We start from the raw sequence: 55,104 nt of genomic DNA on the forward strand, positions 1-55,104 counted from the left end.
CGGGCTCCGCGGCTCACATCAGATGTAGTGGCCATGTCCACGAGCATGGGATGGCGGCTGTCGCCGCAAAGAGCGTTGACTTGGTCCATGGCGGCCTCGGCGTCCGCCTGGGTGATGCTGGCGTCCCGGGCCCAGGTCAGCCGGAGCAGGCCTTCGGCGTCCAATTCGAGGTTGAACAGCGTGTTCCGTCCGGTGCTGTTGGAATTCAAATCAAACCTCCGCAATGGCTAATGTGCACAAGTATCAAGGTACATCCCTCCAGGACACGGCCGGCGGCTCTCCTACTGATAATGTGAGTCCAAATTCACGGTAGCCTCACAAGGCACTCGCAGCACAGGGGGCACATGGTCCAGGCACCGGCGGAGTACCTCTCCGCACCTCGCGAGGCGGTGGTCGCACTCACGGATGCCGTCCGCCTGGATTCCGTGGCGTCTGTCCTCACCGATGCCGGCTTCACCGTCCGCAGGGCGCACGACGCCGGATCCCTCGCCCAGGAGCTGGAAGGCAACCGGGCCGCCGTCGTACTTCTTGATACGGCGCTCACGGACGGGTACCGGTGGGAAGGCACGCCGGTGCTGCTCCTGGTGGACCTCGCCGGCGACTTCGACCTGGCCAGGCTGGAGCCGTGGGGCATCGCCGACTACATTTCCCGCGACGCGGCTCCCCCGGAGCTGACCCACCGGGTGGAGACCCTGATAGGCCGGGCGAAGGAACGCCGCCGCATCCGGGCCAAAGCCGAGTTCCTGCGCGAAAGCCTCCGCAACGTCTCCGCCGCCATCCGCGGCACCAACAGCCCCCAGCAGATGGCCGGCCACCTGGTCCGCGGCTTTGGGGAGTCCCTCGGCGTGGACCACGTCTGGTTCACCACCTTCCAGGATTCGCGTGTGCCACGGATCAGCGCCCAGTGGTCGCGGGCAGGCAAGGCCAAGCTGCCGGACACGCTCGGAGCCTACGAGGACGCGGCCCGGGAGCAGACCACGTCGCTGTGGGCAGCCGCCGAGGCCCTGGCCGTCCCGGATCACCGGACGGACCAGTCCGCCGGCCTGGCCGAGGGACTGCGGAAATGGTCCGGCCTGGCCTCTGTCCGCGCTTCCGTTGGCCTGCCCGTCGGCGAGGGCGAGTCGGCGCTAGGGATCATCTGGATCGCGCAGCTGCGCGAGCCGCGCGACTGGACCAGGGCCGAGATTGCACTCATCCAGCACGTGGCCGGCAACCTCGCCCACAGCCTTATCCAAGGCCACCTGATCAGCGCGCAGCTGCAGGTGCTGCAGCAGCTCCGGGAGCTGGACAAGGCAAAAACGGACTTCCTGGCCACCGTCAACCACGAGCTCCGCACGCCGCTCACCTCCATCACGGCCTATCTCGACATGATCCGCGACGGCGCAGGCGGCCCCGTTCCCCCGGGCATCGAGTCCATGATGGACGTTATCTCACGGAACTCGGACCGGCTCCGGCGGCTGATCGAGGACATGCTCACGGTCTCGCAGCAGGACACGTCCGGCAACCTCAGCCTGAAACAGGTGGAGCTCGGCCAGGTCCTGCGGATCGTCGTGGCAGCACTGCGCCCACTGGCCGATTCGCGGAACGTCACCATCACCGGCGCCGACTCGCACGAGGACGTGAAGGTCCAGGCCGACGAGGCCCAACTGGAGCAGGTCTTTACCAACATCGTTGCCAACGCCATCAAGTTCACCCCGAATGCCGGCCGCATCAGCATCAGCTTCATGACGGCCGCATCCGATGTCGGCAGTCCGTACGCCGTCGTCAACGTCACGGACACGGGCGTCGGAATTCCGGAACAGGAAATCGCCCAGGTGTTCACCCGTTTCTATCGGGCGTCCAACGCCTCATCCGCGGCCATTCCGGGCAGCGGACTGGGCCTCGCCATCGCGCACGACATCGTCCGGCGCCACGGCGGGTCGCTCGACCTGTCCTCCGAACTGGGCGAGGGAACCACCGTCTCTGTGCACCTTCCGGTCGACGGCCCCCGGTCCGAAGAAACGGACGACGACGAGGCCGACGGCGACGAAGCGGCCGGCGCACCCCAAACTGACTGACCGCCGTCGCCTCCCACCCAAAACGGAAACCGCCCCGGACCTGTCGGTCCGGGGCGGTTTCCGTAATCTGGCTAGCTACCGACCTTAGTTGGGCCACCAACCGATGGTTGCGTAGTTGACCTCGCTGTTCGAAGAGGTGGACGTGGTGGTGTCCTTGTCCTTCGGAGCGGCGTTTGCAGGAGCAGCGAAACCTGCCACTGCAAGAATGCCGGTCATAACAAGTGTTGCGGCTAGTTTCTTCATCCGCTGTCCCTTTCGTCGTTTGTAGCTTGACCCGAATTACACATTACGGGCGACAGTATACGGTCACTGGATCAAGGTTTGGTCAAGTCATTTCCTGTCAATTCCACAGGATTTGCCATGTTTTTCCGCTGGCATCTTGCAATTGCCGTAACAAGAGGAGTTCGGCCCCATTCCGCGGCCTACCACGGGCTGGATTATGGATAATTGGGAGCATGCCAATGCAGCGGGACTTGTCACCCTTCGTGATCGCGGAGTTGGCTGCGCGCGAAAGCTGGAAAAGGCGCGATTACGCCGCCGGTTATACCGAAGCCGGGCATGCCGCCGAGCTTGCCCAGGAAGCCGGAGACGAACTGCGCTGGTGGAAGATGGTCCTGCTGCAGGCCGAATGCCTGCGGGACCTCGGATCCATCCAGGAGTGCCGGCAACTTGCCGGCGAACTGGCTGCCCATCCCGTTGCCAAATCCGCCCCCGACCTGGGTGCCCGGGCAGCAATCCTGCTGGCACATTCCCTGCAGGGGCTCGGCCGGCTCCCCGAAGCGGTGGATGCCGCTTCCGCGGCCGCCCGGCTCGTGGCCGGAGACTCTGAAAACGTCTACCTGCACATCCAGGCCCAGCAGGCCCTCATAGCCGCCCTCGCCGAAAGCGGCCGGCACGAGGACGCGTGGCGGGAGTGCCTGGACCTGGAGTCGCTGCTCACCGACCACGTGGACGAGGACACGGCCGGCAAGGCGTACTGGGTGATCGGCAACGTCGCGTTCCTCAGCAACCGGGTCAACGAAGGCGGCCACTACCACGACCTCGCGGCAGGCAAACTCTCCCCCTCGCAGGACGTCGACCTGTGGGCGCGCTTCAACCGCGCCTCCGCGGAAATGCGCCTGCAGGCCAAGCTGGGCGACGCCGCGACGCTGCGCTGCATCGAGCGCGCCGAGCTCGCCACCGAGGTGGTGGGCGGCAGCGAACGGGACATCCTGGAGATGTCCCTGGTCCGCGCCCACTGGTACTACCTCACCGGGGACATGGAGACGGCGATCAGCCTCCTGACCCCGCTTCGGAGCAAGTTCCCCATCCTCGCCACGCAAACCGCGGCGGAGGCCACCTTTATCCTGGGCAGGGCGCTGAGGGCGCAGGGACACGAAGCGGAATCACTGCAGATGCTTGACGAGGCCGCTACGCTGTTCGATACAGCTGCAGCACCGGAGCGTAGCGCCACCGTCCGTGGTTTCATCGCCTCAGCGGAGCCTTCGGACCGGCGCCAACAGCAATTTCTCCAGGGGGGGTAAATGTGTCAGAAGCGACAGTGTTTCCCGGCGCTGCACCGCTGCAGCCGGTGGCCTCGGCGCGCCCGGCTCCCGCGCCCGTTGTTGCCTTCACTGTCCTGCCCGACCTCGCCGTGAAGGCGGTGCTCCCGCGCGGCGCCGATCTGAACGAGACCGCGGCCGCCCAACTGTACAGCCGCCTTGGTGAGCTGGCCGGGGACCGGAGGGTCGCCGTCGTGCTTGAACTGACCGGGGTGCGGTCCGTAAACCGCGCGGCGCGGGCCGCCTACGCGGCGATCCCCTCGGTGTCCGCCTGGGCGATCCTGGGTGAATCCCCCGTGGACAGGCTGCTGGGCCACTTTCTGCTCGGCGGTGAATTCAGCTCCGTGCCGGCCCGCTATTTCACCGCCGAAAACGACGCCCTGGACTGGTTGAGCCGCCTTGACGATGTTCTCTAACGACGATCCCCGGCTCGGGAAGCTGCTCGACGGCATCGTCAGGCTGGCAGCCGGGGAACTCCACTCGCGCATCGAGATTTCCGAGGCCCGGGACGAGCTGGACGCGGTGATCATGGGCACCAACCTGCTCGCCGAGGACCTGCAGATCATCTACCAGGAGCTCGAGGAGCGCGTCGAATCGCGGACGCGGATGCTCAACGCGGCACACAAAGAGCTGCAGCAGATGGCGCTCACCGATTCCCTCACGGGACTCTACAACCGGTCAGCCCTGGTCAGCGCCGTCAACGATGCCCAGGCGGAGGCGGCCGACGGCGGGCTGCCGCCGGCACTTCTGCTGCTGGACCTGGACGCCTTCAAGAGCATCAACGATTCACTGGGCCACTCCGTGGGTGACCAGGTGCTGGCCGCCGTGGGGGAACTGATCCGTTCGTGCGTGCGCGACGGCGACATGGTGGCCCGGCTGGGCGGCGACGAGTTCGCCGTCCTGTTGCCCGCCACCACACCGGCGAAGGCGGCCGCGGTCGGAAACCGGATCCTGGATTCCCTCAACGGAACACTGGAAGTGGACGGCAAAACCATCCGCTGCGGTGCGAGCCTGGGCCTGAGGATTGCCGATCCCGGTGAGACGTCCGAGGAGCTGCTCATGGAGGCGGACATCGCGATGTACGCCTCCAAGGCCGACGCCCGGAACAAGCTGCGGGTGTTCGAACCGGCCATGCTCCACGCCCGGCAGCTCCGCAACCAGCTGGTCGGGGAACTGCGCGAGGCCATCGCCACCGACCAGCTGGTGCTGTACTACCAGCCGGTCATCGAGCTCGCCTCAGGAAAAATCGAGGGCGTGGAGGCCCTGGTCCGCTGGAGACACCCCAAGCGCGGCCTGATCATGCCGGACGAGTTCATCCCGATCGCCGAGGAAACAGGCCTCATTTCGGAGCTCGGCAACTGGGTGCTCAGGAACTCCGTGGAGCAGCTGCGGCGCTGGCGGAGTTCCCCGGAGACCGGCCGCCACAACTTCGACATGCGCATCAACGTCTCCGCCGCGGACCTGCAGCGGCTGCAGTTCGTCGAGGACGTCCGGGATGCGCTCACCGCCGCCGACCTTGAGCCGGCGCTCCTGGTCCTCGAGCTGACGGAGAGCGACATCATCAAGGGCAACGAGCTCGACCGGTACACGCTCGCCAGCCTGCGGAAGCTCGGAGTGGGCCTGGAGATCGACGACTTCGGCACCGGGTACTCGTCCATCAGCTACCTGCGGCGCCTGCCCGTGGACCGGGTCAAGGTGGACCGGACACTGCTCACGGCCCTCGGCAGCGACCCCGCCCAGCCTGCACTGATCGCGGCCATCCTGCAGCTCATCCGGGCCTGCGGGCTCGAGGCCGTCTGGGAGGGCGTGGAAAACGCGGAGCAGGCGGAGCACCTGCGGAACACCGGCTGCATCAGCGGGCAGGGCTACTACTTCAGCCGCCCCCTCCCCGCGGCCGAGTTCACCGAACGCCTTGCGTGGCAGGACATCTGGCCGGCTGAGGCCCGCTGATCGAGCCTGTGGACCGCTGAGCCTGTCGAGATCGAGGTTTCGACAAGCTCAACCAACGGGGCGGTTTCGACAGGCTCAACCCCCGACGACGGCGGCTGTTGCCTCAGCGATGGCGCGCTCTTCGTCCGTGGGCACCACCAGCACGGGGATGGCGGATGCTGCGGTGGAAATCACGCGGGGTTCCTTGGACCGCTCACTGTTCAGCCCGGCGTCGAGCTCGATGCCCAGTGCACCCACACGCTCCCCCACCAGGGAGCGGAACTGGTGCGAGTTTTCGCCGATTCCGGCGGTGAACACCAGCGCCTTGGCCCCGCCGACCGCCACATGGTAGCCGCCGATGTACTTGGCCAGCCGGTAGGACGTGACCGCCAGGGCGGTGGCCGCGCGGGAATCACCGGACTCGGCCGCCTCTACTACCGAGCGCATATCGTTATTCCCGGCGAGCCCCTTGAGCCCGGACTCGCGGTTGAGCATCGAATCGAGGTCCTCGGCGTTCCAGCCGGTGCGCGCCAGGAACACGAGGATGGACGGGTCCAGGTCGCCGGAGCGGGTGCCCATGACCAGGCCTTCCAGCGGCGTGAAGCCCATTGACGTGTCCACGGACTGGCCGCCCCGGATCGCCGTGACGGAAGCGCCGTTGCCGAGGTGGGCGATCACGCCGTCGAACTCCTCCACCGGGATGTCCAGCAGCGCGGCGGCACGGTTGGTGACGTATTCGTGCGAGGTCCCGTGGAAGCCGTACCGACGGATCCCGTGGTTCGTGTAGAGCTCGTCGGGAACGGCGTAGCGCCAGGCATGCTCGGGCAGGCTGCGGTGGAAGGCGGTGTCGAACACGGCCACCTGCGGCATGTCCGGCCACTTCCTGGTGATGGCGCGGATGCCCAGCACGTTGGCGGGGTTGTGCAGCGGCGCGAGCGGGTTGAGCCGTTCAATGGCGCGGGTGATCTCGTTCTCGATCAGCACCGGCTCGCCGAACCGCTCGCCGCCATGCACCACGCGGTGCCCCACGGCGTCCAGCTGCCTCTCGCCCAGCACGTCGTGGATGGCCGCGTCCACCTGCTCGAGGGCTTCGGCGTGGTCTGCCGGGCCCACCACCTCGCCGTCGCCCTGGCCGCCGTTGGATACGCCGATCCGCTCGATCAGCCCTTCGGTGAGGACGCTGCCTTCGGCCACGTCGCGCACCTGGTACTTGAGCGAGGACGAGCCGGAGTTGATGACGAGCACGAGCATGGGGCCTCCTAAGCCTTGACTGCTGACGGGACGTGTTCTGGGCTGCCGGGTTCCGTGCCGGCGCCGGGTGCCGCGGTCTGCGCCTGGATCGCGGTGATGGCCACCGTGTTCACGATGTCTTCCACCGTGCAGCCGCGGGAGAGGTCGTTGACGGGCTTGCGCAGCCCCTGCAGGACGGGCCCGACGGCGACCGCTCCGGAGCTCTGCTGCACCGCCTTGTACGTGTTGTTGCCGGTGTTCAGGTCCGGGAAGATGAACACCGTCGCCTGCCCGGCGACGGACGAGCCGGGCATCTTGGACTCGGCGATGGAGGCGTCCACGGCTGCGTCGTACTGGATGGGGCCTTCGACGGCGAGATCGGGGCGGCGTTCCCTGACCAGGTCGGTGGCCTGCCGGACTTCCTCCACGGCTTCGCCCGCGCCGGAGCCGCCGGTGGAGTAGGACAGCATGGCCACGCGGGGCTCCACCCCGAACTGGGCGGCGGTCTCGGCAGAGGCGAGGGCAATGTCCGCCAGCTGCTCCACGTTGGGGTCCGGGTTCACCGCGCAGTCGCCGTAGACCAGCACCCGGTCCGGCATGAGCATGAGGAACACCGAGGAGACGATCTTCACGCCCTCCCGGGTCTTAACGAACTCCAGGGCGGGCCGGATGGTGTGGGCCGTGGTGTGAGCGGCGCCGGAGACCATGCCGTCCACCACGCCCAGCTGGACCATCATGGTGCCGAAGTAGCTTTCGTCCTGCATGACCTCCAGTGCCCGGGCCAGGTCAACGCCTTTGTGCGCCCGGAGCTCGGCGTACCTGGCGGCGAAGTCCTGACGCAGGTCGGAGGTGGCGGGGTCCACGATGTTGATCCCGGCGAGGTCGATGCCCCGGCTGGCGGCGAGCTCCCGGACGTCGGTTTCCCGGCCCAGCAGCGTGAGGTCGCAGACGTCCCGGCGGTGCAGGATCTCGGCGGCCTTCAGGATCCGGATGTCCTTGCCCTCCGGCAGCACGATGTGGCGGCGCTGGGAGCGGGCGCGCTCGATAAGGTCGTGCAGGAACCGCAGCGGGGTCATCCGTTCGGCGCGGGGCAGGTGCAGGCGCTCGAGCATCTCGGCCTCATCCACCTGCCGGGACCACAGGCCCAGCGCGGAGGCCACCTTGCGCCGGTGGCCGCTCCAGATCTCGCTGCGGACCTCAGACACGCGCCGGGCCGTGGTGTAGGTGTCGTCCTCCGTGGCGAACACCGGGAAGGGGGCGGAGGCCAGCAGCGGATAGATGTTGGCGTCAGGGGCCAGGCCGCCGGTGAGGATCAGCCCGGACGGCACCGGGAACTCGGGCGAGAAGGACGACGCCAGGCAGGCCACCATCACGTCCGCCCGGTCACCGGGCACGATCACCAGCGCGCCGTCGTCGAGCACGTTCAGGAAGTTGCCCACATTCATGGCGGCGACCTTGACGTCCCGGACGTCCCGCTCCATGTCCGCGCGGCCTGCGATCTGCCGGATCCCCAGGGCGCCGCCCACCTCGCCCGTGGTGGGCCGGGCGATCTCCTCCAGCTCGGGGAAAACGTACACCGGCCGGCCGGACGCGCCCGGCTTCACGGCGGCAATGATCGCGTCCACGTCCTCCGGGTCCGCCCGGTTCACCATCATGGCCAGCAGCGCACACTTTTCGGCGGCGAGTTCCTTCCGGGCGACGTCGACGGCGGCCGCAGCCTCCGCCACGCTGCGTCCCTTGGCGCCCACCACCGCGACGACGGGCGCGGCCAGGTTGTTGGCCAGGCGCGCGTTGAGGTCGAATTCGACGGCGGCGTCGTGGCCGGTGAGGTCCGTCCCCTCCACGATGATCACGTCGCAGTGCCGGCCCATCTCGGCGAAGATCTCCACACAGCGGGAGTCGATGTCCTCGCGCCTGCCCTCGGCGAGCAGGCCGCGGACCTCGGTGAACGTCAGCCCGCCGCGGCAGCGCTGGTCGTCCAGGTCGAAGCGGGACTTCATGAGCGCCACCATCGGATCCGCGCCCGCGTCGTCACCGTGCACCACGGGCTTGAAGAATCCGATCCGGTCCGCGTGCCGGTGGAGCGTGTCCGCCAGGCCCAGCGCTATGAGCGACTTCCCCGATCCCGGAGTGGTCGCGCTGACATATATCCCTTTGGCCATGATCTGTCCTCTGGTTGGAAGCTCCTGCGTGGAACGTACTGCATTGGACGTGCCGTATTACTGACTGGACGCGCCAGGGCGCGCCCTCCCCCATACTTTCACTTGTTGCCGCGCTTCCGGCAGCACACAATGGTGTTGATTGCCACGTCGGCGCACATTCGCCGTCCCGGACCCGGAGTGGGCCAGCGCCCCGGGACCGGTCCATCCGCAGCAGCATCCCGGGCTGCAACGTCCTGAACGATGGTGGTCCCGATGAACCCCGCTGGCCGCGCTTCCGATCCATCCGCCCCTCCGCTGCCCCGGCTCATCGCCGCCCGGCCGGTGGCCGCGTTCCTGGTCATTGCCATCGCGCTGACGTGGCTGGCCCTCATCCTGTCCATCGCGCTGCTCGGCAATGCATTGCCCGGCATCCTCGCCGAACTGCTCATCCTGCTCGGCACGGCCGTGCTGGTGACCCTGGCCGCCGGCGGCAGGTCCGGTGTGCGGGACCTGTTCCGCCAAACCATCCGCTGGCGCGTCGGAGCGGGCTGGTACGTGGCTGCGGTCCTTGCCCTGCCCGCCCTGACCGCGCTCATCGCGGCAGCCACCGGCACGTTCCATCAGCCCGCGGACGGGTGGGCCGCGGTGGCAGAGTCCTACCTGCTGAACACGCTGGTCATTGGCGCCCTGCTGGGGAACATCTGGGAGGAGCTGGCCTGGACGGGTTTGGTCCAGCGCCGCCTGATGGAGCGGCACGGTCTGGTGGCCGGCAGCCTGCTCACGGCCATTCCCTTCGCGCTGATACATTTGCCGCTGGCCTTCGGGGAGAGGGGCTTTGCCGGCACCCCGTGGACCGACGTGGCCGTTGCGTGGGGCGTGCTTCTGGTCTTCGCCCCGCTGTTTAGGCTGCTGGTGGGCATCGCCTACCTCGGAACGGGCCAGAGCCTGCTGATCGTGGCACTCCTCCACGCCTCGTTCAACGCCTCGGAACAGTCGAAACTGGCAGTGTTCGACGGCGCGTGGCAGCAGATTGCCGCGGCCACCCTTTTGCTCGTGGTCCTGGCGCTGTTCCGGAAATTCCGCGCCGCAACGGCGGAGGCTGGCCATGGCGCAGCAGTCGCCCGCTGAGCAGCCCTTGCCCGGTGAACAGCCGCCACCCCCGAGGCGGGCATTGCGTGCTGACGGCGGGGACCGCCGTCGGGCCCGGAAGGAACGCTCCCGGCGCGGAACCACGGCACGGCACGGGACTAATGCCCAGAACTGGACTCATGCACGGCTGGTGGCTTGGGCATCGGGCCACCGGCTCCTGTTGTTCTTCGCCCTGGCCTTTGCCATTTCCTGGTTGGTGTGGCCGCTGACCCTCCTCAACCCGGACAGCTCGCCCCTGATACCGTTTGGTCCCGCCATTGCCGCGGCCATCACCGCCTTCCTCGCGGGCGGCAAGGCCGAGCTGCTGCAACTGCTCCGGCAACTGGCCCGGTGGCGCGTGGCCGCCCGCTGGTATCTGGCCGCCGCCGCCCTGCCGTGCCTGCTGGTGGCAGTAGCCACCGGCCTGACCGTCTCCGGCGGCGCCCCCGCCCCGGAACTCGGACCCAATCCGGGCTGGTTCATGCTGCTGGGCACCTTCGTGTTCACGCTGGTGACCGTCGGCCTCTTCGAGGAGCTGGGCTGGCGCGGCTACGCGCTTCCGCTCCTGCAGCGGGACCGCCCGGCCCTCTCTGCGGCGCTGCTCCTCGGGCTGGTGTGGGCGGCGTGGCACCTGCCGGAGCTGCTGTCGGATCCCACCGGGCAGCGGCCGCCGCTGCCGTTCCTGCTGATGGTCCTGGCGCAATCCGTGCTGCTGGCCTGGCTCTACAACAGCAGCGGCAGCGTTCCCATCTGCATGCTTTTCCACGCCGCGTTCAACACCTCAGGTGCTCTGGTCTTTCCCGCCCTGCTGGGTCCCGACTACCTCACGCTCTGGTGGACCGTTGCGCTGCTCCACGTCCTGGCTGCGCTGGTGATTATCGCCGTCGCCGGGCCGCTCCGGCTGGCCCGCACCCTTGACACGACCCCCTCCAATGGGATTACCTAATGAACGATCGGTAAATAAAGCTGGAGGCAACGACGCATGGCTGAAACAACAATCCCCGGGGTGCCCCACCCCATCCTCGAGAACGACTACGCGTCGGAATGGATGGGCATCGAAGTCCTTGCCCTCAGCGACGGCCACGCAACCGTGCGGATGACCCTCCGGCAGGAAATGCTCAACGGCTTCGGCATGGCCCACGGCGGAATGATCTTCGCTTTCGCAGACTCTGCGTTCGCCCTCGCCTGCAACCCCGCATCCCCTGCCGATCCCGACAGCATCACCGTTGCCGCCGGCGTCGACATCAACTTCCTCAAGCCCGCCTACCAGGGCCAGGTGATCACGGCCGTCGCCGACCGCCGCTCCAGCGCGGGCCGCAGCGGCCTCTACGACATCCAGATCTTCGCCGCCGATCCCGGAGCCCAACTGCCGGGCGAGCTCATTGCCGAGTTCCGCGGGCGCAGCCGAACCATCCCCAAGAAGTAGGAAACAAACCATGACCCTCCACGCCCCTGAACCCACCGTCGCCGCGGCTGCCGGCGCCGAGCTCGACCCCGAGGAGACCATGTCCCGGGACGAGCTGGAGGCGCTCCAGCTCAGCCGGCTCCAGCACACTGTTGCTTATGCCTACGACCGGGTTCCGCTCTACAAGCGCAAGTTCGACGACGCCGGCATTCACCCCTCGGACCTGCGCGAACTCGCCGACCTCGGCAACTTCCCTTTCACCACCAAGGAAGACCTTCGCCAGGAGTACCCGTTCGGCATGTTCGCCGTCCCGCAGAGCCAGGTGGCCCGCGTACACGCCAGCTCCGGCACCACCGGCCGGCCCACCGTCGTCGGCTACACCAAGCAGGACCTGGCCGACTGGGCCAAACTGGTGGCCCGCTGCTTCCGGGCATCCGGCATCCGCCCCGGGATGAAGGTCCACAACGCCTACGGGTACGGCCTCTTCACCGGCGGGCTGGGCGCCCACGCCGGCGCCGAGGCCCTCGGCTGCACCGTGATTCCGATGTCCGGCGGGCAGACCGAGCGCCAGATCCAGCTCATCCAGGACTTCGAGCCGGACGCCATCCTGGCCACGCCCACGTATCTGCTGACCATCGCCGATGCCATGGCCCACATGGGCATCGACCCTACCTCCACCTCGCTGAAGTACGCAGTGCTCGGCGCCGAGCCGTGGACGCAGGAGATGCGCCACGAGCTCGAGGTCACCATGAACATCAAAGCCTGCGACATCTACGGGCTCTCCGAGGTCATGGGTCCGGGCGTCGCCGGCGAATGCGTGGAGACCCAGGACGGCAGCCACATCTGGGAGGACCACTTCCGCCCGGAGATCATCGACCCCTTCAACCCGGCCCCGGGCACGGAAAACGTCCTCGGCGACGGGGAACACGGCGAACTGGTGTTCACCTCACTCACCAAGGAAGCCCTGCCCATCATCCGGTACCGCACCAAGGACCTCACCCGCCTGCTCCCCGGCACCGCCCGCCCGGCACACCGCCGGATGGGCCGCATCACCGGCCGCAGCGACGACATGATCATCCTCCGCGGCGTGAACCTCTTCCCGTCCCAGATCGAGGAAATCGCGCTGCGCATCCCCGAGCTCAGCCCGCACTTCCAGCTGGTGCTCACCCGGCCCGAGGGCCAGCGCATGGACCAGTTGACGGTGAAGATCGAGCGCCGCGAATCCGTCCCGGCAGAGGCCGTTACGACGGCGGCCCGCGCCTTGCGCGAGCAGATCAAGATCCATGTGGGTTCTTCGTGCACAGTGGACGTGGTGGAGCCCGGGTCGCTCGAGCGTTCCAGCGGGAAGCTGCGCCGGATCTACGACCTGCGGCCGAAAGGGTAGGCCATGGGCCGCCCGGGCCCTGCGGGGCCCGGGCGGTCAGGGTTCACCGGCCTGTCAGGGCGTGATCGACCAGCCGAACATCATGGCGTGGTCCTCGTGGGCCAGGTTGTGGCAGTGCGCCACGTAGGGGCCTACGAAGTCCCGGAACCCGCGGTAGAGAATCACCGACTCGCCGGGGTCGAGCGCCGCCAGGTCTTCCTTCGAGACGTCGTCGGGGTGCCCGGGATCCCCTCCACGGGTCACGTCCTTGCCATTGCGCATGACCGTGCGGTGTTCCTCCATGTGCAGGTGGAACGGGTGCACCCAGCCCCCGCCGCCGTTGCGGACCTCCCACAGGTTGAAGCTTCCCTTCCGCTGCTGGGCCAGGGGTGTGCGTCCGGCGGGATTCCTCAGGCTCGCGGCCACCGCCGCCGGGTCGAAGGGCTTGCCGTTGATGAGCCACTCGGTCTCCCCGCCCAGGGTGCCGCGCTTCACCTCGAAGATCATGCGGTTGTCCATCATGCTCTGCCAGTTGCTCGGCAGCGGCGGAAGCGGCCGGAGTGCCGTGGGGATCCGGCTGTCGTCCGGCGCGGTATCGCCGATCACGAACTTGAGCACCGGAACCTTGTACTTGGGATCGGGGAAGAAGCGGGACGAATTGGACCACATCCGGCCGTCGGGCATCTTCATCACGTTGGTGAGGTAAACGACGTCGCCCTTCGTGGTCGGGGTACCGTCCTGGTACCGGGTGAAATCGATGATGACTTCGCGGCGCTTGGCCGGCCACAGTTCGAACGAGTCCCGCTTGAGCGGCACCGGCAACAGCCCGCCGTCGGACGCGATCTGGGTGAACTGCATGCACTGCTGCCCGTCCGGGATGCGGTACTGGCCCTGGAGCTCGTCATCCACGTAGCCCAGCGACGCCGACGACTTCGGGCCCAGCGTCGAACTCATCAGCCTGAACTCGTAGATGCGGGCCACTGAGGCATCCAGGAACCGGAAGCGGTACTTGCGCCGCTTCACCTCCAGCACAGGGAAGGCCGTGCCGTTGACCGTGCAGATATCGCCGACGAAGCCATGGTTGGGGAAGTGCTTGTAGAACGTCTTGCCCCACCACTCCGGGTGCTCGGCCGGGTTCTTCGCGGCCGGGAACTCGCCCTGCACATCGTGGATGTCCTTGTGGATGGTGGTCCCGTCATCGAGGCGGACGTCGGAGAAGGCCAGCGGAATGTCGTACTTGACGTCGAAGGAACCGTCCGGGTTGTTGGTGCGGACGCCGGGCAGCCGCAGCCCCTGCCGCTCGTCGCCCATGTCCATGCCGTTCTTCGGGTCGTAGATGGGGTAGAGGCCCACCATGCCCTTGTACACGTTGGAACCGGTGTGGTCCATCGTGTGGTCGTGGAACCAGAAGAAGCTCTGCTTTTCCCTGTCGTCGCCGCCGGCCGGCCAGTTCAGGTACAGGTTGTCGACGAACATCTTCGGCAGGAAGCCCGGGCGCTTCGGCCCGGCCACCATTGAGTAGTGCGGGTTTCCGTCGCTCTCCGGCGCGGTATGGCCGTTGTGCAGATGGGTCAGGAAGGACCAGTCCGGCGAACCGAAGTCCTGCCGGTCCAGGTTCAGCGGATTCTCATCCAGATGGTTTTCGAACCGAACCAGGACGGGCCTGCCGTACTCGGCATTGATCATGGGCCCGGGGAAGGTGCCGTTGAACCCATAGATGGTGCTCAGCGGCAGCGACCGCTTGGCGCCCGCGGGATACTTCCTGCGGTTCGCGTCAAAGGATTCCGTGGGTTCGCCGTCGTCGTCAATGGGCAGCACCTGTGATGTCGTGAACGCGTGGGTCCGGACCAGCACGTTGATCTTGTAGACGATCGGGTCCGGGTAGCCGATCCGACTGGGCCAGAGCTGGTGCTGTTCGTTGCGCAGCGAGTTCTGCTGGCCCGGTCCGGGTCCGGGCGGGTTGCTCCACGTATCCACCACTGATTTCGGCACCGGGGCCAGTGCCTTGGGGATCGGCAGCGGGTCCCGGAACGGCGTCAGGATCAGCGGGCTTGTGGGGTACTTTTCGATGTAGAACAAGGTGTCGCTGAGCGCTGTCGACGTGGCGGCGAACGCGCCGTCGGCTGAGAGCAGCCCCCTTTGGGCGAGCAGCGGGCTGGCCCAGGTTTGTGCGGCCGCGAGCGCCGCCCCGGCTCCTCCGGCTGCGCCCAGGCGTAGCAGCGTGCGGCGTTTCAGCCCGTCCGTGGTTGCAGATTCAGACATGGTCGGTGCCTCCTGGCGTGGGGCACATGCCAATCCATTGCCCCGGTCGTCATCCCAATATGTGGTTCTGAGACCGAATGCCGACCGCGGGGACCTCCTTGTCCCGAGGGTCAGCGATGCCGCACGGATTCCCTTGGCGAAACTGTGGGGCCCGGACCTTGGGGAAAAGCTGATGGCCTGCCGTGCAGACCCTCCGAATAGGCGGTCTGCCGGCCGCCGCGGATGCCGGACACGGACTGGCCTGCCTGTGGCATTTTGTTTTTGGTGCGTGCCGGGATTACCGAACGTTCATGAGAAAATAACCGGTATGCCCAGCACAGCAGCCAGTACAGCAGCCAACACCAAACGCGGCCGGCCCGGCTACGACCAGCAGTCCGTGCTGCTGATCGCCGTCGACGTCTTCAACCGCCACGGCTACGATGCCACCTCCATGGGCATCCTCGCCGAAAATCTGGGCATCTCCAAGTCCGCGATCTACCATCATGTGCCGTCCAAGGGTGACCTGCTGAAGCTCGCACTTGACCACGCGCTCGGCGGGCTGGAAGCCATCCTGGACCAGCCGGGGGCCACCTCGGGCGCCGCCGATTCGAGGCTGGAGTTCGTGCTGCGCCAGACCATCGCCGTGCTGGTGGAACGGCTGCCGTTCGTCACGCTGCTGCTGCGCCTGCGCGGCAACACGGACATCGAACGCAACGCCATGGAACGCCGCCGCGCCTTCGACCATAAGGTGGCGGGGCTGATCTCCGCCGCCCGAGACGAGGGATCCTTGCGCCAGGACATCGATCCCCGCACCGTCACCCGGCTCCTCTTCGGAACCATCAACTCAATCGTCGAGTGGTACAAACCGGGCGGTTCGCTCTCACCGGAAAAGCTGGCCGACGACGTCATCACCATGGCGTTCGACGGCCTGCACGCGAAACCCTGACAGGCTAAGAATTAGGCGTTGACGCCGCGCGCCCCGATGCCCACCCTGAATGCATGGCCACGAACATGTCGGAACTCCTGTTCGGCGTATTTCCTGATCTCCGGTACCAGCCCACCTCCAAAAGGATCCGGGCGGGCATCGACGGGAGTCCCGTCGTCGACACCCAGGAGGCGCTCCTGGTCTGGGAACCGAAACGTGTCACCCCGGTGTACGCCGTTCCCGAGAAGGACATGCTGGCACGCCTTGAGCCGCCGGCGGCGGAGGGGGACGGCGGCCCGGACGAGTATCCCGTCCGGCTGATGGCAGACGCCCCGCCGGCGCTGGACCCGCGCACCGGGTTCCGGCGGCACACGGCGGCGGGCGACGAACTCGACGTCGTGGCATCCGCGTTCACCGTGCCGCGGGCAGCCTTCCGCCCCTCGGACCCGGATCTAGCGGGGTACGTCGTGCTGGATTTCGGCGCGTTCCATTGGCTCGAGGACCACGAGGAGATCATCGGCCACCCGCGGGACCCGTTCCACCGCGTGGACATCCGCGCCACGCTGCGGCACATCGAAGTGAAGCTCGACGGCGTGCTGCTGGCTGATACCGTCGGAGCCCACCTGCTGTACGAGACTTTGCTTCCGGTGCGGTACTACATACCGCCTGGGGATGTCCGGCTGGACCTGCTGGAGGCCAGCCCGCACCGGACCGTCTGTCCCTATAAGGGCGAGGCCAGATACTGGAGCTATCCGGAGTCGGCCCGGGGCAAGAACATCGCCTGGGCCTACGATTCGCGGTTCATCGACGCGCAGCAGATCCACGGCCTGGTCTGCTTCTTCAACGAGCGGGCCGATGTGTATGTGGACGGCGAGCCGCAGGAGCACCCGGTAACCCCCTGGTCCTAGACCCTCCCTCACCTCCCGCCACCCAAAACCAAACCCTCCCTCACCTGGGTGAGGAAGGGTTTGGAAACCTGCGATGACGGGACGGATCAGAGCTGATACTCAGCCTGTGTTCCGAGCCTCTCGTGGATGCAGAGGATGTTGTTTTCGGTATCCATGAACCAGGCGCACTTCTCGGCGTCGGTGGAACAGATGTGGTGTTCGGTCTTCAAATCGGGGAGGTCATAGTCCTGGAACCGAACGCCCTTGGACTCCATCTCCTGGACGGTCCGTTCAATGTCCGTGACCTCGAAACTCAACGTGGTGTGATCGGAATGCTTTCCGTCCTTGACAGGCATCAGCTGCAGCATGGGGCCGTCAGCGTTGCCGAATAAATCGCTTCCATCATCAGCCTTGCCGCGGTGTGGGAGGCCCAACGTATCCGCGTAGAATCCGCGGGCGCGGTCCGGATCATCGACAGGCAGGATGGTTGTGGCTGTTCTTAGTGCTAGGGTCATTTCGCCACCTCCTACGGGGGTCATTTTACGCCCGGGAAACCGCGAAAGATCAGGGGAAATTGCACCCTGACAGGCCGAAGCGAGGACGCGTCAGGAAAAACCCCGCAAGACCTGAGGACGCGTCAGGAGAAACCCCGCAAGACCTGAGGACGCGTCAGGAGAAACCCGGCAAGACCTGAGGACGCGTACCATATGACGTCCAGGGCAGGGTTACTTCTCCACGAGGGTGAGGACGTCGTAGGTGGCCACGATTTCGTCGTTCTGGTTGGTGAGGACGGCGTCCCAGGCCACTTCGCCGTACTCGTCGGTCTCGCGCGGGGTGATCTTCTTGGCGGTCAGGGTCACCCGGATGGAGTCGCCCGCAGCCACGGGGGTGATGAAGCGCAGGTTCTCGAGTCCGTAGTTGGCCAGGACCGGGCCCGGCGCGGGCTCCACGAACAGCCCGGCGCCCCACGCAAGCAGCAGGTAGCCGTGCGCCACGATGCCCGGGAAGAACGGGTTGGCCTCGGCGGCCTCCTGGTTGGTGTGGGCGTAGAACGTATCGCCGGTGGAGTTCGCGAAGGCGGTGATGTCCTCGAGGGTGACCTGGCGCAGGTCCGAGCGGACGGCGTCGCCAATGCGCAGCGTCTCCAGGGACTTGCGGAACGGGTGAATACCCTCGGTTTCCACGGTGAAGTTGCGGTCGGCGCCGGTGTGCCAGATCCCGGTCACGGCGGTCAGCATGTTGGGCGAGCCCTGGATGGCGGTGCGCTGCATGTGGTGCATCACCGAGCGGATGCCGCCCAGCTCTTCGCCGCCGCCGGCACGTCCCGGTCCGCCGTGGACCAGGTGCGGGACAGGCGAACCGTGACCGGTGGAACTCCGGGCGTCCTCGCGGTTCAGCATGAGTATGCGGCCGTGGTGGGCTGCGATGCCCGTGACCAGTTCCTGCGCCACGGACGGATCGTTGGTGCAGACCGAGGCCACCAGCGAGCCGCCGCCGCGGGCGGCGAGCCGGACGGCGTCGTGAATGTCGGTGTACCCGATCACCGACGACACCGGCCCGAAGGCCTCCAGCGAGTGGACCGGCTCGGCCTCAGCGTCGGCCCAGCTGAGCACCACTGGAGACATGAAGGCACCGCCTTCGACGACGCCCGTAGCGCCGTCCGCGCTGGTGACCGACGGCGAATCGAGGGTTCCGTACGCAAGCTCGCCGCCGGCGTCGAGCATTGACTGCACGGCAGCCCGGACATCCGCGAGCTGCTCCACGGAGGCGAGCGCGCCCATGGTGACTCCCTCCGCGCGGGGATCACCCAGCACCACGCGCTGCTCCACCCGGGCCCCGATCGCGGAAACGACGGCAGGCACCAGGTCATGGGGCACGATGGCACGGCGGATCGCGGTGCACTTCTGCCCGGCCTTGACCGTCATTTCGGTGACCACGGACTTGATGAACGCGTCAAACTCCGGCGTGCCCTCGACGGCGTCCGGTCCCAGGATCGCGGCGTTGAGCGAGTCTGTCTCGGATGTGAACCGCACGCCGCCCAGCACCACATTGGGGTGCGACTTCAGCGACTGCGCGGTGGACGCGGAGCCGGTGAAGGCCACGAGGTCGCGGTAGTCCAGCACGTCAAGCAGTCCGCGGACAGAGCCCGAAATCAGCTGCAGCGAGCCCTTGGGCAGGATGTTGGATTCGATGATCGCCTTGACCACGGCCGCGGCAACGTAGCCAGTGGGGGTGGCGGGCTTGACGATGGTGGGAACGCCGGCGATGAAAGCGGGAGCGAGCTTCTCCAGCATGCCCCAGACCGGGAAGTTGAAGGCGTTGATCTGCACGGCCACGCCGGGGATGCGGGTGTAGATGTGCTCGCCGGCAAAGGAGCCGTCCTTGGACAGCACCTCCATGGGCCCGTCCACCACAACCTGCGAGTTGGGGAGCTCGCGCCGGCCCTTGGAGCCGAACGTGAAGAGCACGCCGATGCCGCCGTCGATGTCGATCATCGAGTCGATCTTGGTGGCACCGGTTTGCGCGGAGAACGCGTAGAAGTGCTCGCGGCGGGCGTTCAGGTACTGCGCCAGCTCCTTGAGCTTGAGGGCACGCTGGTGGAATGTCAGCTTGCCGAGTTCCGTTTGGCCCGTGGTGCGGCCGTAATCCACGACGGCGGCCAAGTCCAGGCCGTCGGTGCTCACCTTGGCCAGGATCTCCCCCGTGCTGGCGTCCCGGACGGGGACGGCGGAAGCCGCCGCGCCGGCGTCGGGAGTCCACCAGGAATCCTGCACGAAACTGGGGACGGTTTCCACGGTGTCCAGGCTGGCTTCGGGGGCAGTGGCGGTGGTGGTCATCGTTGACGGGTCCTTCCAACGGGGGACAAATCTGATCCGGCCAGAACATTACTGACCGTCCGTTCGGTAATATGTCTACAGTACATGAATGTGCCTCGCTGCACACTAGTGGCGATGTTCCGCCGGCCGCGGTGGACACCCGCCGAATGAACACAACCGAGGAGAGCACGTGACGCCCGAAGCCCGCGACGCAGAACTGACGGCCACCCACGCGCCCGGGGAAACCCAGGCAGCGGTGCCGGCCGCATCCGAGACAACCGGGAAGCCGATTCCCGAAGGACCGACGCCCGGGGAACTGTGGAAGATCACGCTCGGCGAGCTCGACGAGAAGATGGGCGTAAAGATCGTCGAGGAGTCCGTCGAGCGCGTCGTGGCGACCATGCCGGTGGAGGGAAACCGCCAGTCGTTTGGCCTCCTGCACGGCGGCGCCTCCCTGGCCGTGGGCGAGGCCGTGGGCTCATGGGCAGCGGTGATCCATGCCAGCACGCTGGGCAAGACCGCCGTCGGAGTTGACGTCTCCGCCACGCACCACCGGTCCGCCCGGAGCGGCCTCATCACCATCACGGCCACCCCCATCCACCTCGGCGGCACCCTCACCACGCATGAAGTGCTGATCACCAATGACGCCGGGCAGCGGCTGTGCACCCTCCGGATCACCAATCTGCTGCTTGCCCCGCGGGCCTGACGCCCCGGAGCTTCCGCCCGCCCGGCCCCGGATAGGCTGATCTCGTGATCGAGCCTGGCAGCCTGGCCCCCACCCTGATTGCGGTGGGCCTCCTGATGGCGCTGACGGCTGCAGTCCTCAAAGGTTTCCGGGTACCGCACGCCTTCGCGCCGGCAGCTGCCATCCTCCGCGGCGCGGTGCAGCTCGCTGCCGTCAGCCTGGTCCTCGGCGCCGTTATCGCGAGTGCCGAGTGGGTGGCCGTGGCGCTGTTCGTCATGTTCACTGTCGCCGCCGTTACCGCCGCCCGCCGCCTCGCCTGGTCCTGGCAGCACCTTGCCGTTGTGGCCGGCTCGATGGCCGCCGGCATCCTCGCATCGCTGGTCATCGTTTTCGGCACTGGTGCCATCGAGTTCACCTCCCGTTACGCACTGGCGATCGGCGGGATCGTCGTCGGCAATTCCATGGCGATAGCAGGCCTCGCGGGCCGCAGGTTCAACGAGGCAGTGATCGACCGCTGGGACCAGGTAGAGGGCTGGCTCGCCCTGGGCGCCACTCCCCGGCAGGCCACCCGCGAGATGGCCCGCGCCGCCGTGTACTCCGCGCTAATTCCGACGGTGGACCAGACCAAGACGACGGGTCTGGTCACCCTTCCGGGGGCCTTTGTCGGGGCGATTTTCGGCGGGCTTTCACCGCTGGAGGCAGGCCGGTTCCAGATCGTGGTGCTGGCCTCGATCATGGCCGCCGGGTCCGTCACCGCCATCCTGCTCATCAGTCTGCTGTCCCCGGTCCGAGTCAGGCCCGCACCGCTAGCTTAGGCGGCTCCGTTACCGCACCGTGCCGTTGACTTTGCACCGGGCGCTTTATACTCTGGCCGCTCCGGACCAGAGGCAGCGGCGCTGCTGGGCCCTCGTTGTCCGCCTCCCGGCAGGTGCAATCATGAGCACACGTTCCACAAGGGCAGCCGCCGCGCTGGCGGCCGTCCTCCTGGTGGTCCTGCTGGTGGGCTGTGTCTCCACGACGGCCCCGTCGACGCCGTCCACCCACTACTACGTCAGTGCAGCGGGCAGTGACACCAACTCCGGGACCACCCCGGATTCGCCCTGGCAGTCACTGGTGAAGGTCAACGACACCGCCTTCAACCCCGGCGACACCATCAGTTTCCGCAAGGGCGACGAGTGGACCGGCAACATCGTTTTGGACGAAAGCGGAACACCGGCGTCGGCCATCAGACTGGATGGCTACGGCAACGGAAACCTGCCAACGATAACCAGCGGGGAGGGCGGAAACTGCTTCCGGCTGAACGGCAGCTACATCGAGGTGGACGGGCTGCGGGCCGCCGACTGCGGGTATGCGGGCTTCAACGTCTACGGCGACCACGTGGTGGTGAAGAACTCGGAGGCCTCCGACAACACCGCCGGCATCAAAGTGGGCACGGGCTCCGACTTCGGAAAATACTCCAACAATGTCCTCACGGACAACAACATCATGAACGTCAACACGCCGGGCGATCAGTGCGGCACCCCGGAGGCGGCCAACTGCACCGACGATTCTGGCGCTTTCGGCGTGCTGATCAACGGCAACGACAACGAGTTCTCCGGCAACACCGTCACCGGTTCCCCTGCTTCCTCCTATGATTTCAGCCGGGACGGCAGCGCCTTCGAGATCTACAACGGCAGCCGCAACAACATCCACCACAACAGGGCCATCAACAACAACGTGTTTTCCGAGATCGGGCGCTCCGACGGGGCAGCCGACGGAAACGTTTTCCGCTACAACCTGGTCCGGTCCTCGTGCGGCGCAGACTGCGCCGAGTCCGCCGGCCTGACCATCCGCGGCCCGGGCACGCGGTTCGGCCCCACGAACAGCACCACCTTCGAATTCAACACGGTATGGCTCAACGGCAGCCATTCGCGCGGCGTGGTTTGCCACGCATCCTGCCCTTCCTCGACGGTCATCCGCGCCAACATCCTCGTGGCCGAGCGCGAGGCCCTGTGGATGGACGGATCCGGCTGGACGGAACAGTCCAACGTCATCAACGGCCCCAGCAACGTCCCGCTGGACAACAGTTCGACGACGGCTCCGGCAGGGTTCGTCAATCCCCCGGATGATCTCCACCTCACCGGCGGCAGCCCGGCGATAGACCGTGCGGGCAGCAGCCCGTCCGGGGTGGACCTGGATCAGGCTTCCGTGCCGCAAAACGGTCAATGCTCAGGGTCCGGACAGGCCGACGCCGGCGCTTACGAATACAAGCCAGCCAACTGTTAGCGCGGGGTAAGTCAGCCTTGGCCGGGCTGGGTGGTCAGCGCCGGCCGACGCCGGCAGTTCGGTCGGCGTCTTCCGCGCGCCACGCCGCGGGACGATAATCAGGTATCCGCTCTGCACACCAATGGAGGTGGTGGATGTGTCCGTTTACACGTTGGGAATCTGGCTTGTGAAGCCTGGCCACGAGGACGAATTCGTGAAGGCCTGGAAGGACATGGCCGACCGAACCCACAAGGATTATCCGGGAGGGCGGGGCCTGCTAATGCGTGACCGCGATGTCCCCAACCGCTTCATCAGTACCGGGCCCTGGGCGTCACTCGAGCAGGTCGAACAGTGGCGCGCCTCGGCGGCGTTTACCGAGGGCCTCGCGTCGGTCCGCGACATCATCGAGCACTTCGAGCCGCACACCCTGGACGAAGCCGCCACCATCGGCTGAGCCGACCCGGCCCCGTTCCACGGAACCAGTGCACCGCACCGCCGCGGCGCCATCTGTTGTCGCGCCGCCATCGCAACGTGCGGCTAGCGCCTGCTGCGGCGCCGCACCACTATCAGCAACAGGATACCGAGCAGCAGGGCCACTCCCGCCCCCGCACCAGCGACGGCCAGGCCCGAGACCCCCGTGTCGGCGAGCACCAGCGGCGCCCCATCCCTGCCCGGAACAGCAGCGCCGTCCGGAACTCCCGCCCCGTCAGGTCCTGCTGCAGCCGCGGCGGGGCCGCCGGCAGGAAGCACGGCCACCACCGACGGTTCAGGCGCGGGCGTCAGCGCTGCAGGCTCCTCGCCCTGCGCCGCGGCCGGCGGGGACGCTGCCGGGGACCCGTCAGGGCCTGGCGTACCGGCGTCGGCGCCGCCCGGCGCAGGCGGACCGGACTCCGGCACGGTGCTGAAGGTGCTCAACCCCGAGCGGCTGAAACCGTTGATCGCCTGGGCCGTGAACTCCGTGGCGGAGCCGGGCGAGCTGACGGCCCAGTTGCCCGTGGCGTCCACGTCCACGTCGAACGGTTCACTGCCCGGGAAGGTGACCCGGACCTGGGTTCCCGCCGGAACGTCGGTGGCCGGGGCCGAGGCCAGCCGGCCGGTGATCTGCTGACCTGGAACGATCGGACCTGCCGGAAGGGACCCGGCCAGGACCGGCCTGTTCAGGAACAGCCGCAGCTGCACGCCCTGGAGGACTGACATGGAATCCGCAAGGGTCGCGGCAACGGCAAAGTTCTCTGCGGAGCCGGCGGAGTTCCCCGCGGAGTGGGTGCCCACGGCGTAGTTCCCGCTGATCCAGGGTCCGCCGGAATCGCCGCCGCTGGACTGCACGGACGTGGAGAGGAACCCGCTAAAGGATCGCAGGTCGGCAGGGTCCCCCGAGCTGCCGCCCACGATGTAGATCCCCACCTCGTCCACGGTGCCGCATGACCATCCGGCGGTCCGCCCGGAACGGCAGACGGCCTGCCCCACAAAAGGCGACGTCATCCCCACGATCTTCACTGAGCCGGTCCCGAGGCTGGTGGCGTTCTCCCACGTGGTGGTTGCCGGGAGCGGGTCAATGTCCGGGCGGATGGAGCCGATGACCGCGATGTCGTTCCCCGGCGTGCCGGGATTCTCCGGGTCAGTGACCCTCGAGTTCCCGGGCCCGCCGAACTGGCTGAAGCCGAATGTCCCGAGTTCCCCGGTGACCGCGTTTTCAGCCGCGAATCCTCCGGCTGGATCCCCGGCCGGCAGGGTCACCTCGGCGAGCCGGGCGGCGCCGTCATCGGCACAGTGGCCGGCAGTGAGGACCAAAGGCTTCCCGTCGGGGCTGAATGCGCTGAAGCCGGCGGAACAGACCACCCCACCGTCGATCCGGTACCCCTGGCCGCCGAAGAAGTCCTCCTCCGGTGCCAGTGGTTCGCCGGTCTCGAGAACCACGTTGGCGTACTGCCCTACGAATTCCGACGGCGACAGTCGCCCGCCGCTTGCCGCATCCGCCGACGCCGCAGCCTGGTTGGCCGCCGTCCCGGCACCGTCCCCTTGGCCACCGTCCTCGTTTGCTGCCGGCTGAGGCTCCGTTTGGGCCTCGTTTACCCCGCCGGTGCGGATGATGAACCTGCCGTCCGCCTCGGCCACGGCCTGGAGCCCGGCAGGTCCCACCTCGCGGAGGTATGCCTGATAGAGCGCCTCAACGCTCGCCGCACGACGGTCTTTCTCGCTTGACGCGGCCGCCGGACTCTCGGCACTTGATTCCGGGGCAATAGCCGGAGCGGAGCCTTCCGGGGCAACAGTCCCAGAAGGCTCCGCGAGCACAAATTCCTCCCGGGCCCCGGCGTCGGCGGCGTTGAGCGCATCTACCGCCTTGGCGAGGGCGGAACCGGTACCGGTGACCGCGATCTTGCCGCCGTCCAGCCTGACCGTTTCAAAGCCGGGGACCTGGCGGAGTGTGTCCAGGGCGGCGGCCGCCCGCTTTCCCTGCTCCCCTGCCGCATTGAATTCCTCCAGTGTCATGCCCAGATCGCGCGGAACGGCTTCGGCAAGTCCCGCCGCCGGCGCCGGATCTGCCGCCGGGGACGGCACCGCCGGTGAGTCAACCGCGCCGCCGGACTCCGCCGTCGTCGTGCTTTCCAGGACAGCGTAAGCGGGCACTGACGAGAGCGGGGCGCCCAGCGCCACCGCGGCCGCCAGGGCGAGTGCGCGCCGGAGCGCCCGGCCGGATGCGGGAGAAGTCACAGGGCAACCCTAGCGCCGAGGGCGGCCAGTACCGCTTCCAGCTCCGGCTCGGTGACGCCGTTCCGCAGCAGGTATTCCCGCGTCTTGAGCCCCCGGACAAAATCCAGAACTCGGGCGCCGCGGGTCTCCAGGAGCGGGGACAGGGTTTCCTCGTCGAGGTAGCGTTCATGCGGATGCGGCGGCCACATGGTCCGGTGGCGTTCGTTGATGCTGCGCATGGCGGCCTGATAGCTGGCCACGATCTCGGAATCACTGGCGCCTGCAAGGTCTTGGAGCATGGCCGCGATCATGCCGCTGCGGTCCCTGCCGGCCGAGCAGTGGATCACGACACCTGCTGGCGCGGCAGCCACGGCCTTGAACACGGCGGCGAGCCGGTCCGGAAAGAGCCGGGCGTTGGCGGCATAGTGTGCGGGATCGTTCAGGTAGGGGTCGCACAGGGCTTTGAACTCGGGATTTTCCGGATCCTCCGTGGGTGCCAGGACGACGTCAAATGCGGCGAGCGCCTCACCCACCTCCGGATCGCTGGGGCGGCGCTGCCGTTCGCCGGGATTACGAAGGTCAATGATCGTGCGGATCCCGTCGCGGTACGCTTCCTTCCACCCTGCCTCCGTGAGCCATTCCCGCCGCCCCATCCGGTAGACAGAGCCAGCCACAAGCCAGGCGTTCACCGCCCCGTCCCAGCTGATTTGTCCCCTCGCGTTCACGGAGCCAGCTAACCACACCTGCCCCGGCAGCCGCACGGGTTCGCGTACACGTTGCGGCAGATGGCGTGCTGCGCGGTGACAGAACCGCCCGGCCGGGGCGTTGACTGCGGGCGTACCCTTGGGACATGGGCGCCGCACGTCGGCCTGAACGAATATGGGGATTCTGATGACAGCCAAAAAGTCTTTGCGACGCCGGGCCGCCCGCCTTACCGCCGTCCTCGCGGCGTTGGTCCTGGCCGGCCTGACCGGCGCGCCGGCATCCGCCGACCGGTTCGATTCCTATGTTGCGCTGGGCGATTCCTATGCCGCGGGCCAGGGTGCCGGGCCGTACACGGACGCATGCCTGCGGAGCGGCCACAGCTACCCGGAGCTGCTGGACGCAGCGCGCAAGATCAGCCTCACCGGGAATGTGACCTGCAGCGGCGCCACCACAAGGACCGTCCGGACCAACCAGATCCCCTCGCTGAGCAAGAAGGTGGACCTGGTGACCGTCACTGCCGGAGGCAACGACCTCGACTCCATCGGCGCGCTGGTGGTCTGTGCGCAGGACTCCGGTTCGGCGTGCGCTGCTGCCCTGGCGCAGCGGGCCGCGATCCTGCAGACCGCCCTGAAAACCCCCGAGGCGAGCCCGTTCTTCCAGGACCTTCTGGCCATGCTGAATGACGTTAAGGCGAAGGCACCGCGTGCTGACATCTACGTGACCGGGTACCCGCTGCTGTTCGAGCCCGGCGCAGGCCCGGCGGCTGACCCGGTGAACGGGCTGACGCAGCAGCTGAACGCAGTCATCGCCAACGCCGCCCGCGCAGCCGACGGCGGCCGCTCGAAGGTTCACTACGTGGACGTATCGCGGGCGTTTGCCGGCCACGGAATCGGATCGCAGCAGCCGTGGATCGTGGGGCTTTCGCCGCTCTGCGCTGCCACCGCCACCTGCGGCACCCAGACCGCCGACATTTTCCATCCGACGGCTGACGGCTACGCCAAGGGGTACGCCGCCTCCATCAGGACGGCGCTCGACTAGTCGTGTGCCCGGCGGCCTGCGTGGCTAGGCTGGTGTCATGATCACAGTCTCGGGCACTGTCACTTCATCCCTGCCGGCGCGGACTGCGTTCGCTTACCTGTCCGCCTTCGAACACACCAGCGAGTGGGACCCGGGCACGGCGGTCATGGACAAGCTGACCGAGGGCCCTGTCGCCGTCGGCCACCGCTACCACGCGGAGGCACTGTTCCGGGACAAGCGCCAGCCCATCGAGTACGAGGTCATCGAACTGTTCGACAACCACATCAAGCTCCGGGGCGAACACCGGAACCTCGTGGCTTTTGACTCGATCGACGTGCGGTCGCTCCCCTCGGGTTCCGAGGTCCTGTACACGGCCCAGTTCAGCATCAACTGGCCCTACAAGCTGCTGCAGCCGTTCCTCAAGCCGCAGTTCACGCAGCTCCGCGACCCGGCCCTGAACGGGCTCCGGCAGAAACTCGAATCGCTCTAGGCGCGCCGGCCGCAATCCAGCACAGGAGGACCCCATGAGCAGCCAGAACCCCGACCCTCTTGAAGACAACATCACCGGGCTGGAGCCAGGCGGCGGAGTGCCGCCGGGCGAAACACCGCCCGCTGAAGCCTCCACCGGTGGGCCACAGGGGCACGACGAGGGAGGACCGCCGCGTGGAACCCAAGTGGCTGTGCTGGTGGCTCTCGGCATTGTGGTGCTGCTGTGTCTGCTGTTCTTCGTCGGCTACATTGTCGGGTTGCTCTAGGGCCCACCGGCCTTCAGGCGCGCCCGCCCGGGTCAGCTGCACCCATTCGTACGGCGGCGGGCAGCGGGTGACGGCGGCGGTTCAGTCCGTCCAGTCGAAGAAGCCCTTGCCGGTCTTGCGGCCCAGTTCTCCGCGTGCCACCTTGTCCCGGAGAATCTGTGGCGGCGCGAAGCGCTCCCCCAGCGTCGAGTGCAGGTATTCGGCGATGCCCAGGCGGACGTCCAGGCCCACAATGTCGGTGGTCTTCAGCGGCCCGGTGGGGTGCTTGTAGCCCAGCACCATGGCGGCGTCGATGTCCTCCGCGGAGGCCACGCCCTCCTCCACCATGCGCATCGCCTCCAGCGCAATCGCCACGCCCAGCCGCGAGGACGCGAACCCCGGGGCATCATTGACGACGACGGCGGTCTTGCCCAGCGCTTCCGTCCAGCCTTTGGCTTGGGCCGCCAGCTCGGGTGACGTCTCCTTGGCCACCACCACCTCGATCAGGGTGGAGGCGGGCACGGGGTTGAAGAAGTGCAGCCCCACGAAGCTGGCCGGCCGCTGCAGCTGGGCGGCGAGATCGGTGACCGAGAGCGACGACGTGTTCGAGGCCAGGAACGCGCCGGGCGCCAGCTGTTCCTCCACCGCCTTCAGGGCGCTGACCTTGAGCTCGAAATCCTCCGGAACCGCCTCCACCACGAGACCGCAGCCGGCGAAGGCCGAGTAATCGGTGGACGTGCTGAACCGCGCCAGAACTTCCTCCGGGGCTCCGTCCAGGGCGCCGCGGGAAGCGGACTTGGCCACGGCATCGGTGACCCGGGTGCGCGCGCCTGCGGCAGCATCGTCGTCGCGCTCCACCACCACCACGGTGGCGCCCTTGATGAGGAAGGCGTGGGCGATTCCTGCGCCCATCCGGCCGCCGCCGAGGACTCCGATGTGCTGGGGAATGGCGGTCATGACTTCGTCCCGTCTGTTTTCTTCTTGTCGTTTTTCTTATCGAGGAATGCCTGCATCCGGTCGAACTTGGCCTGCGACTCGAACAGGATCCCCTGCGCCAGCTGGTCGATCAGCGGGTGCGCCCCGGCCGGCGCGTGGAACACGGATTTGGTGATCCGGACGGCCAGCGGGTCCTGCCGGGCGATGCGGTCAGCCAGCCGGTGGGCAGCGTCCATGAGATCGGCGGCTTCGTGGAGCTCGGTGACGAGATTGACGCTGAGGGCCTCCTCAGCCTTCAGTACCCGGCCGGCCAGCAGGATCTCCTTGGCCAAGGGCTCCCCCACCAGTTCCTTCAGCCGCCAGCTGGCACCGGCAGCCGCCAGAATTCCCAGTCCCGTTTCCGGATTGCCGATCCGCACGGCCGGGGTACCTATCCGGAAGTCGGCGGCGTAGGCCAGTTCGGCGCCGCCGCCCAGACAGTATCCGTCCAGCGCTGCGATCACCGGCATGGGCAGCTTGGCGATGCGCACAAAGATGGTGGAGTTGATGCCCTGGAGGGCGTCATCGCGGCGCCGCTCCCGCAGCTGGGCGATATCCGCGCCCGAGGCAAACACGCCCTCGGTACCGGCGATGATCAGGATTTTGGGATTCTTCTCCAGCTCGGCGCACACCGCGTGGAGCTCGTCCACCATCTGCTGGTCGATGGCGTTGCGGACATCCGGGCGGTTGAGGAGCACCACCACCCGGTCCTCGCGCTCTTCGACCAGGAGGGTGCTGAAATCCCGGGTGCTCAAGTGTCCGTTCGCGTTGTCCTGGCCCGGCACTACATGCGCTCCAGCAGCATGGCCGTGCCCTGGCCCACGCCGATACACATGGTGGCCAGGCCGATCCGCGCGTCTTCACGCTCCATCCGGCCCAGCAGGGTGATGGCGATCCGGGAGCCGCTGGAACCCAGCGGGTGCCCCAGAGCGATCGCGCCGCCGTCGTTGTTCACAATGTCCGGGTCCAGCCCAAGACGCCGCACGCTGGCCAGCGACTGGGTGGCAAACGCCTCATTAAGTTCGACGGCGCCCAGGTCACCGACGCTGAGCCCGCTCCGCTTGAGCACCTTCTGGGTTGCCGGAACCGGGCCGATGCCCATGATTTCCGGCTCACAGCCCGCGGAGGCGCCGTCGATGATGCGGGCGCGGGGCGTGAGGCCGAGCCGCTGGACGGCAGCATCGGAGGCCACGATGATGGCGGACGCGCCGTCATTGAGGGAGGACGAGTTGCCGGCGGTGACAACCGAGCCGCCGGGAACCACGGGACGGAGACCGGACAGAACGTCCATGGAGGTTCCTGGCCGCGGACCCTCATCGGTGTCCACCACTGTCTCGGATTTCCGGGTTTTGACGGTTACCGGGACGATCTCGTCCTTGAACCTGCCCGCCTCGATGGCCGCCAGTGCCTTTTCGTGGGAGCGGACGGCGAAGGCGTCGGCGTCCTCGCGGGAGATGTTGTCCACGCGGCCCACTTCCTCGGCGGTTTCCGGCATGGAGAAGGTCATCTTGCCGCCGCGCGACAGCTCGCCCTTTGTGAACAGCGGGTTCACGAACCGCCAGCCGATGGAGGTGTCGAAGATGTCCCCAGGCTTCGCGAAGGCCGTCTGCGGCTTCTCCTGGACCCAGGGCGCGCGGCTCATGGATTCCACGCCGCCGGCCACCACGATGTCCGCGGCACCGGACTTGATCATCTGGCTGGCCATGATGATGGCGCTCAGGCCCGAGGAGCAGAGCCGGTTCACGGTGATGCCCGGGATGTGCAGCGGGAGGCCGGCCAGGATGGTGGCCATGCGCGCCACGTTGCGGTTCTCCTCGCCGGCGCCGTTGGCGTTGCCGAGAATGACCTCGTCGATGGCGTCCGGATCCACGCCCGCCCGGGCCACGGCCTCGCGGACCACCAGGGCGGCCAGATCATCGGGCCGGACCGCCGAGAGCGCCCCGCCGTAACGTCCTACCGGGGTGCGGGCACCGCCAACCAGAAAAGCCTCGACCATGAGAACATCCTTTTCGCAGAAGCTGGGCCGGAACATGAATAAATTACCGACCGTTCGTTCTATAAAGATTACACGGTGAGAGCAACCGGTCAACGGGACTGGAGTTTTAGTCCGCTTGTCGCGAGTTAACGTGGCTCCAAGTCGTGACAAGTGGACAAAAACTCCAACGCCCCGGCGCGTCAGGCGACGACGACGCCGAGGTGGGCCGCCAGGAGCGGGGCCAGGAGCCCCAGCTGGTACTCGTCGATCACCACGCCGGCAAGGCTGCCCAGGCCGCTGACGCTCCGGAAGTCCGAGCCGCGCAGGTCGAAGTCCTTCAGCTTGGCGCCGGCAAGGTCCAGGCTTCCGATGGTGCAGTTTTTCAGCGCCACCCGGGCCGCGGTGGCTGAGCCGAGGTCCAGTTCGCTGATGATGCAGTCGCTGATCTGCACGTCCGCCAGTCGCGATCCCCGGAGATTCAGGTAGTCGATCTTGCCGCCGTCGATCCGCACCGACTGCCAGCCTCCCTCGTACAGCTCCGCCGACCCCCACCGCGGGTTGCTGAAGATGACGTCGTGCATCGTGGACCGGGCGGCGTTCAGGACGGGGGCAAAGGCCTCCTCCACGACGCAGTCCCGGAAGGTGGCGCCCCGCAACTGGGCTTCATTGAAGGAGACGCCGGCGAATTCGCATTCGGCGAACGTGATGCCGCTCAGCTCCAGCCCGTCGGCGGCCGCGCGGCTGTACCGCATTCCGTCATAGCGCTCGGCGCGCCTGAAGTCCGGCGCGGCGTCCTCCCGCAGGCCTTCCAGCCGGACCGGCGCCAGCCTCGGCGGCGTGACCTTCGAGGCCACACCCTGCCGGGGTTTGCCCGCAGACCTTCCCGCCACTACAGCTGCTCCGCTTTCGCGGCAATTTCGGCGAGATCCTTCGCGAGGGCCTTCCGCGTCATGTTCATGCCCATCCGCCCGAACACGGCAAGCATCAGCCGGCTGAACACGGTGGGCCTGAGGACCTCCGCGCCGAAGGTCAGGGTCAGGTCGGTGCCGCCGCCCCGCTCCTCCAGCGTGAACCGGGACGTGTAGTCCGCTCCGCCCTGCAGCGCCTGGACGGTGGTGCTGCGCGGCGGATCCGCCTGGGACACCCACATTTCCACGGTCTCGCGCCGGCCCATCATGGACCGCGTCTCCTTCCAGCGGGTACCTTCGCCGTACGGCCCATCACTGACCATCTGGATGGACTCGATACCGGAAAGCGTGGCGGCCGACCCCGGAATATCCGAGATCACCCGCCAGACTTTCTCCGGACTGGCATTGACGTGCTGACTCAGGCTGATGCTGTGATCCATTCCTCGAGCCTATCGGCGGGGCCGACATTTTGGGCGCGCCCCCTCAACCGCGGACCCGAAGGAAATCCGGAACACGGCTTGAAATAGTAAGCATGCTTCGTGTTAGGCTGAAATGGCTTCGTCAGATCAACCGGCAACCGAAAGGTGGTTCCCCTCATGGGTATCGGAGACAAGATCCAGAACGCTGCAGAGGACTTCGGCGGCAAGGCGAAGGAAGCGGCGGGCAACGCAACGGACAATGACCGCCTCAAGGCAGAGGGCCAGAAGGACCAGGTCGTCGCCGACGCCAAGAAGGTCGGCGAAGGTGTCAAGGACGACTTGAAGCGGGATTAGCAGACCATCCCCAAAACGGTGACGCCGGACTCCCTTGGGGGGAGCCCGGCGTCGCCGTTTTTTGTGCCCAATAGTGTCCGTTCGCGCTAATCTCAGGGCCACAAGTGTCCGTTCGCGCTCAACTGCGGGAACGCCGACGGCGGGCGCCTCCGGAAAAGGAGGGCCCGCCGTCGTGATCAGAATAGAAAGCTAGCTGAAGAGCTCGCTCTTCGGCTCGTTGTTCTTGACCTTCTGCCAGCCCAGCCACAGCACCACGGCGAAGAACGGGATGCTGGCCAGCGTCCAGAGGCCCAGCAGGTAGACCTCGCCGGTGGCCTTGTCAGTCATGGTGTCGAAGCCGATCAGCACGGTGATGGCCAGCAGGGCAATGAGTCCGGCCCAGCTGGTCCACGGCGAACCCGGCATCGGCAGGCTGGAGATGCTGCCCTTCTTCTTACGCAGCGCGATCTGGCTGGCAAAGATGGAGCCCCAGGTGAAGATGACGCCGATGGAGGCGGTGTTCAGCGCGAGGTCGAACGCGTGCGAGCCGCCCAGCCAGATGTTCAGCAGGATGCCCACGAGGTACACCGCGGCGATGGCCAGGATGGCGGCGTACGGCACGTGGCGGCTGGACATCTTGGTCAGCCACTGCGGGGCGTGGCCGTTGTTGGCCATGGTGCGGAAGATCCGGCCGATCGAGTACAGGCCCGAGTTGCAGGAGGACAGCGCGGCGGTGATGACGATCATGTTCATGACGTCGCCCATCCACGGCAGGCCCATCTGCCCGAAGACGGTGACGAACGGCGAGGTGCCGGCCTTGTACTGGTCGGAGGGCAGCAGCATGGCCAGCAGCGTCACGGAACCGACGTAGAACACCACGATGCGGACCACGACGGCGCGGATCGCCTTGGGCACTTCGCGTTCCGGGTTTTCCATCTCACCGGCGGTGATGCCCACGAGTTCGATGGCGTTGTAGGCGAAGATGACGGCGTTGAGCACCAGGATCATCACCAGGGCGCCCTTGGGGAACATGCCGCCGTCGCCGGCGAAGAGGTTAACCGGCGACGCGTGGCCGGCGCCCACCTTGGCGTTCGTGACCACCATGAACGTGCCCACGGCCAGGAAGATCACGATGGCGCCCACCTTGAGGCAGGACGCCCAGAACTCGAATTCGCCGAACGCCTTGACGCTGAGCAGGTTCACGGCCACCAGCAGCACCAGCGCTGCGATCGCGGAGAGTTCCACGGGGACGTTGGGGAAGAAGAACTGGAAGTACAGGCCGATCGCGATCAGTTCCGCGATGCCGGTCATGGCCCAGTTGATGAAGTACATCCACCCTGACAGGTAAGCGCCCTTCTTGCCGAACAGCTCGCCCGCGTAGCTCACGAAGGAGCCTGACGTCTGGCGGTACATGATGAGCTCGCCGAGGGCGCGCATCAGCAGGTAGGCGATGACGCCGGCGATGGCGTAGGAGAAGATTAGCGCGGGGCCGGTGGAGGCCAGCCGGCCGCCTGCTCCCATGAAGAGGCCGACGCCGATCGCGCCGCCCATCGCGATCATCGTGACGTGGCGCCTGCTCAGGGTCTTCTTGTAGCCCTCGGCGCTGAGGGTCGAGTCGACGGCGGCGGGTGGAGCCGTCGGGCTCATAAGTTCTGTGGGGGTACTTTGAGGCACAACTTTTCCTTGTAGGTCGGGGGGTTGCCTTGGATGGGCACTGCCGGTTCCGGAACCTGGAGTTTTTGCACAGGTAATTCGACTTATGACCCCTTATGAGGACCGTATGTGCACAAAACTCGTGGAGCACCGAAGGTTCGCACGGCCCATCCATCGTACAAGATTTCCGGACTCCTCCGTGACGCGGGCAACATTCCGCAGGTCGGGCCCGGTTTTGCCGCTGGATTCACGACGTCCCCAAGCCGCGTAGCGAAACAGTAACTCGAATGGACAAAAAGCTCCCTCTGGTGCCCGGTTTGGGGCTACTCTGAGCACCATGGCCGGGGATCCGTTCCCGGCCATGGCATCCGCACCGTCTCATGCGGAGGCCGGCACTCGCGCCATTTTTCAGGGGGGACTATGAGAAAGAGAGCACTACTGCTGCCTGCGGCCTTGCTCCTGGCAGCCTCGGGGTGTTCCGGCGGGGGCTCAGACCCTGCCGGACCCAGCCCCAGCGCTTCACCATCGGCAACCAGTACGACGGCGGTGTCCCAGCCGCCGTCGGAATCCTCACCACCCACTACGGCCCCTTCCCTGCCCACCGATGTGTCCACCTCACTGAACGCGATCGACGCCCTGCAGGAGCACACCTGCGCGGCCGGTCCGGACGGCCAGTGGACGTTCAAGGGAACCCTGGTCAACTCGTCGGACAAAGCCAAGAAGTACACCGTGGCCATCGCGGTCACCGTCGGCGCGGCTGTCCAGGGCCACACCCTGATCACGGAAACGGTCCAGGCAGGGAAATCGGCTGAAGTGTCTGCGGAGAACTTCGCCAAAACCACGGGCCAGACCGGCACGTGCGAACCGGTCGTGTCGGTGGAGGATGCTTCGTGAAAAAACCACTACTCGCGGCTGCCCTGCTCCTGAGCCTGGCGGCCGGACCACTCGCGTCCTCTCCTGCCCTCGCCGTCGGCTCCACTGCCGCCATGCCGTCTTCCCAGACAACAGAGGTGATCGGCGCGGCGCCGGACGAGGCCTCGCCGACACCAACCGACACTGCAGGAACCAGCCCCCAGGAACCGCTGCCTTCGGAGTCAGTGTCGCCGTCGCCCTCCGGCACGACTTCGGCAAGACCGTCCCCTGAAACTACGCCGCCTGACACCGCATCGCCGGCAGTTACCCCGGCGCCTTCGACTACCCCGCCCCCGCCCGTGACTGCTCCACCGGAAGCTCCGGCACCTATCGCAGTCCCGGGCGCGATCGGCACAAAATGGCGGGCTATGAAGGGAGCGACAGGGGTTCTGGGCGCGCCCCGTACAAGCCAGTTCTGTGGTGGCGGTCTTTGCCACCAGATTTTCAAAGGCGGGAACATTTACTGGACGTCAAAAACCGGCGCCCATCCGGTCCTGCGCAGCTCCGGCCACACCGGCCCCGCCTGGTACGCTGGCGGAACCCTCCCAACCTTCGGGTACCCAATCACTGACGAGGTAGCGGCACCGGGCGGAACCATCCAGCGTTTTGCCACCGGGCGGATCTTGGCATGGATCCCGAAGGGCGTGTACCAAGTCCGGAGCACAGCCGGTGTAGGCCGTTACTGGGTTGCCATCGGTGCTGAGAACGGTCTAGGCATCCCCATTCACAAGGAATTCTGCGGGTTGAAGGGCGGCGGGTGCGCCCAAGCTTTCGCCAAGGGCAACATCTACTGGTCACCAGCCACCGGCGCGCGCATCGTCAAGGGAGCCATCAACCAGCGGTGGCGCGCCTGGGCGGGCCACAAGGGCGTTCTAGGCTACCCGGTCGCCAACCAAGTCTGTGGCCAGCCGGCTAGCGGCTGCGTCCAGCGCTTCCAAGGCGGAACGATCTACTGGTCTCCTGCGACCGGAGCCTGGGTTTCACGCGGCGCCATCGGCAGCAAGTACGCCGGTATGGGTGCCAACCGGAGCTCGCTGGGCTATCCCACAGCAAACGTCCGCTGCGTTGGTTCGCAGTGCGTGCAGTCCTTCCAGCGCGGTTTCATCGGCTGGACCAGCACAGCAGGTGCCCGCGTCTACGCCATGACGGAGTGCTCTAAGCTCAACAATGGGCGGACCAAATACTCGACATACGGCGCCAACCGGGTGCTTCTGACCTTCACCCAAAAGTACGGCCAGTCGTATGCCACCAACGTCTACTGCGTCCGGATGGCCGGAACCTACGTCCAGGACTGGCGGACCGACGGCTATGTGGGCGCCTCCGGCTTCAAGGCTCCGGGCGTCCCCTCCGGCCCCACCCGCTACCTGTACTCGCCCACGGGCTCGTACTCGGTGACGGAGGCCTTCGGCCTGGGGAACCCGGGAACGGCGCTCCCCTACCGCACGCTGAACCCCCGCTCCCGCTGGGGCGGCAACCCATGGACCGCGACGTACAACAAGTACTTCGAGTCCTCATCGTGGGTGGGCTGGGACGAGAACATGTGGTACTTCGCCACCCGCGCCACGCATGACTACCGCCAGGGCGTGGTGATCAACTACAACCGTCCCAACATCGTGCAGGACGCCGGCTTCGCCATCTTCCTGCACATGAACAAGGTCCCGACGGCGGGCTGCATCTCGCTGGATGACTGGGCCGTGGTGGACTACATCAGGAAGTCCAGGCCCGGCGACCGGATCATCATGGGGACCTACAGCGCCCTGTTCCGGTAGCTTCCCCGCTCCCCGCTACCGCCTGCGGCATTCCACCCAGGCGGTAGCGGGGACCCAAGCTCAGGCGGGCAGCGCCACCTTTTCCAGCATGCCGTCCGCCATCGTGTACCTGAGCCATCTCCCGGAGGCGCCTTCGCCCGCCCGGCCGCGTGACCGGTCCGCGCAGGCGTCGAACCACTCCCCCAGGGCCCGGTCGTGGCTGACCATCACCACCGTTCCCTCGAACTCGGCGAGCGCCGCTTCCAGCTCCTCCACGAGCGCAGGGGCCAGATGGTTGCTGGGTTCGTCAAGGAGCATGACGTCCTTGTGGCCGAGCAGCAGCCGCGCGAGCGCCAGCCTTCGCTGCTGGCCCGCCGACAGCGCGCCCACCGGAACGTGGAACTCGCTGGTCCGGAAGAGGCCCAGCCGCAGCAGCGCCTCCGCGTGCTCGTCGATGTTCCCGCCGAGGCCCGCGGCAAAGGCGGGCAGCAGCCGCAGGGACGGATGCTCTGGGAGATCCAGCTCCTGCTGCAGATAACCGATCCGGCCGTGGCGCGCCACCTGGCCCGAGGCCGGCTCGAGGGTGCCGGCCAGGACCGAGAGCAGTGTGGACTTCCCGGCCCCGTTGGGACCGGTGATGAGGACCTTCTGCCCGCGGTCCACCCGGAACTCGGGGACGTCCAGCCGTCCGGGCACCCGGGTGTTACGGGCATGCAGTACCCCATCTACGGCTGCCCAGGGTTCACCGCCGGAAGTCTCGACGGCGCCGGCGGCGCTCCCGGCGGAACCGGCGGACTCCCTGGGCGCACCGGAAGTCCCGCCGTCGGACCCGGGGTGCAATCCGGCGTCGAGCTTCAGGCGTTCGGGCGGGCGCTCCACGGGGTTGTCCTCCAGGCGGCGCAGCCGCTCCTGTGCGTTACGGATCTTGCTGGCGGCCGCCCGCTGCCAGGTTCCGGCCTTGAAGTCGAAGCCGGCCTTGTCGTTGTCGCGCCGGCGCGCATAGCCCATCCGGCCCGCCACTGTGTCCGCCTGCCGCCGTTCGGCATCCATGGCGTCGAGCCAGCCGTGGTACTGCTGCACCCAGCGCTGGCGCTCGGCGCGCTTCTCCTTCAGGTAGCCGTCGTAGCCGTTGCCGTAGCGGTTTACCGTGCGGCGCTCGGCGTCGACCTCGATCACGGCGGCGGCTACCTTCCGCAGCAGCACGCGGTCGTGCGAGACCACCACCACGGCCCCCCGGTGCGCTGCGAGACGTCCCTCGAGCCAGGCCGTGCCGCTGGCGTCCAGGTGGTTCGTGGGCTCATCCAGGAGCAGGATGTCCGCGGGATCCGCCAGCAGGCAGGCCAGGGCCACGCGCTCCTGCTCCCCGCCGGACAGCGACCCCAGCATCCGGCCGCGGTCCACGCCGCCCAGGCCCAGCCGGTCCAGCGCCGCCTCCACCCGGGATTCCGCGGCGTAGCCCTCGCGCAGCTGGTACTGGGTCTGCAGGTTCCCGTAGGCCTCAAGCTCGGCCGGTCCGGCCGATGCGAGGCCGTCCTCCAGCCGTTCCAGCTCGGCTTCCATCTGCCGGAGTGCGCGGAGTGCATCGTCAATGGCGTCGGCCACGGTCAGCCTGGCGGAGAGTCCGGAAGTCTGCGCCAGATAGCCCACCCGGCCATGCCGCTGCGCGGTGCCTTCCGCGGGCACCTCGAGGCCCGCCAGGATCCGCAGCAGGGTGGACTTGCCGGCGCCGTTCTCACCCACGACGGCGGCGTGTTCCCCCGCGGCGATCACCAGTTCAACGCCGCTGAAGAGCACGCGGTCGCCGTAGCCGTGGGTGACGGCGGACAGGTGCAGCTGTCCGCCGCGGAAATTTGGTTCAGTCATGTGAAGTCCTCGCAGTCCAAAGGGCGGCCCCGGAGCCCGGTCTGAACCTGGTGCTCTACGGGGCCATGTCTAGGGCCATACCGGGATTGCAGGGCCGGGCTGGTGCCGGCGCCGCGTCTAGGACTTCATGGGTCAAGACTGCCGGGCGGTGGCGGCCCCGTCAAGGCGCGCACCGCCCGCGTACCCCCGCCCCCAGGGCGGACGCGGTCACACGGCGAGGGCCGCCGCCTTCCTGCGGCGGGCCTTGGCGAGCCGTGTGCCGATCAGTCCCTGCCGCGGGCTGAACAGATAGACGAGGGCGAACACGGCCCCCTGGGTGAGCACCACCATGGCGCCGGATGCGGTGTCCAGGTAGTAGCTGAAGTAGATTCCGGCGATGGAGCAGGCCGCGGAAATTGCCGGCGCGATCACCAGCATGCGGGAGAAGCGGTCGGTCAAAAGGTAGGCGGTGGAACCCGGAATGATGAGCATGGCCACCACCAGCACAACGCCCACTGTCTGCAGCGCAACGACGGACGTCAGGGCCAGCAGCCCGAGGAGGAGCGCACCCAGCCTGCGCGGTGAAAGCCCGATGGCGTGGGCGTGCGTTGGGTCGAAGGCGTAGAGCGTGAGGTCGCGGCGTTTCAGGATGAGGATGGCGAACGCCACCACGCCCAGCACGAGGACCTGGATGAGGTCCGGGATGCTGACGCCCAGCAGGTTGCCGAAAATGATGTGGTTCAGGTCGGTCTGGCTCGGCGTGACCGAGATCAGCACCAGGCCCAGGGCGAAAAGGGACGTGAAGACGATGCCGATCGCGGCGTCCTCCTTCACCCGGCTGGTGTTCCGGACCACCCCAATGAGGGTCACGGCCACCAGGGCAAACACCAGGGCCCCGAGCGCAAACGGCGCGCCCACGATGTAGGCCAGCACGACGCCGGGAAGCACGGCGTGCGAGACGGCATCGCCCATGAGCGACCAGCCGATGAGCACCAGCCAGCAGCTGAGCACCGCGCAGACAATGGCGGCGAGGGCCGTGGTGAGGATGGCACGGATCATGAAGTCGTAGCCGAGGGGTTCCAGCAGGAGGCTGATCGGATCCACGGGTCAGTTCCCCTCTCTGTGGCTGCGTGCGGAGTTTGGGTTCTGCAGCGGGTCGTGAGGGCCGGGGCCGTGCGCTCCCGGACCGGGGCCGCTGGGGCCCGGGCCGCCCAAGCCGGTTGAGCCGGGGCCGGGGCTCCCGTTCCGGTTCAGGACGTCCAGCCCGAACGCCATGGCCAGGTTCTCCGGCTGCAGCACCACCTCAGGCGCTCCGTGCATGAGCACCTTGCGCATCAGCAGCACCGCTTCGTCGCACAGTTGCGGCAGGGCGTGAAGGTCGTGTGTGGAGATGAGGATGGTGCAGCCGTCCGTGGCGAGTTCGCGGAGCAGGCGGGTGATCGTGGCCTCCGAGCGCTTGTCGACGCCCGCAAAAGGCTCGTCCAGGAGCATCATGGTGGCTCCCTGCGCGATGCCCCGCGCCACGAAGGCACGCTTCTTCTGGCCGCCGGAGAGCTGGCCGATCTGGCGGCCGGCAAAGTCAGCGAGTTCCACGCGCTCAAGGGCCTCGTCGACGGCGGCGCGGTCCGCCTTGGAGGGGCGGCGGGTGAACCCCTGGTGCCCGTAGCGGCCCATCATCACCACGTCCCGGACGGACAGCGGGAACTGCCAGTCCACGTCCTCGCTCTGCGGGACGTAGCCAATGCCGCCTTCCCTGCGCGCCTTGGCGGGTGGCACGCCATTGATCAGGACACGGCCGGCATCGGGCCTGATCATGCCCATGATGGCCTTGAACAGCGTTGACTTACCTGAACCGTTCATGCCGATCAGGCCGCAGATCCTGGCGTGGTCGAGGCGCAGCGAGGCGGCGTCCAGGGCGAGGACCTCGCCGTAGTGCACGGTGACGTTCTCCACCAGGATGGCGGGGTGCGGTGACGCTTGCCCGCTGCCGGCCGTGCGGTGGGCCGTGAAGGCGCTCATGATCCCGCACCCGCCAGGGCGGTGGTGATCAGCTGGGAGTCATGCCGGATGAGATCCAGGTACGTGGGCACGGGCCCGTCCGGTTCGGAGAGGGAGTCCACGTACAGCACGCCGCCGAACTTGGCGCCGGTGGCCTCCACCACCTGCCGCATCGGAGCGTCAGAGACCGTGGACTCGCAGAAGACGGCGGGCACTTTGTTTTCCCGGACGAAGCCGATCGCCTCCGTGATCTGCTGGGGTGTGGCCTGCTGCTCGGCGTTGACCGCCCAGATATACACCTCTTTGAGGCCGGCATCGCGGGTCAGGTAGGAGAAGGCGCCTTCGCAGGTCACCAGCGCCCGTTGGCTCTTGGGCACGGCTGCCAGTTTGGCTTTCATCTCGTCCTGCACGGCCTGGAGCTTCGCCTTGTAGGCCTTGCCGTTGGCCTCGAAATCGCCGGCATTGGCAGGATCCAGTTTCGAGAAGGCCTTCACCATGTTGTCCACGTAGATCTGCACGTTGACCGGCGACATCCAGGCGTGCGGATTGGGTTTGCCTCGGTAGGAGTCCTCGCTGATGGGCATCACGTCCACGCCCTCGCTCACCACGGCGTGCGGCACGTCCAAGCCCTCGACGAACTGCGCGAACCAGGCCTCGAGGTTGAGCCCGTTATCCAGAATCAGGTCCGCCTGCGAGGCCTTGCGGATGTCGCCCGGTGTGGGTTCGTAGCCGTGGATCTCCGCGCCCGCCTTGGTGATGGACTCCACCTGCAGCTTGTCCCCTGCCACGTTTCTCGCCACGTCCGCCAGCACTGTAAAGGTGGTCAGCACCACTGGCCGGCCGTCGTTGCCGTTGCCGGTGGCATTGCCGCCGCATGCTGTCAGCGCCAAAGCGAGAAGTACGACGACGGCAGCTCCCCTGCTGCTTTTCACTGCGGTATCGGGGGCCGCCCCTTCCGGGCCGACATTGGGCATGCGGGAACAGGGGCGCTTCTTCGCACTCCGGTGGGCGAGCGTTCGGCGGACTACTTTGGCACACCGAAACAAAAAGTTAGGCATACCGAATATTGTATCGGCGGCGGTTCAGCCCCCGCAACGCGACGAAGCCGCATGACGCCCCGCGCCGTCGAACCCTTGAGCACCGCGCTGGTGGCGCGAACGTACAGTTGTGGCCCCTTCTGACCGTCCTCGCGGGGCCATAACTGTACGTTCGCGCAGGACTTGGCGCACTACGCTGGAAGCATGGTGACTACCAGACGCATGCTCCCTGCTCCGCGGCCGGATCTCTACCGGTTTTCGCCGCTGGACCTCACCGCCGTCGGGCTCTACGTGGCCGTCGCCGCATTCTTCGCGCTGGCCGGGGAACTGATCCTGCCGCTGCTCCGGGCACTGGCCCCAACGCCGGCCGCCGCCTCCTACGGCGTGAACCTCCTGTTCTACGGCATCGTCGGTGCGCTGGCGCTGTTTGCCGCCCGCGGGGTGGTGTCCCGGGACCTGAAGGTGCTTGCCACGCGCCCTTGGTTCACGCTCGCGATGGTGCCGCTGGCCGTCGTCGCCATGATGATTGTCACCGCCATCCTGGTGGCCGTGGCCGGGACCACCGAAACCTCTGCCAACCAGGCAGGGCTGCAGGCCCTCATGCGGCAGGTGCCGGCCTGGCTGATGGTTCCCCTGATTGTGGTGGTGGGCCCGTTTGTCGAGGAGTACGTGTTCCGGCACCTGCTGATCGGGAAGCTCAGCAGGCGGGTCAACATCTGGATCTGCTGCGGACTTTCCGTGATTCTCTTCGCCGCCCTGCACATCGTGGGGCAGGAAGCCCTCACCCTCCCTGCTCTCATGCCGTACCTGGCCATGGGCGGCACCCTGGTGTTCGTCTACGCGTGGACAGGGCGGAACCTGATGTTTTCCTACTTCGTCCATGCCACCAAGAACCTGCTGGCCGCGATCTTCCTGTACACCATCCCGCCGGAGCTCCTGGACCAGCTGCAGCGGGTCCAAGGCTAGAAACGCCGCCCCGGGCCTGCCGCCCGCGCCGGCCGCCTATCCGGAGGCGGCGCCGTCGTCGTAGCTTGGTGCCATGGGACTCAATATTCAGATCGCCATCGACTGCCATCACCCGCACGACCTCGCCGACTGGTGGGCCGAAACGCTGGACTGGTCCGTGGAGCCGCAGGACGAGGGCTTCATCCGGTCCATGATCAGCCAGGGCTTCGCCACGGAAGACCAGACCATGACGCACAACGGCAAGCTGGTGTGGAAGGACGGCGCGGCGATCCGGCCCACCGAGGAACTCGACGCCAAGGCACCCGCCCGGCGCCTGCTGTTCCAGACCGTGCCGGAGCAGAAAACCATCAAGAACCGGGTGCACTGGGACGTGCGCCTCGACGGCCGCGACAAGGATGACGTCCGCGCCGAGCTGGAAGCCCGCGGCGCCACCTTCCTCTGGACGGCCAGCCAGGGGCCGCACGAGTGGCACACCATGGCGGACCCCGAGGGCAACGAGTTCTGCATCAGCTGAGCCGATTACTAGACTTGGACGGTGAGCAACGAATTCCCCGCCAAGGTGTCCGACGTCTTTGACCCGTCCCGCTGGCGCACTGTGTCCGGCTTCGACGACTTCCAGGACCTGACCTACCACCGGCAGGTGGAGCGGTCCGACGACGGCACCGTGACCCGGGACCTGCCCACCGTCCGCATCGCATTCAACCGGCCGGAGGTCCGCAACGCCTTCCGCCCGGGGACCGTGGACGAGCTGTACCGCGCCATGGACCACGCCCGGATGACCCCGGACGTGGCCACCGTGCTGCTCACCGGAAACGGCCCCTCCCCCAAGGACGGCGGGCACTCGTTCTGCTCCGGCGGGGACCAGCGGATCCGCGGACGCGACGGCTACAGATACGCAGACGGTGAGACGCAGGAAACTATCGACCCGGCCCGCGCCGGACGCCTCCACATCCTGGAAGTCCAGCGGCTCATGCGGACCATGCCCAAGGTGGTCATCGCCGTCGTCAACGGCTGGGCGGCCGGCGGCGGGCACTCCCTGCACGTCGTCTCCGACCTGACCATCGCCTCGCGCCAGTTCGGGAAGTTCAAGCAGACCGATGCCACGGTGGGCAGCTTCGACGCCGGCTATGGCTCGGCGCTGCTGGCCCGGCAGATCGGCCAGAAGGCCGCCCGGGAGATCTTCTTCCTCGCCCGTGAATATTCCGCTGAAGACATGGTCCGGCTGGGGGCGGTAAACGAGGCCGTGGACCACGAGCGACTCGAGGAGGTGGCGCTGGAATACGCCGCGGACATCGCCCGGCAGTCCCCGCAGGCCATCCGGATGCTGAAATTCGCCTTCAACCTCGCCGACGACGGCCTGGCCGGCCAGCAGGTGTTCGCCGGTGAAGCCACCCGGCTGGCATATATGACGGACGAGGCCGTGGAGGGCAAGGAGGCCTTCCTGCAAAAGCGCGACCCCGACTGGTCCAGGTTCCCGTACTATTTCTAAGCCCGCACCCGTCGGAAGGCACCCCCATGTTCCCCAGGCCCGCGCACCCCAGGCGCACGCAGTGAATATCGAGCCGGCCCTCAAGGCACTGGCGGCCGCCCTTCACGGTGAGGGCCCCGCCGTCGAACTTTCCGCCGGCCCCGACGGCGATCCCGTGGTGACGCCCGTCCGGACCCCAGGATTCGAGGACGCCGTCGTGGTGGTCCGCACGTCCGGGTCCACCGGGGCGCCCAAGGCGACGGTGCTGACGGTGGATGCGCTGGCGGCGTCGTCCATGGCCACCGCCTTCGCACTCAAGGGTGAGGGGCAGTGGCTGCTGGCTCTGCCGCTGCAGTACGTGGCGGGCGTTCAGGTGCTGGTGCGGTCGCTGTTCGCGGGCACCCGGCCGTGGGCCATGGACCTGTCCGCGGGCTTCACCGCCGATGCCTTCACCGCGGCCGCGCTGGAGCTGACGGACAAGATCCGCTTCACGTCGCTGGTGCCCACGCAGCTGCAGCGCCTGCTTGCGGATCCGTCGGCGGACACGCTCGCCGTGCTGCGCCGCTTCAACGGGATCCTGCTCGGCGGCGCCCCGGCCTCTGCCGAGCTCCTCGAAACGGCGCGCGAGGCCGGACTCCGGGTGGTCACCACCTATGGCGCGGCGGAAACCTGCGGCGGCTGCGTATACGACGGCTATCCGCTCGAGGGCGTGGCCCTGCGGCTCGCCGACGACGGCCGGATCCACCTGGGCGGGGCCACCCTCGCGGCGGGCTACCTGGACGCCCCCGGGCCGACGGCCCAGGCTTTTATCGAAGACGACGGCGGCCGCTGGTACCGGACCAACGACCTCGGCACGCTGGACGCGGACGGTCGGCTCACCGTGCTGGGCCGCGCCGACGACGTCATCATCACCGGCGGCGTCAAGGTCTCCGCCGCGCATGTGCAGGCTGAGCTGGAAAAGTCCGACGGCGTGACGGCGGCATTTGTGGCCGGCGTCGAGTCCGCGAAATGGGGCCAGGCCGTGGCCGCCTATGTGGCCGTGACCGGGATTGCGTCCGGGACGGGCGGCGCTGCACGGGACGGCGCGGCGTGGGCCGAGGAATGGCACCGCACCCTCGGGCTGCTGGCGCCCAAGACAGTCCTGCCGGCCGGAGAGCTGATCATGCTGCCTAACGGCAAGCCGGACCGGCTGGCCATGATTGAACGCCTCAACGCGCTCCATCGGGGAAAATAGTGTAGTCCTGCCGCGCCGCCGCGGCTCCCGCGTGCCCGGCGCACGCCCATGCTTTTGAACGTATCACCGACCCAAACACGAGGTACTTACCGTGGCAACAGCCGCACAATGGATCCAAGGCGCCCGGCTCCGCACCCTGCCGGCCGCGATCGCCCCTGTCCTGATCGGCTCGGCGGCGGCCTATGAGATGGGCTCCTTCCTCCCGCTCAACGCAGTCCTGGCTGCCCTCGTGGCGCTCCTGCTGCAGGTCGGCGTCAACTACGCCAACGACTACTCGGACGGGATCCGCGGCACAGACGAGAACCGCATCGGTCCCCTGCGGCTGGTCGGTTCCGGAGCCGCCCGCCCCGAACACGTGAAGTATGCCGCGTTCGGTGCGTTCGGCCTGGCGATGCTCGTGGGACTGGTCCTGGTCCTCATCACCCAGACATGGTGGCTGCTGCTGGTGGGAGTGGGCTGCGTGATGGCCGCCTGGGGCTACACCGGCGGAAAGAACCCGTACGGCTACATGGGCCTGGGCGACGTCTTCGTGTTCGTGTTCTTCGGGCTCGTGGCCACGCTCGGCACCACCTACACGCAGGCCGGGCAGATCGGCCTGCCCGCTGTAATCGGCGCGATCGGCACCGGTCTCATCGCGTGCGCCCTGCTCATGGCCAACAACGTCCGGGACATCCCGTCGGACATCCAGGCAGGGAAAAAGACCCTGGCGGTGCGGCTGGGTGACAAGCACGCCCGCGAAAGCTACGTGCTGATGCTGGCCGTGGCCATCCTGCTCGTGGTGATCCTGGCGCCCACGCGGCCGTGGATGCTTATCGTGCTGCTGCTGATCCCGGCCTGCCTGATGCCGGCCTGGCTCATGATCAACGGGCGGAAGCGCAAGAGCCTCATCCCGGTTCTGAAGCAGACGGGGCTTATCAACCTCGGCTACGCCGTGCTGTTCTCGCTGGGACTCGTGCTGAGCAGCGGGCTGTAAGCCTAGGCTTCCCCGCCGCGGGGTTCGCGCTTCTTGGTGTCGTTGCGGATGGTGACGTCCGGGTGGGTGTCCACCAGGTGGTCCTCGGCCATGGCGTCATCGATCTCCCCGGCGGTGCGGATCGGCTTGGCGCGGCCGGAGAAGCGGGCCTGCAGTGACGCCGTCGCGGCATCGCGCTGCTTCTGGAAGAAGAGGTAGCTGATGGCGAAGGAAATCAGCCCCGCACAGACGACGGCGAGAAACCACCCCAGCTGCAGGAATACGAACAGCACAAACAGGGGCAGGAAGATCGCTAACCGGATCAGGGAGTATTTCAGAAAAGCCACTATCCAAGTTTAGCCGTCCTGCCTGTGCGCAACCTGCGTCATCTGCGGCTCCGGTTCGGCGTTTTGCTGGCGAACGACTGTGGGCATACTGTAATCTCCGCCGGGGCGCGCGGCGGCTAGACTGATTGCATGCCTCGTGTTGCCATCGCAGTCGCCATCCTCGCCATCTACGTCTACGGACTGGTGGACGTGATCCGCACTGACAGGCATCTCACCCGCGGGTTTTCCAAAACGACCTGGATCATCATGGTTGCCTTGCTGCCGCTCATCGGGGCCGCGCTGTGGTTCCTGATCGGCCGGCCCCGCGCATCGGCCGTGGCCCAGCCCGCTTACCAGCGCCACCCCACCGCCCCCGACGACGATCCCGACTTCCTGCGGAACCTCGAGCAGCGCCGCCGCCAGGCCGAGGCGGAGCGGCTCCGCAAGCTGCGGGACGACGCCGCGCGCAAGAACGGGTCCGACGGCGGCCCCCACCGCACGGGCGCTACCGGTACGGGCAGCACAGGCCCAGCCACCTCGGGCGCAGCTCCGGGCACCTCCGGCGGCAGCTCGGGCGACGGCGGCCCAGCCGCCGGCGAGCCCGATCCACACAAGCCAGGCGCCGCGGGCGAAGCCAACGCCGAAGGCAACCCCGAGGCGAAGTAGCAGCATCGCCGTAACCCGCGCCGCACGACGAGCCACGCCGCGCCGTCATGCCTTGCCGTCCGCCGTCCTCTTTTGCCTTTTCACCGTTCGCAGTTTTACGGCATCGAGCCGAGCGCCGTCCCCAAGGTGCGCGCGGCGCTTACGAGCCGGGGCTGGAAGGGTGCCCGTTAGTCCGCCGCTTCGCCAAAAAGGGCCGCCCAGCAGCAAGCTGGACGGCCCTTTTTGGTAATTCGGCGAAGCCTACAGCCCCGAGTACGAGTGCAGGCCGTTGAAGAACTGGTTCACGATGGTGAAGTTGAAGACCACGCACAGGTAGCCCACGATCGAGAGCCAGGCGGCGCGGGTGCCCGTCCAGCCGCGGGTGGCCCGGGCGTGCAGGTAGCCGGCGTAGACCACCCAGATCACGAAGGTCCACACTTCCTTGGTGTCCCAGCCCCAGAATCGGCCCCAGGCCTTCTCCGCCCAGATCGCACCGAACATGAGGGTGAAGGTCCAGCCGATGAAGGCGATCGCGTTGATGCGGTAAGACAGGTTCTCGAGGCTCAGCGCGGACGGCACCAGGCGCATGAAGCCCAGCTTGTCGGGGCCACCGGCCGCGATGGTCCGCTGCCGGTGCGACTGGACCAGCTGCAGTGCGGACATCGCGAAGGTCAGGGTGAACAGCGCGGAGGACAGCACAGCAATGGACACGTGGATGATCAGCCAGTAGCTCTGCAGCGCGGGCACCAGGTGGCCCACGGGCGTCCAGAACGCCACGGACGCGGCCACCAGCATGATGATGACCAGACCCACCACGAATGTGCCGAGGAAGCGCAGGTCGCGGCGGACCAGCACCGCGAGGAACACCGCCACGGCCACGAATGCGCCGGTGGTGAGGAACTCGTACATGTTGCCCCACGGCACGCGGCCGGCGCCCACTGCGCGGGTCAGCACGGCGGCGGCGTGGATCGCGGCGCCCAGGACGGTCAGTGCCACGGCCACGCGCGCAGGTGCCCGGCGTTCGCCGTAGCGCATGCTGTCGTCGGCGGTCTGGCCGGCGCCGCCGTTCACAGTGCCGGAGGCGTACGACGACGGCCGCTCGGCACGGTCTGCCGGTCCGGACAGGCGGTCCCCACCGCTGCCCGCGGTCCGGGACGTTGCTGACGTTGCCCCAACGGACGCACCCGCCGCCACCGGAACCTTGGCGGAGGTACCCGCGGGCGTGCCGGCAGCAGCAGCTTTGAGGTCGACCGATTTGAGCGTCTTGCTGCTCCTGGCCAGATCCCACGCGAACGCGATGAAGGCGACGGTGTAGGTGCCGGCCGCCAGCAGCATGAAGAGCTCGCTGTACTGGCCCATGGTTTCGTTGATGGGAAACATTACTGGTCCTTCTTCGGCTCAGGCGAGCCTGCTGGTGAGGAGTTGGAAGGTGCTGTTTCGGTGTTGTCGGCGTCCAGGTTCCACTGGCGCGCCAGGAGGCCGCGCAGCGTTGCGGCCTCGCCGGCCAGCCTGTGGTCCTCGCCGCGGGCCAGGAGGCCGTACTCCACCATGGTCCTGCCGTCCTCGTGGGTGCCGGTGCGGACCCAGACGCGGCGGCGGTTTACGTAGAGCGAGACGATGAGGCCGGCCACGGCAAGCAGCGCGAAGATGAGGGCTGACAGCTGCCCGGGATTGTGGTGGATGTCCACGCCGACGTACTTCTTCACGCCGTCGAACGTGATGGAACCCTTGCCGTCCGGCAGCGTGTAGGTGTTGCCGGGGGCAAGCGTGATGCCGCCCGCCTTGAGGTTCCGGCTGTTGAGTTCCGTGAGGTTCTTGACGTCGAGTTCAAAGACGTTCTGCGGGGAACCCTTGTCCAGGCCAAGGTCGCCGTAGTACGAATTCAGGCTCAGCTGCGGGTTGATGAGGTCCGGGTCGCCGCTGAAGGAGATGCCCTCCTCGGTCACGAAGGCCGTGGGGAGGAAGAATCCGGCGAAGCCCAGCTGGTCGGGCTTGGCGTCCGGGACCTTGATCACCACGGAGGAATAGTAGTTTTCGCCCTGCAGCTTGGCCACCACGGGGCCCTGCATGGCCACGTTGCCGTTGCCGTCGCGGACCGTGACCACGGGGGCATAGCCGTTGCCCGTGAGGTAAATGCTGGTGCCGCCGAGCGTTACGGGGTCGTTGACCTTGAGGACTTCCTTCTTGGCCGGCGCCCCGGGGTTTTCCTTGGTGGTGACATCCGCCGTGAAGTCGATGGGCTGGCCGAACTTACCTTGGGATTCGCGGTCGAACGTGGCTTGGAACTTGTCCAGCTGGATCGAGTACGGCTGGAGCTGGCTGCTCTCGAAGTTGGTGCCGGGCGTGAACTGGTCGTAGCCCACCAGGGTGTTCACGAAGGTGTCACCCTCCACCAGGATCCGCTGGCCGCTGTAGCCGAACAGCCCGCCAACCGCCACGGACACGAGTACGCCGATCAGCGACGTGTGGAAGACGAGGTTTCCCACTTCCTTCAGGAAGCCGCGCTCTGCCCCCAAAGACGGCCGCGCGCCGTCGTCGTGCCTCACCTCAACGCGGTACCCGCGTTTCTTCAGCAGCGCCGCTGCGTCCTCAATGGCGTCCGACGCCGGGATGCCAGCGTCCGCGGGCACCACGAGGGTGCCGTACTCGGGCAGGCGGGACAGCCGCTTCGGGGTGCGCGGCGGCTGCGAGCGCATGGCCCGGTAGTGCGCGATGGCACGGGGCACCACGCAGCCGATCAGCGAGATGAACAGCAGGATGTAGATGGCCGAGAACCAGGCCGAGGAGTAGACGTCGTAGAGCTGCAGCGAATCAAGGATCTTGCCGTAGTCCGGGTGGTCCTTGATGTACTGCGTGACCACGGACGGGTTGGCCGGCCGCTGCGGGAACAGGGATCCGGGGACCGCGGCCACCGCCAGGAGCAGCAGGAGGAACAGCGCTGTGCGCATGCTGGTCAGCTGGGTCCAGGCCCAGCGGAGCATACCCACGAAGCCCAGGGACGGGACGGCGGCCCCGGCCTTGGCAGCCTTCACGGCGTCCTTGTTGGCGGGCCCGGGCTTGTTGGCGGGCCCGGGCTGCGGGACGTCCTCGGCCGGGGACTTCTCGGTTGACTTCACACGCTCGCTCATCAGATCGGCAACTTCACATCGGTTTGGAACCAGTACTGCAATTCGGTGACCCAGGTTCCCCACAGACCCGTGGCCATCAGGATGCCCAGGACAATCAGGACTCCGCCGCCCGTGCGCTGGATGGCCAGCCGGTGCTTGCGGAAGAAGGACATCACGCCCGCGCCGCGCCGGACCGCCAGGGCGATCAGCAGGAACGGGATGCCCAGCCCAAGGCTGTAGACGAAGGCCAGGAAAGCGCCCTTCGCGGCGGAGGAACCGCCGGAAAGGCTCAGGAGCTGGACGGCGGAGTAGGTGGGGCCGATGCAGGGTGCCCAGCCGAGGCCGAAGGTGATTCCCAGCAGCGGGGCGCCCCAGAGGCCGGCCGGCGGTTTCGCGTGGATCTTGGCGTCGCGCTGGAGCCAGGAGAAGCCGCCCATGAACACCACGCCCATCACGATCACGAGGACGCCCAGGATCTGCGTCACCCAGGCGTTCTGCCCGCCGGAGATTAGGGAACCCAGCTGCCCGAACGCGCCGCCGAGCAGCACGAAAATCACCGAGAAGCCGAGCACGAACAGGCCGATCCCCGCCAGCATGCGGCCGCGCTTTTGCTTCTGCAGGTCAACGCCGGTGAGCCCCGTGACGTAGCCCAGGTAGCCGGGCACCAGCGGGAGCACGCATGGCGAAAGGAAGGACACGAGTCCGGCCAGCAGCGCCACGGGGATGGCGAGCAGGAGCGAACCGTTCAGGATGGCTTCGGCGAAGGGGCTGTTCACGGGAGGTTACTCTGCCACGGCAGACTGGATGAGAGCTTTGAGTGTGCCCTTTTCAATCTCCCCCAGCACACGCGACGCCACCCGGCCCTGCTTGTCCACCACGAGCGTTGTGGGGACGGCGCCCGGGGGCACCAGACCGGACACGGCCAGCAGCACGCTGCCGTCCTTGTCGTCGAAGCTCGGGTAGGTGAGGCCGAAGGTCTTGTCGAAGGCGTCGGCCGTGGCCTTCTCATCGCGCAGGTTTACCCCGAAGAACTGCACGCCCTTGCTCTTGAACTCCTGGTGCAGGGCTTCGAGGGACGGCGCCTCCACCCGGCAGGGCGCGCAGGCGGCGAACCAGAAGTTCAGGACCGTGACCTTGCCCAGGAAGTCCTTGGGGGTCACGGTGGTGCCGTCAAACAGGGTGCCCTGGATCTGGATGCCGGATTTGCGCTCCCCTGCGGCGAACTCGGTCACCGAGCCGTCGCCGGCCACGTAGTTCTTGTTGTCCCCGGCCTTGGCCTGCTTGGCCAGGGCATCCTCCTGGGCACAGGCGGACAGGCCCAGCGTGATCGCCGTGAGGGCCAGGCCGCCGGCGGCGAGGACGCTGCGGCGGGAACTCTTGGGTGTTTCAGTCATAGCTAGGCTCCGGGGGTGCTCGAGGCACCGGGAAGAAGGGCGGCGGCGGGTTCGCTGTACTCCACGCGCAGCAGGGCGCCGTCGTCGCCGAAAACCAGGGAGGTAAGGGAGGTCAGGGTGCATTCGCGTTTCCGCGGATCGTGCCACAGCGGTTTGCCCTCGGCGCTGAGCCGGGTGGCCCAGATCGGAAGCTGGTGGCAGACCAGGATGGCCTCGGCACCCTCGCCGCCCAGCTCGACGGCCTTGGCGCGGGCCTCCTGGACGGCCTCGGTCACACGGGCTGCCTGCAGCTTGTAGGGCTCGCCCCAGGACGGCCGGAAGGGATTGATCAGGTGCGGCCAGTGCTTGGGTTTGCGCAGCTCGGCCTTGGTGACCTTCAGCCCCTCGAAGTAGTTCTCCGCCTCGATGATGCGGCTGTCGGTGTGGATCTCCAGCCCCAGCGCTTCCGAGGTGGGCTGCGCGGTTTCCTGGGCACGGGTCAGCGGCGACGCCACCAGGTACACGATGTTGGCGCCCTGGGCGACGCGTTCGCGGAAGTGCTCGGCGAGCGTCTGCGCCATCTGCCGGCCAAGTTCGGAGAGGTGGAATTCGGGCAGCCTGCCGTACAGGACACCTTCGGGGTTGTGGACCTCGCCGTGGCGGAGCAAATGGACAGTGGCTTGGGGCATGTCTACCAGTTTCTCAAAGGGCAGGGGTAATGACGAAATCTTCTACACCAAGTAGAACTCAAAAATTTTCCAGAAAGTTCCCCGCCAGTGGAATAAAAGATGCAAATGCATGTTTATACTGGATGCAGCAGTTAGTTGAGACTTCAACGAAAGCTTCAACGATCACCGTCCGAACACTGATACAAGGAGAACCACCATGGCACTTTCCACCCAGCTCACCCCCGGCACCTGGACCCTCGACAACTCCCACAGCGAGATCGCCTTCACGGTCCGCCACGCCGGCATCAGCAAGGTCCGCGGCCAGTTCAAGGACGCCGCCGCCACCCTTAACCTCGCCGAGGACGTCACGGCCAGCAAGGTCGAGGCCACTATCCAGACCGCCAGCTTCGACAGCGGCGACGCCAACCGCGACGGCCACGTCCGCGGCGAAGACTTCTTCGACGTCGAGAAGTTCCCGGAAATCTCCTTCGTCTCCAACGGCCTCGTTGCCAACGGTGACAGCTACGAACTCCAGGGCGACCTGACCATCAAGGGCGTCACCCGGCCCGTCTCGCTCGAGACCGAATTCAACGGCGTGGCAGTGGACCCCTTCGGCAACACCCGCGCCGGTGTTTCCGCTGAGACCACCATCAGCCGCAAGGACTTCGGCCTGACCTGGAACGCAGTTCTGGAAGCCGGCGGTGTCCTGGTCAGCGACAAGGTTGCCATCAACCTCGAACTGGCCTTCATCGCACCTGCAGCCTAGGTTTCAGGCAGGTCCGGCAGACAGTATTGCCGGAACCCGAACGCCCCGTCCGCGGACTCTCCGCGGGCGGGGCGTTCGGCGTTCGAGCCTTCTGGAATTGGCCAATCCCCGGGTTTAAAGTGAGTGCCATGAGCACCCCCAGCGATGAACCGGAGCCCCTTGATCCAGGGGCCGTGCCGCCGTCCGGCAGCGAACCTCCGACGCCGGGACAACAGTTCCCGGGTCAGCAACCCGGCCAGCCGACGCCGGGCCAACAGTTCCCCGGCCAGCAGCCGCCCGCCGGTGGTGGCCGGTTCGCCTTCGAAATGCCGGCAGATCGGCCACGGAACTTCAGCGAGGTTTTGCCACGCGGCGGCTTTTCCGGCCTCTTCGACGTGACGGGGCTGCCCACGGAGCTCAAGGTGTCCTACTGGATCTGGGTGATCGGCGGCCTGCTGGGGCTGCTGGGCGGTGTGATCGGCCTGTTCGGCGTGCTGGTGCTTTTGGCGATCATCCCGGGCGTGGCCATTCTCGTGTTCGTGCTCGTCCTCGTTGCCCTGGCCGTAGCTGCGGCGGAAATCGTTCTGGCCCTGAAGCTGAAGGAAGGCCAGGAGTGGGCGCGGCTTGCCCTGACCATCGTGGCCGGGGTGTCACTGCTGCTGGCCATCGTCAGCTCCAGTTTCCCCGCGGGCCAGGACGGGAACTGGCTGGGCTTCCTGGTCAGCCTGGTGGCCACGGCGCTGATGTGGGTGCCCAACTCGCAGAACTGGTTCGCAGCCGCACGGGGCCGCCTCTGACCGGCGGCATCAGGGACACTGATTTCATGGCCGCACCTTCCCCTGCGCGCAGCGTTTCCGCAGGTTGGCACGGCTTTGGAATACCTCTCCGGAATGATCCACCGGGCAACCGCTGAGGGGTACGGTGGGAGGTGAACCATGCTGGGGAGGGCAGGCGTCTGAACCGGTAGCCGATTCAGACGTCACTACGCAAAGGACCGCTCATGAGCAATCCTCCAGTCCCGCATTCCAATGACCCCGGCTCCAACGAGCCCGACAACGGCACCCAGCCAGGCAACGGGCAGCCCCGCTACGGCCAGAACGCGCCCCAGTACGGACAGAACACACCCCAGTACGGCGAGGCCGGGCAAGACGCGCCCCAGTACGGACAGAACACACCACAGCACGGCCAGGCCGAACAGGGCACGCCGCCGTATGGCCAAGGCGGACAGGCCGGACAAGGCGCGCCGCAATACGGCCAGAACGCGCCGCAGTACGGGCAAGCCGGGCAGGCCGGCGCACCGCAGTATGGCCAGAACGCACCCCAGTATGGCCAGAACCAGCCGCAGTACGGCCAGTCCCCGTACGGACAGACTCCGTACGGCCAGAGCCCCTATGGACAGTCACCCTACGGGCAGTACCCGTCCGAACAGGCCCAGGCAGCAACCGGCGCCGGCGTTCCGAAGCTGGTCAACTATTCCTTCTGGATGATCATCGCCGCAGGCGTCCTGTCCATCCTGTCTGTGCTGATCACCATCCCCACGCTGGATGACCCGGCAATGCGGAGCACTTTCGAGGAGCAGCTGCGCGGCAGCGGCCAGGACATCGCCTTCGAGGACGTCAAGGGCTTCATCATCGGAACCATGGTGGTCTTTGCTTTGATCGGCGCCGGCCTCTACGCGCTGGTGGCGTTCAACGTCCGCAAGGGCAAGAACTGGGCCCGCATCCTGGGCACCGTCTTTGCAGCGCTCTCCGTGTTCAGCCTCTTCCCGCCGGGGCTGAACACTCTGGTGGGTCTCCTCGGCATCGCCGCGATCGTGATGCTGTACCTGCCCGGGGCGGCACCGTATTTCCAGAAGCCGCAGCCGTTCGCCAACCCGTACTCGCAGCCGGGCGGCCCGTACGGCCGCTAGCCAAGGCGCGCTGCCAGCAACGCGACGCCGCCAGGCACCGGGAGCAACAACCCACCCGCCAACGGGCGCGGATTCCTGGAACGCCGGAGTTACTCCGGCTGACCCGGGGTCTGCGCCCGTTGCGCGTGGTACGCCAGGATCTGCAGTTCGGTGGCCATGTCCACCTTCCTCA

55 protein-coding genes (2 of these 55 cut by a window edge) are annotated in these 55,104 nt (G+C 67.2%); 29 read left to right on the top strand and 26 right to left on the bottom strand.

Features of this window, described 5'->3' with window-relative positions; translation table 11 throughout:
- On the bottom strand, positions 1-209 hold the 5' portion of the coding sequence (locus AC5RWD_RS11020; protein ID WP_494020037.1) for a DUF7793 family protein. It extends 166 nt beyond the left edge of the window; only the first 209 of its 375 coding nucleotides appear in the window; the start codon lies at positions 207-209; its stop codon lies off the left edge, out of view.
- Between the two features lie 135 nt (positions 210-344).
- Here AC5RWD_RS11020 and AC5RWD_RS11025 point away from each other — a divergent pair, with 135 nt between their 5' ends.
- Positions 345-2,057 (top strand): ATP-binding response regulator, encoded by a 1,713-nt coding sequence (locus AC5RWD_RS11025; RefSeq protein ID WP_494020038.1) that lies wholly within the window; start codon positions 345-347, stop codon positions 2,055-2,057.
- Positions 2,058-2,141: 84 nt separating this feature from the next.
- Here AC5RWD_RS11025 and AC5RWD_RS11030 read toward each other — a convergent pair whose 3' ends face one another.
- Positions 2,142-2,300, bottom strand: coding sequence for a hypothetical protein (locus tag AC5RWD_RS11030; protein WP_494020039.1), 159 nt, complete (start codon positions 2,298-2,300; stop codon positions 2,142-2,144).
- A gap of 212 nt (positions 2,301-2,512) precedes the next feature.
- On the opposite strand from AC5RWD_RS11030, the gene AC5RWD_RS11035 reads away from it, so the two are divergent.
- Genes AC5RWD_RS11035 through AC5RWD_RS11045 form a run of 3 tightly spaced genes read left to right on the top strand, consistent with a single transcriptional unit; the run spans position 2,513 to position 5,548 of the window.
- Positions 2,513-3,580: a hypothetical protein gene (locus AC5RWD_RS11035; protein ID WP_494020040.1), complete on the top strand. Its 1,068-nt coding sequence runs from the start codon at positions 2,513-2,515 to the stop codon at positions 3,578-3,580.
- A gap of 2 nt (positions 3,581-3,582) precedes the next feature.
- Positions 3,583-4,014, top strand: a complete 432-nt coding sequence (locus tag AC5RWD_RS11040; protein ID WP_494020041.1) for a DUF7793 family protein — start codon at positions 3,583-3,585, stop codon at positions 4,012-4,014.
- Positions 4,004-5,548, top strand: a complete 1,545-nt coding sequence (locus AC5RWD_RS11045; protein ID WP_494020104.1) for a putative bifunctional diguanylate cyclase/phosphodiesterase — start codon at positions 4,004-4,006, stop codon at positions 5,546-5,548. Before AC5RWD_RS11040 ends, AC5RWD_RS11045 begins: the two co-directional genes overlap by 11 nt.
- A 75-nt stretch (positions 5,549-5,623) precedes the next feature.
- Here the strand turns inward: AC5RWD_RS11045 and AC5RWD_RS11050 are convergent, their stop codons facing one another.
- Both AC5RWD_RS11050 and pta read right to left on the bottom strand, forming a co-directional pair.
- Positions 5,624-6,778 carry an acetate kinase gene (locus AC5RWD_RS11050; RefSeq protein ID WP_494020042.1) on the bottom strand — a complete coding sequence of 385 codons (1,155 nt, stop codon included), beginning with the start codon at positions 6,776-6,778 and terminating at the stop codon, positions 5,624-5,626.
- An 8-nt stretch (positions 6,779-6,786) separates the two neighbouring features.
- Entirely contained in the window at positions 6,787-8,919 is a 2,133-nt protein-coding gene (gene pta / locus AC5RWD_RS11055) for a phosphate acetyltransferase (protein ID WP_494020043.1), read from the bottom strand.
- 252 nt (positions 8,920-9,171) lie between these two features.
- Here pta and AC5RWD_RS11060 point away from each other — a divergent pair, with 252 nt between their 5' ends.
- From AC5RWD_RS11060 to paaK, 4 genes are all read left to right on the top strand, one after another.
- Complete coding sequence (locus tag AC5RWD_RS11060) at positions 9,172-10,026, top strand: CPBP family intramembrane glutamic endopeptidase (RefSeq protein ID WP_494020044.1); 855 nt, start codon at positions 9,172-9,174, stop codon at positions 10,024-10,026.
- 151 nt (positions 10,027-10,177) lie between these two features.
- Entirely contained in the window at positions 10,178-10,972 is a 795-nt protein-coding gene (locus AC5RWD_RS11065; protein WP_494020045.1) for a CPBP family intramembrane glutamic endopeptidase, read from the top strand.
- Between the two features lie 36 nt (positions 10,973-11,008).
- Positions 11,009-11,452, top strand: a complete 444-nt coding sequence (paaI, locus tag AC5RWD_RS11070) for a hydroxyphenylacetyl-CoA thioesterase PaaI (protein ID WP_494020046.1) — start codon at positions 11,009-11,011, stop codon at positions 11,450-11,452.
- A 10-nt stretch (positions 11,453-11,462) separates the two neighbouring features.
- Entirely contained in the window at positions 11,463-12,815 is a 1,353-nt protein-coding gene (gene paaK, locus AC5RWD_RS11075) for a phenylacetate--CoA ligase PaaK (RefSeq protein WP_494020047.1), read from the top strand.
- A 54-nt stretch (positions 12,816-12,869) separates the two neighbouring features.
- Here the strand turns inward: paaK and AC5RWD_RS11080 are convergent, their stop codons facing one another.
- Complete coding sequence (locus AC5RWD_RS11080; RefSeq protein ID WP_494020048.1) at positions 12,870-15,056, bottom strand: multicopper oxidase family protein; 2,187 nt, start codon at positions 15,054-15,056, stop codon at positions 12,870-12,872.
- A gap of 307 nt (positions 15,057-15,363) precedes the next feature.
- Between AC5RWD_RS11080 and AC5RWD_RS11085 the strand changes: the two genes are divergently transcribed.
- Positions 15,364-15,981 (top strand): TetR/AcrR family transcriptional regulator, encoded by a 618-nt coding sequence (locus AC5RWD_RS11085; RefSeq protein ID WP_494020049.1) that lies wholly within the window; start codon positions 15,364-15,366, stop codon positions 15,979-15,981.
- A 53-nt stretch (positions 15,982-16,034) separates the two neighbouring features.
- Positions 16,035-16,868, top strand: a complete 834-nt coding sequence (locus AC5RWD_RS11090; RefSeq protein ID WP_494020050.1) for a DUF427 domain-containing protein — start codon at positions 16,035-16,037, stop codon at positions 16,866-16,868.
- Between the two features lie 86 nt (positions 16,869-16,954).
- On the opposite strand, the gene AC5RWD_RS11095 is transcribed toward AC5RWD_RS11090, so the two are convergent.
- Both AC5RWD_RS11095 and paaZ read right to left on the bottom strand, forming a co-directional pair.
- Positions 16,955-17,362, bottom strand: coding sequence for a VOC family protein (locus AC5RWD_RS11095; protein ID WP_494020051.1), 408 nt, complete (start codon positions 17,360-17,362; stop codon positions 16,955-16,957).
- Positions 17,363-17,572: 210 nt separating this feature from the next.
- On the bottom strand, positions 17,573-19,684 hold the full coding sequence (gene paaZ / locus AC5RWD_RS11100; protein ID WP_494020052.1) for a phenylacetic acid degradation bifunctional protein PaaZ: 2,112 nt from the start codon (positions 19,682-19,684) through the stop codon (positions 17,573-17,575).
- 331 nt (positions 19,685-20,015) lie between these two features.
- Here paaZ and AC5RWD_RS11105 point away from each other — a divergent pair, with 331 nt between their 5' ends.
- The 4 genes from AC5RWD_RS11105 (at position 20,016) to AC5RWD_RS11120 (ending at position 23,046) form a co-directional block, all read left to right on the top strand.
- Positions 20,016-20,369, top strand: a complete 354-nt coding sequence (locus AC5RWD_RS11105) for a PaaI family thioesterase (protein WP_494020105.1) — start codon at positions 20,016-20,018, stop codon at positions 20,367-20,369.
- 44 nt (positions 20,370-20,413) lie between these two features.
- Positions 20,414-21,163, top strand: coding sequence for an ABC transporter permease (locus AC5RWD_RS11110; RefSeq protein ID WP_494020053.1), 750 nt, complete (start codon positions 20,414-20,416; stop codon positions 21,161-21,163).
- Between the two features lie 121 nt (positions 21,164-21,284).
- Positions 21,285-22,613, top strand: coding sequence for a choice-of-anchor Q domain-containing protein (locus AC5RWD_RS11115; RefSeq protein ID WP_494020054.1), 1,329 nt, complete (start codon positions 21,285-21,287; stop codon positions 22,611-22,613).
- Positions 22,614-22,749: 136 nt separating this feature from the next.
- Positions 22,750-23,046 carry an antibiotic biosynthesis monooxygenase family protein gene (locus tag AC5RWD_RS11120; protein WP_494020055.1) on the top strand — a complete coding sequence of 99 codons (297 nt, stop codon included), beginning with the start codon at positions 22,750-22,752 and terminating at the stop codon, positions 23,044-23,046.
- Positions 23,047-23,129: 83 nt separating this feature from the next.
- Here the strand turns inward: AC5RWD_RS11120 and AC5RWD_RS11125 are convergent, their stop codons facing one another.
- Both AC5RWD_RS11125 and AC5RWD_RS11130 read right to left on the bottom strand, forming a co-directional pair.
- A complete protein-coding gene (locus tag AC5RWD_RS11125) occupies positions 23,130-25,304 on the bottom strand; it encodes a S1 family peptidase (protein WP_494020056.1) in 2,175 nt (724 codons plus the stop codon).
- Entirely contained in the window at positions 25,301-26,008 is a 708-nt protein-coding gene (locus tag AC5RWD_RS11130) for a tyrosine-protein phosphatase (protein WP_494020057.1), read from the bottom strand. Before AC5RWD_RS11130 ends, AC5RWD_RS11125 begins: the two co-directional genes overlap by 4 nt.
- A gap of 166 nt (positions 26,009-26,174) precedes the next feature.
- Between AC5RWD_RS11130 and AC5RWD_RS11135 the strand changes: the two genes are divergently transcribed.
- From AC5RWD_RS11135 to AC5RWD_RS11145, 3 genes are read left to right on the top strand one after another with little or no spacing between them, the layout of a single operon-like run.
- Positions 26,175-27,026 (top strand): SGNH/GDSL hydrolase family protein, encoded by an 852-nt coding sequence (locus tag AC5RWD_RS11135; RefSeq protein ID WP_494020058.1) that lies wholly within the window; start codon positions 26,175-26,177, stop codon positions 27,024-27,026.
- 37 nt (positions 27,027-27,063) lie between these two features.
- Positions 27,064-27,495, top strand: coding sequence for an SRPBCC family protein (locus AC5RWD_RS11140; protein WP_494020059.1), 432 nt, complete (start codon positions 27,064-27,066; stop codon positions 27,493-27,495).
- A gap of 34 nt (positions 27,496-27,529) precedes the next feature.
- A complete protein-coding gene (locus AC5RWD_RS11145) occupies positions 27,530-27,760 on the top strand; it encodes a DUF6480 family protein (RefSeq protein ID WP_494020060.1) in 231 nt (76 codons plus the stop codon).
- An 81-nt stretch (positions 27,761-27,841) separates the two neighbouring features.
- Here AC5RWD_RS11145 and AC5RWD_RS11150 read toward each other — a convergent pair whose 3' ends face one another.
- From AC5RWD_RS11150 to AC5RWD_RS11170, 5 genes are all read right to left on the bottom strand, one after another.
- The gene (locus AC5RWD_RS11150) at positions 27,842-28,696 is read right to left on the bottom strand and encodes a 3-hydroxyacyl-CoA dehydrogenase family protein (RefSeq protein ID WP_494020061.1); all 855 of its coding nucleotides are present in this window, start codon (positions 28,694-28,696) and stop codon (positions 27,842-27,844) included.
- Positions 28,693-29,469, bottom strand: coding sequence for an enoyl-CoA hydratase/isomerase family protein (locus tag AC5RWD_RS11155; RefSeq protein ID WP_494020062.1), 777 nt, complete (start codon positions 29,467-29,469; stop codon positions 28,693-28,695). Before AC5RWD_RS11155 ends, AC5RWD_RS11150 begins: the two co-directional genes overlap by 4 nt.
- A 29-nt stretch (positions 29,470-29,498) precedes the next feature.
- The gene (locus AC5RWD_RS11160; RefSeq protein WP_494020063.1) at positions 29,499-30,710 is read right to left on the bottom strand and encodes a thiolase family protein; all 1,212 of its coding nucleotides are present in this window, start codon (positions 30,708-30,710) and stop codon (positions 29,499-29,501) included.
- A gap of 179 nt (positions 30,711-30,889) precedes the next feature.
- Positions 30,890-31,579 carry a pentapeptide repeat-containing protein gene (locus tag AC5RWD_RS11165; RefSeq protein WP_494020064.1) on the bottom strand — a complete coding sequence of 230 codons (690 nt, stop codon included), beginning with the start codon at positions 31,577-31,579 and terminating at the stop codon, positions 30,890-30,892.
- The gene (locus tag AC5RWD_RS11170) at positions 31,579-32,037 is read right to left on the bottom strand and encodes an SRPBCC family protein (protein ID WP_494020065.1); all 459 of its coding nucleotides are present in this window, start codon (positions 32,035-32,037) and stop codon (positions 31,579-31,581) included. The genes AC5RWD_RS11165 and AC5RWD_RS11170 overlap by 1 nt, the downstream gene beginning before the upstream one ends.
- 156 nt (positions 32,038-32,193) lie before the next feature.
- On the opposite strand from AC5RWD_RS11170, the gene AC5RWD_RS11175 reads away from it, so the two are divergent.
- Complete coding sequence (locus AC5RWD_RS11175) at positions 32,194-32,370, top strand: CsbD family protein (protein ID WP_494020066.1); 177 nt, start codon at positions 32,194-32,196, stop codon at positions 32,368-32,370.
- 189 nt (positions 32,371-32,559) lie between these two features.
- Here the strand turns inward: AC5RWD_RS11175 and AC5RWD_RS11180 are convergent, their stop codons facing one another.
- Positions 32,560-34,023: an amino acid permease gene (locus AC5RWD_RS11180; protein WP_494020067.1), complete on the bottom strand. Its 1,464-nt coding sequence runs from the start codon at positions 34,021-34,023 to the stop codon at positions 32,560-32,562.
- A 399-nt stretch (positions 34,024-34,422) separates the two neighbouring features.
- Here AC5RWD_RS11180 and AC5RWD_RS11185 point away from each other — a divergent pair, with 399 nt between their 5' ends.
- On the top strand, positions 34,423-34,896 hold the full coding sequence (locus tag AC5RWD_RS11185; RefSeq protein WP_494020068.1) for a hypothetical protein: 474 nt from the start codon (positions 34,423-34,425) through the stop codon (positions 34,894-34,896).
- A gap of 386 nt (positions 34,897-35,282) precedes the next feature.
- A complete protein-coding gene (locus AC5RWD_RS11190; RefSeq protein ID WP_494020069.1) occupies positions 35,283-36,683 on the top strand; it encodes a hypothetical protein in 1,401 nt (466 codons plus the stop codon).
- A 60-nt stretch (positions 36,684-36,743) separates the two neighbouring features.
- Here the strand turns inward: AC5RWD_RS11190 and AC5RWD_RS11195 are convergent, their stop codons facing one another.
- The 4 genes from AC5RWD_RS11195 to AC5RWD_RS11210 form a co-directional block, all read right to left on the bottom strand.
- The gene (locus AC5RWD_RS11195; protein ID WP_494020070.1) at positions 36,744-38,525 is read right to left on the bottom strand and encodes an ABC-F family ATP-binding cassette domain-containing protein; all 1,782 of its coding nucleotides are present in this window, start codon (positions 38,523-38,525) and stop codon (positions 36,744-36,746) included.
- Positions 38,526-38,732: 207 nt separating this feature from the next.
- Positions 38,733-39,599: a metal ABC transporter permease gene (locus tag AC5RWD_RS11200; RefSeq protein WP_494020106.1), complete on the bottom strand. Its 867-nt coding sequence runs from the start codon at positions 39,597-39,599 to the stop codon at positions 38,733-38,735.
- A 12-nt stretch (positions 39,600-39,611) separates the two neighbouring features.
- Positions 39,612-40,523 carry a metal ABC transporter ATP-binding protein gene (locus AC5RWD_RS11205; protein WP_494020071.1) on the bottom strand — a complete coding sequence of 304 codons (912 nt, stop codon included), beginning with the start codon at positions 40,521-40,523 and terminating at the stop codon, positions 39,612-39,614.
- On the bottom strand, positions 40,520-41,476 hold the full coding sequence (locus AC5RWD_RS11210) for a metal ABC transporter substrate-binding protein (protein ID WP_494020072.1): 957 nt from the start codon (positions 41,474-41,476) through the stop codon (positions 40,520-40,522). Before AC5RWD_RS11210 ends, AC5RWD_RS11205 begins: the two co-directional genes overlap by 4 nt.
- Positions 41,477-41,743: 267 nt before the next feature.
- Between AC5RWD_RS11210 and AC5RWD_RS11215 the strand changes: the two genes are divergently transcribed.
- The 5 genes from AC5RWD_RS11215 (at position 41,744) to AC5RWD_RS11235 (ending at position 46,180) form a co-directional block, all read left to right on the top strand.
- Positions 41,744-42,505: a CPBP family intramembrane glutamic endopeptidase gene (locus AC5RWD_RS11215; RefSeq protein WP_494020073.1), complete on the top strand. Its 762-nt coding sequence runs from the start codon at positions 41,744-41,746 to the stop codon at positions 42,503-42,505.
- Between the two features lie 73 nt (positions 42,506-42,578).
- Positions 42,579-43,019 (top strand): VOC family protein, encoded by a 441-nt coding sequence (locus AC5RWD_RS11220; protein WP_494020074.1) that lies wholly within the window; start codon positions 42,579-42,581, stop codon positions 43,017-43,019.
- 21 nt (positions 43,020-43,040) lie between these two features.
- Positions 43,041-43,994 (top strand): 1,4-dihydroxy-2-naphthoyl-CoA synthase, encoded by a 954-nt coding sequence (locus AC5RWD_RS11225; RefSeq protein WP_494020075.1) that lies wholly within the window; start codon positions 43,041-43,043, stop codon positions 43,992-43,994.
- A gap of 61 nt (positions 43,995-44,055) precedes the next feature.
- Positions 44,056-45,207, top strand: coding sequence for an AMP-binding protein (locus AC5RWD_RS11230; protein WP_494020076.1), 1,152 nt, complete (start codon positions 44,056-44,058; stop codon positions 45,205-45,207).
- A gap of 91 nt (positions 45,208-45,298) precedes the next feature.
- On the top strand, positions 45,299-46,180 hold the full coding sequence (locus AC5RWD_RS11235; protein WP_494020077.1) for a 1,4-dihydroxy-2-naphthoate polyprenyltransferase: 882 nt from the start codon (positions 45,299-45,301) through the stop codon (positions 46,178-46,180).
- A gap of 2 nt (positions 46,181-46,182) precedes the next feature.
- Here the strand turns inward: AC5RWD_RS11235 and AC5RWD_RS11240 are convergent, their stop codons facing one another.
- A complete protein-coding gene (locus AC5RWD_RS11240; protein WP_494020078.1) occupies positions 46,183-46,506 on the bottom strand; it encodes a DUF4229 domain-containing protein in 324 nt (107 codons plus the stop codon).
- 129 nt (positions 46,507-46,635) lie between these two features.
- Here AC5RWD_RS11240 and AC5RWD_RS11245 point away from each other — a divergent pair, with 129 nt between their 5' ends.
- Positions 46,636-47,151 carry a PLD nuclease N-terminal domain-containing protein gene (locus AC5RWD_RS11245; RefSeq protein WP_494020079.1) on the top strand — a complete coding sequence of 172 codons (516 nt, stop codon included), beginning with the start codon at positions 46,636-46,638 and terminating at the stop codon, positions 47,149-47,151.
- A 240-nt stretch (positions 47,152-47,391) separates the two neighbouring features.
- Here the strand turns inward: AC5RWD_RS11245 and ccsB are convergent, their stop codons facing one another.
- Genes ccsB through AC5RWD_RS11270 form a run of 5 tightly spaced genes read right to left on the bottom strand, consistent with a single transcriptional unit; the run spans position 47,392 to position 52,299 of the window.
- The gene (gene ccsB / locus AC5RWD_RS11250; RefSeq protein WP_494020080.1) at positions 47,392-48,510 is read right to left on the bottom strand and encodes a c-type cytochrome biogenesis protein CcsB; all 1,119 of its coding nucleotides are present in this window, start codon (positions 48,508-48,510) and stop codon (positions 47,392-47,394) included.
- A complete protein-coding gene (gene resB, locus AC5RWD_RS11255; protein ID WP_494020081.1) occupies positions 48,510-50,258 on the bottom strand; it encodes a cytochrome c biogenesis protein ResB in 1,749 nt (582 codons plus the stop codon). The genes ccsB and resB overlap by 1 nt, the downstream gene beginning before the upstream one ends.
- The gene (locus AC5RWD_RS11260) at positions 50,258-51,013 is read right to left on the bottom strand and encodes a cytochrome c biogenesis CcdA family protein (protein ID WP_494020082.1); all 756 of its coding nucleotides are present in this window, start codon (positions 51,011-51,013) and stop codon (positions 50,258-50,260) included. The genes resB and AC5RWD_RS11260 overlap by 1 nt, the downstream gene beginning before the upstream one ends.
- Positions 51,014-51,019: 6 nt before the next feature.
- A complete protein-coding gene (locus AC5RWD_RS11265) occupies positions 51,020-51,631 on the bottom strand; it encodes a TlpA family protein disulfide reductase (RefSeq protein WP_494020083.1) in 612 nt (203 codons plus the stop codon).
- A gap of 2 nt (positions 51,632-51,633) precedes the next feature.
- Entirely contained in the window at positions 51,634-52,299 is a 666-nt protein-coding gene (locus AC5RWD_RS11270) for a histidine phosphatase family protein (protein ID WP_494020084.1), read from the bottom strand.
- Positions 52,300-52,495: 196 nt separating this feature from the next.
- Here AC5RWD_RS11270 and AC5RWD_RS11275 point away from each other — a divergent pair, with 196 nt between their 5' ends.
- The 3 genes from AC5RWD_RS11275 (at position 52,496) to AC5RWD_RS11285 (ending at position 54,932) form a co-directional block, all read left to right on the top strand.
- Complete coding sequence (locus AC5RWD_RS11275) at positions 52,496-53,044, top strand: YceI family protein (protein ID WP_494020085.1); 549 nt, start codon at positions 52,496-52,498, stop codon at positions 53,042-53,044.
- Positions 53,045-53,172: 128 nt separating this feature from the next.
- The gene (locus AC5RWD_RS11280) at positions 53,173-53,820 is read left to right on the top strand and encodes a hypothetical protein (protein ID WP_494020086.1); all 648 of its coding nucleotides are present in this window, start codon (positions 53,173-53,175) and stop codon (positions 53,818-53,820) included.
- A gap of 203 nt (positions 53,821-54,023) precedes the next feature.
- Complete coding sequence (locus AC5RWD_RS11285; RefSeq protein ID WP_494020087.1) at positions 54,024-54,932, top strand: hypothetical protein; 909 nt, start codon at positions 54,024-54,026, stop codon at positions 54,930-54,932.
- A gap of 89 nt (positions 54,933-55,021) precedes the next feature.
- Here the strand turns inward: AC5RWD_RS11285 and AC5RWD_RS11290 are convergent, their stop codons facing one another.
- Positions 55,022-55,104, bottom strand: partial view of a redox-sensing transcriptional repressor Rex gene (locus tag AC5RWD_RS11290; protein WP_494020088.1) — the 3' end only. The gene runs 613 nt beyond the window's last position; only the last 83 of its 696 coding nucleotides appear in the window; the start codon falls outside the window, past its right edge; it ends in the stop codon at positions 55,022-55,024.

The organism is Arthrobacter sp. CMU6 (assembly GCF_059090205.1).

Bases quoted from the DNA above. Each gene is read 5' to 3' on its own strand.
- AC5RWD_RS11170 (WP_494020065.1), bottom strand. From the start codon at position 32,037: ATGGATCACAGCATCAGCCTGAGTCAGCACGTCAATGCCAGTCCGGAG.
- AC5RWD_RS11275 (WP_494020085.1), top strand. From the start codon at position 52,496: ATGGCACTTTCCACCCAGCTCACCCCCGGCACCTGGACCCTCGACAAC.
- AC5RWD_RS11035 (WP_494020040.1), top strand. From the start codon at position 2,513: ATGCCAATGCAGCGGGACTTGTCACCCTTCGTGATCGCGGAGTTGGCT.
- AC5RWD_RS11045 (WP_494020104.1), top strand. From the start codon at position 4,004: ATGTTCTCTAACGACGATCCCCGGCTCGGGAAGCTGCTCGACGGCATC.
- AC5RWD_RS11210 (WP_494020072.1), bottom strand. From the start codon at position 41,476: ATGCCCAATGTCGGCCCGGAAGGGGCGGCCCCCGATACCGCAGTGAAA.
- AC5RWD_RS11135 (WP_494020058.1), top strand. From the start codon at position 26,175: ATGACAGCCAAAAAGTCTTTGCGACGCCGGGCCGCCCGCCTTACCGCC.
- resB (WP_494020081.1), bottom strand. From the start codon at position 50,258: ATGAGCGAGCGTGTGAAGTCAACCGAGAAGTCCCCGGCCGAGGACGTC.
- AC5RWD_RS11145 (WP_494020060.1), top strand. From the start codon at position 27,530: ATGAGCAGCCAGAACCCCGACCCTCTTGAAGACAACATCACCGGGCTG.
- AC5RWD_RS11270 (WP_494020084.1), bottom strand. From the start codon at position 52,299: ATGCCCCAAGCCACTGTCCATTTGCTCCGCCACGGCGAGGTCCACAAC.
- AC5RWD_RS11205 (WP_494020071.1), bottom strand. From the start codon at position 40,523: ATGAGCGCCTTCACGGCCCACCGCACGGCCGGCAGCGGGCAAGCGTCA.
- AC5RWD_RS11080 (WP_494020048.1), bottom strand. From the start codon at position 15,056: ATGTCTGAATCTGCAACCACGGACGGGCTGAAACGCCGCACGCTGCTA.
- AC5RWD_RS11025 (WP_494020038.1), top strand. From the start codon at position 345: ATGGTCCAGGCACCGGCGGAGTACCTCTCCGCACCTCGCGAGGCGGTG.
- AC5RWD_RS11140 (WP_494020059.1), top strand. From the start codon at position 27,064: ATGATCACAGTCTCGGGCACTGTCACTTCATCCCTGCCGGCGCGGACT.
- AC5RWD_RS11245 (WP_494020079.1), top strand. From the start codon at position 46,636: ATGCCTCGTGTTGCCATCGCAGTCGCCATCCTCGCCATCTACGTCTAC.
- AC5RWD_RS11160 (WP_494020063.1), bottom strand. From the start codon at position 30,710: ATGGTCGAGGCTTTTCTGGTTGGCGGTGCCCGCACCCCGGTAGGACGT.
- AC5RWD_RS11085 (WP_494020049.1), top strand. From the start codon at position 15,364: ATGCCCAGCACAGCAGCCAGTACAGCAGCCAACACCAAACGCGGCCGG.
- paaK (WP_494020047.1), top strand. From the start codon at position 11,463: ATGACCCTCCACGCCCCTGAACCCACCGTCGCCGCGGCTGCCGGCGCC.
- pta (WP_494020043.1), bottom strand. From the start codon at position 8,919: ATGGCCAAAGGGATATATGTCAGCGCGACCACTCCGGGATCGGGGAAG.
- paaZ (WP_494020052.1), bottom strand. From the start codon at position 19,684: ATGACCACCACCGCCACTGCCCCCGAAGCCAGCCTGGACACCGTGGAA.
- AC5RWD_RS11280 (WP_494020086.1), top strand. From the start codon at position 53,173: ATGAGCACCCCCAGCGATGAACCGGAGCCCCTTGATCCAGGGGCCGTG.
- AC5RWD_RS11150 (WP_494020061.1), bottom strand. From the start codon at position 28,696: ATGACCGCCATTCCCCAGCACATCGGAGTCCTCGGCGGCGGCCGGATG.
- paaI (WP_494020046.1), top strand. From the start codon at position 11,009: ATGGCTGAAACAACAATCCCCGGGGTGCCCCACCCCATCCTCGAGAAC.
- AC5RWD_RS11185 (WP_494020068.1), top strand. From the start codon at position 34,423: ATGAGAAAGAGAGCACTACTGCTGCCTGCGGCCTTGCTCCTGGCAGCC.
- AC5RWD_RS11285 (WP_494020087.1), top strand. From the start codon at position 54,024: ATGAGCAATCCTCCAGTCCCGCATTCCAATGACCCCGGCTCCAACGAG.
- AC5RWD_RS11220 (WP_494020074.1), top strand. From the start codon at position 42,579: ATGGGACTCAATATTCAGATCGCCATCGACTGCCATCACCCGCACGAC.
- AC5RWD_RS11265 (WP_494020083.1), bottom strand. From the start codon at position 51,631: ATGACTGAAACACCCAAGAGTTCCCGCCGCAGCGTCCTCGCCGCCGGC.
- AC5RWD_RS11060 (WP_494020044.1), top strand. From the start codon at position 9,172: ATGAACCCCGCTGGCCGCGCTTCCGATCCATCCGCCCCTCCGCTGCCC.
- AC5RWD_RS11090 (WP_494020050.1), top strand. From the start codon at position 16,035: ATGGCCACGAACATGTCGGAACTCCTGTTCGGCGTATTTCCTGATCTC.
- AC5RWD_RS11195 (WP_494020070.1), bottom strand. From the start codon at position 38,525: ATGACTGAACCAAATTTCCGCGGCGGACAGCTGCACCTGTCCGCCGTC.
- AC5RWD_RS11175 (WP_494020066.1), top strand. From the start codon at position 32,194: ATGGGTATCGGAGACAAGATCCAGAACGCTGCAGAGGACTTCGGCGGC.
- AC5RWD_RS11115 (WP_494020054.1), top strand. From the start codon at position 21,285: ATGAGCACACGTTCCACAAGGGCAGCCGCCGCGCTGGCGGCCGTCCTC.
- AC5RWD_RS11030 (WP_494020039.1), bottom strand. From the start codon at position 2,300: ATGAAGAAACTAGCCGCAACACTTGTTATGACCGGCATTCTTGCAGTG.
- ccsB (WP_494020080.1), bottom strand. From the start codon at position 48,510: ATGTTTCCCATCAACGAAACCATGGGCCAGTACAGCGAGCTCTTCATG.
- AC5RWD_RS11050 (WP_494020042.1), bottom strand. From the start codon at position 6,778: ATGCTCGTGCTCGTCATCAACTCCGGCTCGTCCTCGCTCAAGTACCAG.
- AC5RWD_RS11215 (WP_494020073.1), top strand. From the start codon at position 41,744: ATGGTGACTACCAGACGCATGCTCCCTGCTCCGCGGCCGGATCTCTAC.
- AC5RWD_RS11105 (WP_494020105.1), top strand. From the start codon at position 20,016: ATGGGCGTAAAGATCGTCGAGGAGTCCGTCGAGCGCGTCGTGGCGACC.
- AC5RWD_RS11190 (WP_494020069.1), top strand. From the start codon at position 35,283: ATGAAGGGAGCGACAGGGGTTCTGGGCGCGCCCCGTACAAGCCAGTTC.
- AC5RWD_RS11095 (WP_494020051.1), bottom strand. From the start codon at position 17,362: ATGACCCTAGCACTAAGAACAGCCACAACCATCCTGCCTGTCGATGAT.